Here is a 57671-nt window from a genome sequence, read left to right as displayed (position 1 = left end):
TCCGGCTCCGATTCCAATTGTCTGGTTGTCTTTGGCGAGAACAATGGCATTGGATTTCACGTGCTTCACTGCTTTCCAGGCAAACAACAGATTTTTCATTTCCTGTGCTTCCGGCTTTCGTTTGGTAGGAATACGCACATCATTTTGATCGACTTTTCCATCATCACTTTGCTGCACTAATACGCCGCCCTGAACGGTAGTCAGTTTGTTATGAACAGCTGCCGTTTCATTTACATCCAGTTTCAACAGCCTGATATTTTTCTTTTTCGTTAATTTTTCCATTGCATCATCCGTAAATCCGGGTGCAATAATAATTTCCAAAAAGATTTCACTTAACTGCTCGGCGACAGCTGCATTAATTTCCCGGTTTACTGCAACAATTCCACCGAAAATGGAAACCGGGTCTGCATCATATGCCCGCCTAAAAGCTGCTTCCACATTTTCTGCAACTCCGATTCCACAAGGATTCATATGTTTAACCGCAACAGCTGCCGGCTCCTCATATTCCGACACGATATCAAGCGCAGCATTTGCATCCTGAATATTGTTGTAAGAAAGCTCTTTACCGTGGAGCTGCTTTGCATTGGCAATGCTTCCCTCCGTTTGAAGCGGATTTTTGTAAAATGCTGCTTTTTGATGCGGGTTTTCACCATAGCGCAATGTTTGCACTTTTTCATATGTAACTGTATAGGTTTCCGGAAAACCTCCTTCTTCTGTTTCACCAGTAAAATAACCGGCAATCATCGCATCGTAATTGGCTGTATGGCGAAAAACTTTAGCTGCCAGCCTTTTCCGTATTTCCGCTGTTAAGCTATCCGCCTGCAAATTCTCCAATACTTCCTGATAATCAGCAGGATCAACGACCACGGTCACATCGGCATAATTTTTCGCAGATGCCCGCAGCATAGCCGGTCCGCCGATATCAATGTTTTCAATAATATCTTCGTCTGTGGCGCCTTCTTTTTCCAATGTTTGTTTAAATGGATAAAGGTTGACGACAACCATATCAATCGGCGTAATATTATTTTCCTGCAACTGGTGTTGGTGTGTGCTGTCGGAACGCTTCGCAAGCAGTCCGCCATGTATCGCTGGATGCAATGTTTTCACCCGGCCGTCCAGAATTTCCGGAAACCCCGTTACCTCATCTACCGCCGTTGCGGGAATGTCCGCCTCCTGTAAAACACGCAATGTACCGCCGGTGGAAAGAATCTCATAATCCAACGCCATGAGTCCCTTGGCAAATTCGGTTATATTTTCTTTATTGGAAACACTGATAAGTGCCCTTTTTTTCACCTTTATCCCTCACTTTTCTTTTGTTCTCCCAGCAGCTGATTGATCACTTCTGGATAGAGTTTGTGTTCTGCCTGCTGGATCCGTTTTTTTAACGTTTCTTCCGTATCGTTAGTTAGTACCGGCACTTCAACTTGCGCAATCACCGGCCCTGTATCAATTCCTTTATCGATATAATGCACGGTTACCCCCGTTTTGGTTACTCCGGCACGATAGGCCTGGCCAATGGCATCTTTTCCCGGAAAATCGGGAAGCAGGGAGGGATGAATATTTACAATCCGCTTATCAAACTTCTTTAGTAAGGTTTCACCGACAATGCGCATGTAACCGGCAAGAAAAATCCACTCCACACCCGCTTCCTCAAGTTTTTCAGCGAGCATTTCTTCATAGCTTCGCTTATCATAATAATCCTTTGCATGAAAAATAACTGTTGGCATACGGTAATTCTCTGCTTTTTCAATTACTTTTGCTTCGGGCTGATCTGAGACGAGCAGCACAACATCACAGGCCAGATCACTATGTTCCATCATCGCCTGAAAATTACTGCCTGTTCCGGAAGCAAAAACAGCTGCTTTTGGCTTACTCATGAGGAAAAATCCACTCCCTCATTTTCTGTTACTTTGCCGATGACACTGGCAGCTTCGCCATTTTCGAAAAGCAGTTGCAGCACGCCTTCAGCATCCTTTTCCCGAACGGCAAGCGCCATGCCAATGCCCATATTAAATACGCCGTACATTTCTCTTTCTTCCAAATTCCCCTTTTCCTGTAAAAAGGCAAAAATTTCCGGCACTTTCCATTGCGAAGGATTAAGGGTGACACCTAAACCTGAAGGCAGCATACGCGGAAGATTTTCATAAAAGCCTCCCCCGGTTATATGGGAAATTCCTTTCACATCGTATTGTTCCAATACAGCTTTAACCGGTTTTGCGTAAATTCTGGTCGGCTCAATCAGCGCTTCGCCAAGGGGTTTGTCCAGTCCATGCTTTTCAGATAAATCCATTCCGGAAACGATTTTGCGGACAAGGGAGTAGCCATTGGAATGAATGCCGCTGGATGCCAGGCCGATCACTGCATCCCCTGCCTGGATATGTTCCCCGGTGACAAGTTTTGATTTTTCCGCGATTCCTACGGTAAATCCGGCTAAATCATATTCTTCCGCTTCGTACATGCCAGGCATTTCCGCTGTTTCTCCGCCAATCAAAGCAGCCCCGGCATGCTCACACCCATCGGCAATTCCGGCAACAATTTTTTCTATCATGGCAGGGTTGTTTTTTCCACAGGCAATATAATCAAGGAAAAACAAAGGCTCTGCACCTTGGGCCACAATATCATTCACACACATGGCTACGAGATCAACCCCGACTGTATCGTGTTTTTGCAGCTGAAAAGCGAGCTTCAATTTCGTTCCTACTCCGTCCGTCCCTGAAACGAGTACCGGCTCTTTGTAGGAAAAGGCCGATAGATCAAACAGACCGGCAAAAGCCCCAAGACCACCAAGCACTTCTTTCCGTGAGGTTCTTGCGATATGCTTTTTCATCCGCTCTACAGCTTCATAGCCTTTCTCCACATCTACTCCGGCATTTTTATACATATCCGACATGTTTATCCTCCTGCATTAACTTTTTATAAAATTATCCTCTGTTTTTTCTGTTGTTACAGGGTAATTTCCTGTCATACACGCCATACATAATCCCTGATTAATCGTCTTATCTTTTACAATCGCTTTTTCCAGCCCTGCTTCGGATAAATAAGCGACACTGTCTGCATCAATCACACCAGCTATTTCATTCACAGAATAATTGGCAGCAATCAACTCTTTCCTTGTTGACATATCAATGCCGTAATAGCAGGGATGAGTAATTGGCGGTGAGGCAATGCGGACATGCACTTCTTTAGCTCCGGCCTTTTTCAGCATTTTTACAATCCGCTTACTTGTCGTACCGCGAACGATGGAATCATCAATCATAATAATCCTTTTACCATCCACAATACTCCGGACCGGCGCCAATTTCATTTTCACACCCTGTTCCCGTAATTCCTGGGAAGGCTGTATAAAAGTTCTCCCGATATAACGGTTTTTTAATATTCCCATTTCGTAGGGCAAACCGCTTTCCTCCGCATACCCGATAGCTGCGGAAATACTGGAGTCAGGGACCCCGATCACCATATCGGCATCAACAGGTGCTTCCCTTGCCAGTTCCCTTCCGGCACTTTTTCTGGAAGCATGCACATTTACACGATTGACATCACTGTCCGGTCTGGATAAATACACATATTCCATCCCGCACATTCTCCTGCGGCCTCTCGGTGCGAATCTTGTAATCTCCATTCCTTCATCACTGATGATTACGAGTTCACCAGGTAACACTTCACGTTCAAACACGGCACCGATTTGATCAAAAGCACAGGTTTCAGAAGCAATTACATAGGCATCTCCCAGTTTTCCGACAGAAAGGGGGCGTATGCCTGCAGGGTCCACCGCTGCATACATTTTATCTTCCTTTAATATGACAAAAGTATATGCACCGATGATTTGATTCAACGCGTCGGAAATGGATTTCTTGTTCGGTGTCTGTCCGCCTCTCCGAATCAGGTGTGCCAGTAATTCCGTGTCCGAGGAGGTCTGCAAAATGCTCCCTTTGCTCTCCAATGCAGCACGCAACCGGCGTGAATTCAGGATGTTGCCATTTTGGGCAAGTGCCATGCTTCCGCCTGTTTGGGTACGGAATAACAACGGCTGCACATTTTCAATCGTTCTGCCGCCTTCTGTTGTATAACGGACATGTCCTATCGCATTCATCCCGGGAAGCTTGTCAAATTCAACTTCCCCAAAGACGTCATTAATTAGTCCCAGTCCTTTATGGGACCGGAGATTCTCCCCGTCATTGACAACGATGCCGGCCCCTTCCTGTCCCCTGTGCTGCATGGAATGAAGGCCGTAATAGGTCAGCTCGGCTGCTTTCCTGTGATTCCAAATGCCGAATACTCCACATTCTTCATTTATGCCTTTGAGTTCACCATGCATGGGATCGCTCCCCTCCATAACTTCTCCAGTTCTTTCGCATCTTCCTTGAACACGGTATCTTCGTTAACTTTGATTACAATGGATGAACCTGCCGTAACCGTACCAATTTCCTTTGCATGTTCCACTCTCGCTTCAAATGCTTCTTTATTCTCTTCTTTAATCGAAACAAGGAATCTTGACTGGGACTCACTGAATAATGCTGCAGTCACTTCCCCGGAAAGTGCCGCCTGTGCCCCGAGTCCATTTCCTGAAAAAGTACATTCAGCCAGTGCTACCGCCAGTCCTCCTTCAGCAAGGTCGTGTGCTGATTCTACAATACCTTCCCGAATGGCCTGCAGCAGCTGTTTTTGGCGAATGGCTTCCACATCCAGGTCAATTTCCGGGGCTTTCCCTTCGTATTTACCATGGATAACATTTTGCAGTTCACTGCCGCCAAATTCCGCTTTTGTTTCCCCGATCAGATAAATCGCATCTCCTTCGTTTTGGAAAACGCTTGGGGTAATATGCTCAAGTGATTCATGCAAGCCAACCATGCCGACAATCGGGGTCGGGAAAATCGACTTCCCGTTTGACTGGTTGTATAAGGAAACGTTTCCGCTGACTACCGGTGTACCTAGTGCTTTGCTTGCATCACTCATGCCCTCAACACTTTTCTCCATTTGCCAGAAAGTTTCCGGGTTCGTTGGATTGCCAAAGTTTAAGCCGTCTGTCAATGCGAGTGGCTTTGCACCAGAGCTGACCAGGTTCCTTGCTGCTTCTGCAACAGCAATTTTTCCGCCGGTTTCCGGATCCAAATGAATATAGCGGGAATTACAATCTGTTGTGATGGCAATGGATTTATCCTTGTCGCCAATGCGAACCACAGCTGCATTTGATCCAGGAGGTACGACTGTGTTTTCCTCCACCCCTGTGTCAAATTGGCTATACGCCCATTCTTTGCTTGCTATGGTCGGCTGCTGGAGTAATTTTTTTAGTATAGCTGCATAATCTTTCACTTCAGGTACGGTATTTTTCATCTGCTTAAATGCTTTAAAATGACCTGCTTCCTTTGACGGCATCTCGTATACGGGCGCATCTTCTGTCAATGCATCCACGGGGATATCCGCCATCACTTCACCGTGCTGCTTAATGCGGAACATTTTTTCTTCAATGACTTCTCCAACAGCCACTGCCTTAAGATCATACTTTTCAAATACGTCGATAATTTCCTGTTCACGGCCTTTTTTCACGACGAGAAGCATCCGTTCCTGGGATTCTGAAAGCATTAACTCATAGGCATTCATATTCTTTTCTTTCTGCGGTACAAGATCGAGATTCATTTCCACCCCTGTACCTGCTTTACTTGCCATCTCACTTGCTGATGAAGTGAGGCCAGCCGCTCCCATATCCTGCATGCCAACGAGTGCATCGGAATTGATTACTTCCAGGCAAGCTTTAATGAGTGCTTTTTCCACCTCGGGGTTACCTGAAACAGTTGGATCATCCCCGGAAACCTCTTCCCCCAAGTCCTCCGAAGAAAATGTTGCACCGTGAATTCCTTCCCTGCCAGTAGCAGCGCCGGCATAAAGGACTGTATTTCCCACTCCTGAAGCAATTCCTTTTTGAATGTCATCGTGATCAATTAAACCAATACACATCGCATTGACCAGTGGATTATCTTCATAGCTCTCATCAAACTGTACTTCCCCACCGACTGTTGGTACTTCAACACCCTTTCCATAGAAAGCCATGCCTTTTACAACTTCGGAAAATAAGTATTTAACACGATCTGAATGTAAATTCCCAAAGCGGAGGGAGTTCAATAAAGCAATCGGACGGGCCCCCATGGAAAACACATCACGGACGATGCCGCCTACACCGGTAGCAGCTCCGTCAAATGGATTTACTGCTGACGGGTGATTATGGCTTTCAATTTTAAACACTACCGCCTGATTATCACCGATATCAACGACGCCTGCCCCTTCCCCGGGCCCCTGCAGTACATGTGGTGCTTTAACAGGAAATTTTCTTAATAATGGCTTCGATGTTTTATAGCTGCAATGCTCTGACCACATGACCGAGAATATGCCGGTTTCGGTAAAATTCGGCAGACGGTCCAGCAATTTCTTTACCATTTCAAATTCTTCATCATTCAGTCCCATTTCCCTGTACAGCTTCTCTTTTTCGATTTGTTCCGGTTGAATAGCACGTTTTTCTGCCATAGGATCCCCTCCATTTTTGTGTAGACAGCTTATGAACTTTCGTGTTGCTTCCTTTTTGTATCAAATTACCCTTCCGTTAAACCGATTCGTTCAAAAATTGCATCCACATTTTTCAAGTGATATGTGTAATCGAAGCAGTCATCAATTTCTGCCTGCGATAATTTTTCTGTGATTTTCACATCATCTTCCACAAGCTGCTTGAATGATGTTTCTGTTTCCCAGGCTTCCATTGCTTTCGGTTGCACTATGTCATATGCTGTTTCTCTTGCCATTCCTTTATCTATCAATGCCAGCAATACGCGTTGGGAAAAAATCACGCCGTATGTTTTATCAATATTCCGCTTCATGTTTTCCGGAAATACAGTCAGCTTTTTGACGATATTGGAAAATCGGTTCAGCATGTAATTCAAGGCAATTGTTGCATCCGGTAAAATCACACGTTCAGCGGACGAATGGGAAATATCCCGTTCATGCCATAAAGCCACATTTTCATAGGCGGTTGTCATGTAGCCCCGAACCACTCTTGCCATCCCGCTCATATTTTCCGATCCAATCGGATTACGCTTATGCGGCATGGCGGAAGATCCTTTTTGTCCCTTTGCAAAAAACTCTTCCACTTCCCTTGTTTCCGTCTTTTGCAGGCCGCGTATTTCCGTGGCAAATTTTTCAATGGATGTGGCGATTAAAGCAAGCGTCGAAACATAGGCGGCATGCCGGTCCCGCTGCAGTGTTTGAGTGGAAACCGGAGCTGGCTTCAGTCCGAGCTTTTCACATACATGCTTCTCCACATACGGATCAATATTGGCATATGTTCCGACTGCACCTGACAGCTTGCCGAATTCTATTTGTTCTGCTGCCAGTTCAAACCGCTCCATGTTCCGCTTCATTTCCTCATACCAGAGTGCCAGTTTCAATCCGAAAGTAGTCGGTTCTGCATGCACACCATGGGTTCTGCCCATCATGACCGTATGCCGGTGCTCCAATGCTTTTTCCTTTAGGGTTTGAATGAAATTATTCATATCTTTGCGGATGATTTCATTGGCCTGTTTAATTAAATAAGATAAAGCTGTATCTACGACATCCGTGGAGGTGAGTCCGTAATGCACCCATTTCTTTTCTTCCCCGAGTGATTCCGATACGGCACGGGTGAAAGCTACGACATCATGCCTTGTCTCCTGTTCAATTTCATAAATGCGGTTCATATCGAATGCGGCATTTTCACGCAGTTTCTTTACGTCTTCAACCGGGATCAAACCCAGCTCACTCCATGCTTCACAGGCTAGAATTTCCACTTCCAACCAGGCACGATACTTGTTTTCCTCCGTCCATATGGACCCCATTTCTTCCCGTGTATATCGTTCAATCATTGTTTGGCCTCCTCAAATTGCTCTACCATTTCACTTAGTCCCTCTCTTGTTTCCCCGAGGAAAGTGACATGCCCCATCTTCCGTTTTGCTTTAGCTTCCGCTTTTCCGTACAAATGAACGAAAGGTTCGGGCTGCTCCTGCATCACTTTCAACGTCCCGTCGATATCCTCACCCAATATATTTACCATAACAGCGGGCTGCAGCAATTCCACTTTTGCTAGGGGTAGTCCGCAAACGGCCCTTATATGCTGGGTGAACTGGGAAACACTGCATGCTTCGATCGTATAATGACCCGAATTGTGCGGACGCGGTGCCATCTCATTTAAATAAATGTCCTCCCCCTTTACGAACATTTCAATGGCAAAGGTTCCCACAATATGCATTTTTTCCGCCAGTTTCCCTGCTGCCTGTATCGCTTTTTCTTCCACTGCCCCGGCAACTTGGGCAGGTACTGTAGTTTTATATAAAATATGGTCTTTATGTTCATTTTCAGCCAGTGGAAAATAGGTGATTTCCCCGGATTGAGCTCTCGTAAATACGACAGAAATTTCCTTGTCAAAAGGAACCCACTTTTCAATAATGCAATGTCCTTTTTCCTCTGCAAAGTCGATCGCTGTCTGCATATCATCTTTTGACGCTATTTTGATTTGCCCTTTGCCATCATATCCTCCGCTGCAGGTTTTGATCACTGCCGGAAAAGCGATGTTTCGCAGTGCATCCTCACATTCTTTGCCATTGTGAACAATCGCAAAGTCGGGTACCGGAAGGCCTGCATTTTTTATCAGCTGCTTTTCCTTTTCCCTGTTTTGAGTAATTTCCAGTGCATAGGCACCCTGCGGCAACTTTCCTTCTTTTTCTAAATAAGCAGCTGCCTGGAGGTCCACATTTTCGAATTCATACGTAATGACATCACTTACGTTATTCAATTCCCTGATCGCATCCATATCGTCGTATGCAGCTGTGATGGAATGATCAGCCACTTGAGCGGTCGGGCAATCGGGTGTTGGATCAAGTACTGCAATACGATAACCCATATGCCGTGCCGCCAGCGCCATCATTCGGCCGAGCTGGCCACCGCCAATAATTCCAATTGTTTTTGAAGGTAATATTTGTTTATTTGTCTGCAAGGTCTTCCCTCATTTCTGCCACTTTATTCTTCATGTTGTCCCGGTAGGTGTCCAGTTTTGCAGCAACATATTCATCATGGGATCCGATGATTTGCGCCGCTAAGATTCCTGCATTGGTGGCTCCTGCTTTCCCGATCGCCACGGTAGCTGTCGGCACGCCGCCGGGCATTTGCACGATGGATAACAGGGAGTCCAGGCCGTTTAAAGCTTTGCTTTGCACGGGTACCCCGATGACAGGCAATGTAGTCTGGGATGCAACCATGCCAGGAAGGTGTGCCGCACCGCCCGCTCCTGCAATAATCACTTTCAGTCCGCATTCTCTTGCTTCTTTTGCGTAGGTGAACATGTCATCCGGCGTACGATGTGCTGATATTACTTCCTTTTCATATGGAATTTGCAAATCGTCCAGTACATCGCAAGTGTGCTGCATCGTTTCCCAATCTGAGATGCTTCCCATAATAACTCCGACTGCTGCCATAATATCCCCTCCAGAAGATACTTGCCATTTAGTTTGTTACTTGATTATCCTTTATTATATTATTTTTGAATTAAAAAAGCCTATTCATCTCCCCCGGTGTATGAGAGAAGATGAATAGACTTGATGAATAACATTAAAAACAGATCATTGTACAGATTAGAAAACCTGGCTTATTGCCAGTAACCGCGAAAGCCTTAGCACCTCAAGGGTAGGACCTAAAGGCCCTTGCATTTATCCAGATGTAAAAGTTTCGCTATCTTACCTGCCAACGATTCATCCTCCCTCATAGTCCGGCTTTTACGGAGCCAGGTAGAAACTTCCGAGCCATATTCCCGGAAATATATGAGGTAATTCTATTAAGTTTTCTTGCTTCAGCATATCAAAATAGCAGTGAGTTTGTCAATAAAACAGCGAACGTTTTTTTAATTTAACATATTAATGTTCGGGTTTTACGAGGTGTTGATTTACAAAATAGAAGTAAAAAAGAAACTCAATGGGAATACGCTGAATTTTTTTCGCTTCATCATCTTTTTCCATCCCATCTCCAAATTAAAAACAGATTACTATAATGCAATCTGCTCCGCTTTCTACCCATGGAAGGGATATCCTAACTATAATTGATAAAAAAGAAACTGAATAGTCCTTATTTGTTCTAATCAGTTTCCTTTGCCTTATTTGTTTGGTGTTCATTGTTTTCAGGGGGATCAGGTGGATCATCGGGCTGCACCTGCTTCCCTTTCTTCGGGTTCATCAATCTCCCCCGGCGCACCTGCTTCACCCAGAATCCGCCGTAGATCTGCTTTGGTTCATAAGCAATGATAAACGCTTTCGGGTCAATTTCCTTAATCGTTTCATAAAGCTTTAATTCGTATTTTCGCGGCGTTAAAATTTGCATGGCGAGTCTGTCACCTTCCATACCGTACGCAAACCAGCTGGTCACGCCATACCCTTTTGACCTGAGCGTTCTCGTAAAGTCGATATCCGGATTGGAGGATATCACATTGACAGTAATATAGCCCAGTGCAAGTTTATCCTCAATTTTTGTTCCCACAATGACACCTGTACCAAAACCGAGTGCATAGGCTGCAAGATTTTGAATTTCATTCAGATTGTCCAATACGAGGCCAAGCCCGATAACATATATGACAACTTCCACCATGCCTACAGAAGCTGCAATATAGCGGCGGCCTTTTAAAGTTAAAATCATCCGGATCGTAAAAAATGAAACGTATACTACATTGATAAGAAATATGATTGTCACCATCACTAATGCGTTACTTAACAATGAAACCGCCTGCCTTTCCCATGTTTTGCCAGCGCACTTAAATATAATAATATGCACAGGTAAAACCGTTCTTGTCGTGTATGCTTGAATTCTCCCTGAAGAACCTGGTGGATTCCTGCATTATATGCTGGCACCCTATACTTCTATGCGGCTATTGGGGATTATTCTTTATTCGGCCCGTACACCCGCTTTTCAATAGAAGATTCTGTACCGTGAAGTCGTTTTTGCAATCTCCGTTTCCAATTCGGTGCCAGCAGTTCACAGGAAGCAAGTTCTTCCGCCAGGCGTAGATCTTCTTTATGAATATGCATGACTTCATTGCAAGCGGCAATGGTCCACTCGGGATACAGCCTTTCCAATAATTCCAGGTCAGATGCTGCCTGAACATGGCCTTCTTTCAACACGCGGAAATACCATCCGGTCCGGCCACTGTTTTGTATGCGTAAAGCCAAATCCATAATGCGGAAACGGCGGGCCGGTTTCCAGCATGGCTGGCGTGGCTGTGATACTTGAATAACCGCCTCACCTATTTTATATGTATCTCCAATGCATACGGAGTATTCATCCATTTCCAATACGGCAAAGTTTTCACCGAATCCCCCCATATCAATGGTGTCCAATTCCAGCTCCTTTTGCCAGTCTGTATAATGTTTAATCGGATAGGCAAAAACTGCCTTTTCCGGTCCACCGTGATTTTTTGTATCTGCCACTTCATCTCCGGTAAATCCAGTTTTGGACAACCACACCTTTCCTTCTGTTTCTGTTTTATAAATACCGCTCTTCCAGGGTCTGTCCATTTTATTTTCTGCATTTTCCGTACCAAGTTGCTTTACTTTTCCTGTAAATAATTTATGAACATATGGTTCTTCCATCATTACATCGCACTCCATTTATGATATAGTATCTTTATTCTATTAGAAATCCGAGCATTCGCCAACCTTTTAAAGTTACAGACGTTTGTTGCTGATAAGCAGCAGAATGTGAAAAATAAATATATTATCATCGTTCGGAGGGGAAAATATGCAATTGGAAAAAGCAACTTTTGCCGGAGGATGTTTTTGGTGCATGGTCAAGCCGTTTGACCAGTGGGACGGTGTCCATGCAGTCATATCCGGCTATACAGGCGGACACGTGGAAAACCCTACTTATGAAATAGTGAAAGAGGGAAATTCAGGCCATTACGAAGCCGTGGAAATCACGTACGATCCGGCAGTAATCAGTTATGATACAATTTTACGCATCTATTGGCAGCAAATTGATCCTACTGATGACGGCGGGCAATTCCATGATCGGGGCGATTCCTACCGGACAGCCATCTTCTATCATACGGATGAGCAGAAGCGTGCGGCGGAAAAATCCAAAAATGAACTGGAAGCCAGCGGCAGATTTTCAGCACCAATCGTTACCAGAATTCTGCCGACGGACACCTTTTACCCTGCTGAGGACTACCATCAGGAATATTATAAAAAGAACGAGAAACACTACAAAGAAGACCGGGAAAAATCCGGCCGCGATGAATTTATCCAATCTGTTTGGAAATGATTGTTGAACTTTAGGGTATGACTCCCAAAACCGCGGATAATCATAAGAAACGATTTAGCTTATTAAAAAAAAGAAAAAATAACTTTGACGATTCATTCAGTATATGATATATTAATCTAAATTCATATTAGTGACAACTCATCCAGAGAGAGGGAGGGACTGACCCGTTGAACTCTCGGCAACCGCTTATCCTTAAGCAAGGTGCCAATTTCAGAAGCATATTTATGCTAAAGATGAGAAAGGACGGTATCTGTATATCTGCCTCTTCTCATTTTTTTGAGAAGAGGCTTTATTTTTTCTCGAGTTGTCATTACATGAAAAATATCAAATGGGAGAGAAATTATTATGGCAAAAGAAGTATTCAAAGCTAACGCACATCTGCAGGAAAAAGTACTGGTGGAAACGACAGCACGGCAGCATCGTGTACTCGTTGACGAACCGCAAGCATTAGGCGGGGATGACACTGCAATGAATCCGGTAGAATTATTATTATCAGCACTGGGAGCTTGCCAATCGATTGTTGCCCGTACGTATGCTGATGACTTCGGGATTGACTTGAAGGATTTCAGAGTCGAACTGGAAGGGGATCTTGATACAAACGGATTCTTGAACAAAACTGACGTCCGTCCCGGTTTTTCAGATATTCGTTCAACATACAACATCGATACGGATGCACCAGAAGACAGAGTAGTAGAGTTCATACAATTTCTTGAAAAGCATTGCCCTGTGGGAGACACAATAGAAAACGCAGTGAATTTCTCATCTTCCTATAAAATTAATCAAAAAGCTTAGACGGGCGAAACACGGGGACGGTTCTTAAAGGGGACAATCGGAAATTTTGCGTCAAAAAAGCACAACTAGCGGGTATTAGCTGCTTGTTGTGCTTTTTTCTACCTATATCACTAGCGTTGCAGGAAAATAATATTAAAAAATCAAGTAAAATATTTTATTTGAAAGTTGGTAATATTAGATCTTTTCACTTTAAAATCCATTAAAAAAACCTTATAATTAGGGTATGGTAGTCCTGTCCAAATCCCTAACTATAAGGAGAAACCATGGACAATAATACCATAAAAACTGTATTCAAGGAATACATTCATCCATTAGATTCAAAGGTAATACAAAAAATGATTGATCATGCCGAAGTTGACAAATACGTCAAAAAGCTTGATGTACTTACGTTTACGAATGCTTTTATCTATGCCCAGTTAAAAAACTTAGATAGTCTGAAGCGGATAAGTGATACGATTAAACGAAAGAAAACGGTGCAAAGACTTGTTGGTATAGAGAGCATTAGTAAATCACAACTCTCTCGAAAAAATGGAGATATTCCACCCGAGATTTTTCAGGCGATCCTGCATCATTTAATTCAAAAGCTGCACCAAATACTTGGCCCAACAATGACAGACAAATCACTTGGAAAGCTTCATCTGATTGATTCATCGACCATTTCCATGTGTCTCAGCCAATATGAATGGGCAGATTTTCGGGAGACAAAAGCGGGAGTGAAGATGCATACTTCCATCGTCTTTTGTGATGATATCTCTTATCCAAATGATATGATACTTACCCCTGCAAGACCTGCTGATGAAACTCAGTTGGATTCATTAATTGTGCCGGATAAAGGGGTCCTTCATGTCTTCGATCGAGGTTATTTCAACTTTGCTAAGTTTGATTATTATTGTGAAAAAGGTATCCGGTTTGCCACAAGAATTAAATCGAATACTGTTGTAAATGTCATCGAGGAATTGCCGGTAGATGAGGATTCTTCAATCTCCAGGCATGCGATCGTGAAGATTGGAAACATGAAGAATCCGCTGCAGTTAATAGAAACTGTAGACAGCGAAGGGAACCAGATCCGAATTGTGTGTAACGATGCAACCGTCGGTGCACAGGAAATCAGTGATATTTACCGGCATCGCTGGCAAATTGAATTGTTTTTCAAATGGATAAAGCAACATCTGGTTATCAAAAAACTGTATGGAAAGAGTGAAAACGCTGTATACAATCAAATACTAATAGCTATGATTACTTTCTGCCTAACCCTGTTAATGAAAAACAAGTTGGGCTATGAAGGAACTTTAGTCGAAATGTTGCGTTGGACCCGTGATTTCTGGTCACAATCCATGACATTTTTTATTTCCGAATTATTCAGGAAACCAGAACGATCATCCAATGGACGACGAAGGCTGGACCACGAAAAGGTTTTTAATGAAACCTTGGCACAATACGAATCAGAGGAGGTTTTGCACTTAGATGATCTAAGCTACGATCCAGTTAACTAATAAATATATAAAATTCTAAAAATGGATGAAGGGCTACCTTTAAAGCATATTAACTTTTTTTCTCGAATAAAACTAGGTATTTATCAGAAAATTGAACTAAATAACTGAAGCTACCAGATTTATTGATTGACATTGTTTTTACTTTTTAATGCAACGCTAGTGTACCTATATGTAATTTCTAACCAGCAAAATTTTTGATTGCCCAAGAAGAATGAAGTCGCGGGTCTCAGGCGTCTCCCCCATGGAAATTCCATTTCTGATCTTTATTATAGGACTTTTCCCCATTAAAATCAATATTTAGACATACCTCCCCCCCTCCCCACTGAAGAGGCTTTTCGCCTGTTAGAGGGTCTGACCCCTCAATTGCAAAAATTCAGAATTGAGGGGTCAGACCCCCTCAGTTGCGTTTATGAATGCTTTGTATATTTTCAGGGAGGGTTGGTCGTTTATGGTTGCGGTTGCTTCCGGGTGCCATTGCAGGCCAAGTACAAAAGGCAGCTCCCGGCTTTCCACCGCTTCCACCACTCCATCACTGGATGTCCCGCTAATTTGAAATCCTTTGGGCACATTACGGTTTGCCTGGTGATGATAGCTGTTAACCTTGAATTTTTCTTCTCCGGTAATCTGATAAAGCAATGAATCTTTTTCCACATACACATAATGAGACATATGCTCCATTGGAGCCTTTTGCCTGTGCTGCAGGAGCTCTTGATCCATTTGCGCATAGATATCCTGATACATATCCCCGCCTGCTGCTATGTTTAATGTTTGGCTTCCCCGGCACACACCAAGAATGGGCTTTTTCATTCCCATTAGCTTTTTCATTAATTTAATTTCCGAGTGGTCCCTGGCAGGAATAATGGTGCCGAGGTCCGGATGTGGTTCCTCCCCAAACAGTGTAGGATCTATATCATACCCACCTGTGGCGTAGAGGCCATCAATCTGTCCTGCAATCTGCTCCACATCTTCCTCTTCCAGGAAATAAGGCAATAGGACCGGCATGCCACCGGCTCTCAGGATTGCTTTCACATTTCTATTTGTCACGGAATACACGGACTGATCCATTTCCATGGACGCAGTCAATCCAATTACTGGTTTCATTATAATCTCCCCCTGCAAAACAGTATATTTAATCATTAGTTTATACGTCCCAGCATCATCTGTCCATAGCTGATTTTCTTACTATGCTTAGACAAAAAATGCTATAGTAAGTAGGAGACAAAAATATTAGAGGAGCACTTATATTGATAAAGAAAGAATCATTAATACCGTTAAAAATGCTGTTATTCAGCTTTCATGCAACAAATACTATTATTCTAAGCTTTCTCCCCATATATCTGGATTTCCGGGGACTGAGTGAAACGGAAATTGGCTGGGTTCTGGCGATAGGACCGCTCGCCTCTATTTTTGCCCAGCCTTTTTTCGGATATTTAAGTGATAAATATAAAACAGTTAAATGGATTTTGCTCGTTTGTGTCATTGGACTGCTCATTTTCAGCACACTTTTCTTTCAAATGAACACACTGCTGTCCATTATGCTGATGGGTGCTGTTTTTTACTTTTTCACCACACCGATCGGTGCATTGGGAGATAGTCTTGCACAGCGGCGGGCGGATGAACTGCAGATTTCTTTTGGCACGATACGTATGTGGGGATCTGTCGGTTTTGCGACCTCTTCTCTTATCGTAGGTGAAATCCTTGCGCGAGTGGGAATTGAATATATGATCTGGCCTTACTTATTTTTCGGTACATTGGCACTGTTGGTTGTCTTTCGGTTAAAGGATGTAAAAGTTGATGCAGAACCAGTTCAATTTAAGGATATTGGTAAAATTGTTAAAAACAAGCCCTTTATCTTTTTTCTGCTGCTGATCATGTTCCTGTCCATTACACACCGGGCAAATGATAGTTATATGGGACTTTATATTACGAGACTCGGCGGATCAGAAGGATTAGTCGGGCTGGCATGGTTTGTTGGGGTGATTGCCGAGGCACTCGTTTTTGCCTTTGCGGGGTTTTGGTTCAAGCGGTTTAAACCGCTGATTTTCATTATTTTCGCTGGTGCGATTTACAGTCTCCGCTGGTTTATTTATGGCTGGGCGGATGACCCAATGTATATTGTTGCACTGCAATTCCTGCACGGCCTCACATTTGGTGTATTTTATCTGGCTTCGTTCTCCTACATTACAAGGCTCATACCAAGGCTATTACAATCCACCGGACATCTTGTATTCTTTGCTACATTCTTTGGTGTTTCCGGGATTGTCGGCTCTTTGGCAGGCGGGAGGATCATCGATACATTCAGCGGAAGTGCACTTTACTACAGCATGGGTATGATGGCAGCAATAGGTACAGTTTTGTTAATCATATTTCATGTGTTTTCATACAGGAAGGACTTTGATTCCGCGAACGGCTAGTGCGCAGCGATTCTGGAAAAATCACAGTCGTTGCTGAAAAGGCGTCAAAGGACACTTTTTATAACATATGAAACCCTGACATTTATCCCTTATAAAAATAATTGGATGAATGCCAGGGTCTCAAAGTATTACCTGCTTCTACTCTAACTCAAAAACATAAAATACAATACAAATATGACAAATAATCCATAGATTACCGGATGTACTTCTTTCCCTCTGCCTTTTATAATCATCGTAATCGGATAGAAAACAAACCCAATCGCGATCCCCGTTGCAATACTGTATGTTAAAGGCATGGTCGCAACGGTTAAAAAGGCAGGAACAGCAATTTCAAATCGATCCCACTCAATATCCTTCAGTGCTGAAGCCATCAAAACACCAACAATAATCAGGGCTGGAGCAGTCACCTCGGATGTTACTACACTTAGTAATGGCGAGAAAAATATGGCCAATAGGAAGAATCCTGCAGTAACAACTGATGCAAACCCTGAACGTGCACCGGCACCGACACCGGAGGATGATTCGACAAAAGCAGTTGTCGTCGAGGTTCCAACAGTGGCACCGACTACTGTTGCTGCAGAGTCGGCAAATAGTGCTTTACCGGCACGCGGCATTTTATTGTCCTTTAATAGTCCCGCCTGACGGGCAACACCGACAAGGGTGCCTGCTGTATCAAAAAAGTCAACAAACAGGAATGTTAAAATAACGACCAGCATCTGCATCGTGAAGATGTCGCCCAAATGAAGGAATGCCTGACCAAAAGTTGGCGCAAGACTCGGAACACCACCCACAATATCACCGACACCCTGCGGAGCCTGAATCAGACCAAATAGCATCCCGGCGATGGCGGTAATAATCATACCGTAGAAGATGCCGCCTTTAATCCCCATTGTCATCAGGATCACGGAAACTACCAGGCCGAATATGGCCAGCAGCACATATGGTGAATTTAAATCTCCCAGGGCAAGCAGTGTTGCTTCATCAGCAACAATAATCTGGGCATTTTGAAAACCAATAAACGCAATAAACAGACCAATACCTGCACCAACCGCGAGTTTTAAATTTGCAGGGATGAGATTGATGATTTTTTCCCTGAGACCGGACAACGTAAAAAATATAAAAATAATACCAGAAACAAGTACCCCGGCAAGCGCAGTTTCCCACGGAATGCCATAACCGATAACTACTGTATAGGCAAAAAACGCATTTAACCCCATACCCGGCGCAAGACCGATCGGGTATTTTGCCAGCACACCCATAATCAGGGTACCTACAGCTGCAGAAATCGCAGTTGCAGCAAAGACGGCCCCTTCATCCATACCAGCCTCACTGAGCATGGAGGGATTGACAAAGAGAATATAGGCCATGGCCAAAAATGTAGTCATCCCGCCCATGAATTCTGATTTATAATTGGTCCCCAATTCCTCAAACTGAAAATACTTTTTCAATTTCCTTCCCCCTCGATTTTTATCAAATAAAAATAAAAAACACTTTCAGCTCAATGCCAAAAGTGCTACATTACTACTACAGAAATAAGTAATCGGAAGAAGAAAACAGGTATATATGAAAAATCCGGCATGTTACGGTGCCAGGTTTTCCATTATGCAAGCTCGAGAATCTCAAAATCTCTTACCTGATAAAATAACCATAATCCGTTATTACTGTATCCTGCGTAGTCAGACCATTTACGGCGGTCCGGTAGAAACTTTGGGCCATATCCCCGAAATTATACGCAAAACAATGAAACTCATTATTATTATACTATTTTTCTACTATATGTCAACAGAACACGAACCTTTAAACACATTAATTAATAATCGTTCGTGTTTATTCTCTTTTTTTAAAATATTTTTGGCTCTTCGCTATTTAATGTTGAAAAGTCACATTACTAGACTTGAATAGTAGTCTGCCATTCCTTGTTTGCCGCCCTGCATTGTCTTGGATAATTTATAGGTAGTCAAGGAGTGCGCTTGACAACCTATAAACTATCCAAGGTAGTGGTCGCCAAGGCAAACAAAGGAACAACTACAGTCATGGCTCTGGTACCAAATCCAGCTTATTAACTGTCGCATAGGCCATGGCAATGAAATTCTCAGGTGTTCGATACCCACGGGCTTTCCGCTTAGCTGCTTGAACAAAGCTGTTTATCCCTTCAAGCAGACCGTTTGTCATTTTGGTTTTGAACCACCTTAAAATACCGGATTTATGCTTTTTAAGCGATTTAGCTACTTTTATCATTGGTTCTAACCTGGAACGAACAGCCCAATCGCACCATTCGTCAAAGTACATTTCCGAAATGATAATGGAACGGTTCCACATTTTTTTTAGTGATATTTTCATGCGGTACGCACGCCCGGTAGCTAAGTCCAGGTCCTTTAGTTTCGCAAATGTAGATGCCTGTTTTTTAGTCAGATTCTCCTGGTTTTTCAGCCATAAGTAGCGTGACTTTTTTAATTCCGGCTGTGTTGCCTGTTCTTGTCTGTGTACTAAATCCAATGCTTCATTCACCATTTTCATTACATGGAATTTATCAAAGGTAATGGAAGCATTTGGAAAGTTTGTTTCAATGCCTGAAATAAAAGATGGAGACATATCGCAACAGACCTCCTTGATTTGGGTAGGTTCAACACCTTTACTATCAAGGAATAAGCAGAATTCCTGCAGTACGTCAGCATCTTTACCGACTGTGGCAAAAATTAAAAGATTTGCCACTATTTTCCTGAGGTAGTAATATCAAGGCATCAAAAGGTTTCATAACTTAGCGTCATAAGTAAACGACAAATATCGTAGGTAAAGGGGAAAATACATAATGAAATACGGTTATGCAAGGGTATCAACTAACGGACAGGCTGTAAACGGTAATTCTTTAGAGGATCAAGTCGCAAAATTAGAGGCTGAAGGCTGCGAGGTTATATATAAAGATAGTTTCACCGGAACAAAAAAGGATCGCCCAGAGTTTACTAAGTTACTAGACGTAATAAAAGAAGACGATACTCTTGTAGTGACGAAACTTGACCGCTTTGCTCGTAGGAATTAATACGGTTAGAGAACTGTTTAAACGTGGCGTAAAGGTTCAGATACTCAATATGGGATTAGTAGAAGATACACCAACAGGAAGGCTTATATTTAGCGTAATGAGTGCATTTGCCGAGTTTGAACGTGACATGATCGTAGAACGTACCCAGGAAGGCAAGGCGATCGTAAAACAGAAACCGGACTTTCGAGAAGGACGTCCTAAAAAATACAGTAAGAAACAGATTGAACATGCTCTTAAACTAAAGGAAGCAATGTCGTACAAACAAGTCGAGGAATTGACTGGTATTCAAGAGTACGCTAATCCGTGCCAAGAGAAAACGAGAAGGAGCTTGAAACATAGTAGCGTTATTGACGGCATTTGGTATGTTTGTCGATGTGGATGACAACGAGTATCCTAAAGAGTTTTTCTAGTTAATAAAAAGCTCAGTAGAGGACGATGACACTAAGCAGAATTTACAACGAATAAAGTAAATGATAGAGGGCTGATCAGCTCTCTTTTTTGTGCGCTGATCTTTGCCCCCTTGAGTTTTGGCGAACGTGTTTATGATAAACCCGTGATCCGGTGTTTTCCCGGTGTGTAATATCGCGTAAATTAAACCAAGTAAAAATATTGCAATTACAAGCTTTTCCATTGAGTAGCTTTGTTTTACTCTTTTTTCGAACAAGCCTAGCAATTACACAAGATAGCAATAATATCAATTTGTAGCAAGCTATGTATGTATCAATTTTCGCCAACAGAGAGTGTGTGAACTGCTGGTTGTTCGATAATTATTCGCACATCTACGTAACCAATGTTTTCAATTTTAATTACATCCTGTAAAGTCACGTATAAATTGTGTTATTTTTTATATGTATGAATTTGTTAGATCTTAAGGAAATCCGATGGGAATTTGCAGTCTTCACATTCATGTTATTACACTTAGTTACTGGTTTAGGGGGTTATTATCAGCACATGCCTTTAAATAAAATTGGAACTTTAGTGCCGCATCACTTGATGATCCCAAAGCATAATATAATTCTTTTTCTTTACCTACACAATTAATTAATGGAGAAGCAAGCAGTTCCAACATTGATTGTATCTCGCTAATATCTGGCGAATTGTCAAATCGCACATCACTTTTCAAAATAAAATAAATTTCCCGCGCACTTATCATTCCTTCTGTATTTGAATCGGTGCTTTGTTCTGACAGACAATCAATAATTGATTGCATCAGTAGACCCTCTCTTTCAATCTTTTTACGGTCCTCTTCAAGTACTTGTATATTCACCAGCCCGGTTTGACTAAATATTTTTTTGTAAGAATCCGCATTTAATGGCACATTAGTATGCAAGTTAATCATTTCAGTTAACGAATTTATATCGATTAAAAGTACATTATGTTCTTCCGCTCTTTTAATTAATCGCGATTTTTCGCCGAAGTTTATACCAACTACCGCAGCAAAGTCTGCTTTATGTTTTCTTTTATGTTCATTTATTGTGATAAAGTCAACTGAAGACTCCGGGACTTCGTTGTAATACGTTGACTTTGCATCTATTGATACAGAATAGCTGAACTTTGGCACAGTAGGTGCGTGAAGCAGTACATCAGTTTTTCCAGCTCCGCTAATCCAATTAGCTTTAAATCCTAACAAGCTAAATCCTTCTTTTAAAGCTTCTTCAAAGCGATCAGGATTCGTCGAATCTTGAGACGCATCTTTTATTTCGTATACGATTTCATTTAAAGATCCTGAATTTCCATTTTCTAACGTTAAGACTTCAGCTTGGTCATCTTGTTTTTTATTGATTGGAAGATAATCTTTTATCATCTCGTAAAAGTTTCTACCTCGATGGGTTAACCCGTATGAATCTGGGCCTGTTTCTTGTATTAACTTGGCATTTTTTAATATATGTATCCTTTTGTGTATTTCGCCAGTACTTTTAAGTTTAAAATTATATAAACTCCTTCCAATATCGTGTATTTCTTTTACTTTTAATTTTTCATCACCAATCTCGGCCAAAATCTCAAACACATAATTATATTTATTATGGATGCAGCAGGCAATATCTATTTCCAATTGTTCGTTTGATAATCTTTTTGCTGCATCAGTAATTTGATAGTCAGTTTTTGATATTTGTTCAACGAAACCAAGATGTTTCAATGGCGTGAGGAAACCTCTAACAGAACTTTGTTTTATGCCGTATTTTTCACTTGAATATTCGTAGAGGTGTTGAATATTGGTTGGTTCATTCATTAGTTTCAAATACTCCATAAGCGTTTCATGCATTGCACTAACACTACCGGGAAAATAACCAATTCCATCTTTTCTTTCTTCGTTCTCATTTATTTTACATAATTCCAGAGCCCAAGCTGAAATCTGAATCTCTGATTCATTCAAGGTTTGATCCGATTCTTTAGTTATACTCTTATAATCAATGTATCCAACTTCATTTAAAAAATTTATCCCTAATTCTGTAATAAAATAATTGTAACTATAACCCTCATATTCTATTAATTTTAAATCCTTTAACCAATTAAGTCTTGCTAAGACTTCTTGTTTAGTTTTCCAAGGTAATTCGTACTCATTTACAGCTACACTCAATAATTTCTGTACCTGACATTTTCCTTGCGAAAGAATGTATAGAATCTCCGAGAAAAATTTAATATTAGCATTGAGAATAGCAGCTAAATATAAATCATCCCCTGTATCTAACCATTTTAAAGCCTCGTTGGATATTGCCCATCCCTTTTTCGAGTTACCAAAAACAATACTGGTTGGACGCAATATTACGCACAGTTGGTCTAGGCTATTCTTTCGTTCACTTCCATCTATTTCTATGATTGTTTTATATGGCTTCTGTTCTTTTAAGGCCTTTAGAATCGTATTTAGTGAAATAGGGTAACTTTCACCACGCGGAATATTAGGCATTCCCAAAACTTTCGATTCCCAGCCCTTTGATTTTGGGTAGGTTATATCATCGATATTATACATATAATTTTCATCCGTTTCTATTTTTTTAAGTTTAACGAACATACTATCTATATAGTAATAAATTATACGATAATGTCAATAGCTTCTTTATAAAATCTAAATCAATTTTATATATGATTAAAACCAATCTTAAAAGTGTTTTTACACTAATAAAAGCGTTTTTCGAAAAAGTGTCCTTTTATCAATATATATATCAGTAACTATCGCATTTTTTTAACTCATAAAGCTTATTAAAAACATGTTAAACACTCCTCAAATATTCCTATACTACTATGGCTCCTGTTTACGTTCACTTTTCGGCTAACCTCCGCTGTTAACCGTTCCCAACTCGTGTATAATAGACCTTCAAATGACTTTCGCACCTTGCCATGTTTATGTAGTCTAAGAACATTTAGAAAGACGTCAACATAGTCGTCTCCATATTCCTCAACAGTTATTGTACTATCAATGGCTGCCTTTGTTCGTAAAAGATTGCCATATGTTTTGTAAAGTCCATCAACGTCATAGAAGGGTGCTAGTGCGTCATAGATGACTTTCAGAATGGCTTGACGTAATGCTCTCGGGTGTTTTTCTGCCTTAGCTAATATGTAATTAGAGTGATTATTGTATAATGGTTCGGATTCTTTTTCGACGTAATTCACCTTGTCCGGCGTAGCTTTTTCGACTTCCTTTGCAGGTTCAATCTGTCGGCTCAAAGTGGGATTCATAGTCGCTAAAATAACTGTTATATTAACGGATTTAAGACGGCTCTTCCTGCGTGCTAGCCATTTCCTAGTAGTTGGTAATAGACTCGATCATGCCGTACTCTCTTAATGCCTTCAATACCCTTTTAACGGTACTGACTGACATACCTATCCCATCTGCAATCGTTTGGTTCTTCGCGAAGCTAACGCCTTTGATTCGCAAACTAGAACGTCCTAAATAGAGCAATACCTCTACAACTGATTCTGGCTGCTCGTCTTGCCGTAATACGTCGATATATTCATAAATTTTAGCGTCCATTTCTTCAACCTTTTCAAAAGTTTGGTACTTCTGCAATTTCTACAAGTCAATCGTTTCGTATTCCGTTTTAATTCCTGCGTTTGTCAATTTCGATTGCCTCCCGAATAAGAGAAGCACAAAACTGTACATATGTTCTTACGCAAGGCGTAGTTAAACAAGCCTTGCAATATATCCATTTTTTCGATATACCGTCCATGCCGTGGTTGTGTGTATATCGTATAATGTCCGGTTACATGCAACTCTTTTTTTGTCTTTTTAGTGCAGCTTAATTGGTATATCATTTAATGGGCTTGTCCTTCTTCCAATGTCGATAATGTCGTCCATTTCCAAGCCTCGCAGGTACTGTGTGGTTATATCTATACTGCTATGCCCTAGCGAATAGACGTCAATACCTTGTTTAATCTGCTTCTGCGCGAAGTAGTGACTGCAATCGTGCGGACTTCCTCGCACTTCATCGCTGACGCCTGCCTTATCGGTTGCGCGGCGTAATATCTTATTTACGTTGGATCGCGTCATGCCTCCTGCCTCTTGATTCAGGAAATAATGATTATCGATCATGCTCGGCGGTATATGTTCGAATCGAGCTTTCCTGGCTCTTTCATAACGATTCATCTGCCTGCGCATTTTCTTCTAAATATATACGTATCGCTCATGGTTTCCTTTGCCTCGAATAAATAAGCGATCGAGAAATACATCATCATTCTCTAATCCGACTAATTCGCTTACCCTTAAACCCGTTTCAAACATAAATATAAGAATCGTTTTATCCCGAATATTGCTGTACGTCTGCGACCCTGTAGAGTTAATTATCCGCTTTACTTCTTCGTCATTGAACGTAGTTATTACCGTACGGCTTTCCTTCAAGTTCTTAATGTCCGTCATCGGATTCGCTTGCTTCTCGATGACTTCTAATTCCTCTACTAAAAACTTGAAGAATACTTTCAACGTCGTAAGACGGTTATTGATCGTGATATTCTTCTCCCGTCCTAGTCGTTGCCTATACCGGATAAATAACTTAATATGTCTCGGCGTTACTTTCGTTACATCGTCGATAAAAAGCTCGTCGATCATGAACGTTTTCCAATCGTTTAAACGCCATTGACATAACGAAATATACTTTTCTGATAAACCATTTACTTGCTGTTCGAACTCAAATTCTTTAATTGCTTCAACTATTTTCAACGCAAAAAAGCGCCCCCTTTTACTCGATTGAAAGTAAAAAGAGGCGCCCATAATTTCAAATTTTATAGTTGCGGGCTAATGCGTATTAATTTGTACCGATATGGTTACGAATAGCTTTGCGTCAATATCTACGGTGTGTATTCACTAACCGAACCTATGGTCTATCACTCCCACTCAATCGTCGCAGGCGGCTTGCTCGTCACATCATAAACCACCCGATTGATATGCTCTACATCGTTCACAATTCGAGTTGAAATCTTCTCCAGCACATCCCACGGAATACGCGCCCAGTCGGAAGTCATTCCATCCACGGAGGTTACCGCACGAATGCCAATCGTATAATCATAGGTTCTGGCATCTCCCATAACACCGACACTTCTTATATTTGGCAGCACGGTAAAGTATTGCCAAATATCCCGGTCCAGGCCGGCAGCTGCTATTTCTTCCCGTAATATGGCATCGGATTCCCGGACTATTTCCAGTTTTTCTTCCGTTACCTCACCCAATACACGAATGGCCAGTCCCGGCCCAGGAAAAGGCTGGCGCCATACAATATGATCTGGAATACCGAGCTGTGTTCCGAGTTCGCGCACCTCGTCTTTAAACAATGCATTTAAAGGCTCAATTAATTCAAATTGCATATTTTCCGGCAGGCCGCCCACATTATGATGTGACTTGATCGTTTGGGCCGTTTCCGTGCCGCTTTCGATAATATCGGTGTAAAGCGTCCCCTGCGCCAGAAAATCCATATCTTTTAATTTTTCCGCTTCATCGTCAAACACATAGATGAATTCATTTCCAATAATTTTTCTTTTTTTCTCCGGATCGTCCACACCCTGCAGCTTGGAAAGAAAGCGGTCCTTGGCATCCACTTTGATGATATTCATATGAAAATCATCGGCAAATACTTTCATGACATCATCGGCTTCATTTTTCCGCAGCAGGCCGTGATCAACAAAAATACATGTCAATTGGTCTCCGATTGCTTTATGAATAAGTGCAGCAACAACGGAGGAATCCACCCCACCGCTCAGAGCGCAAAATACTTTTCGGTCCCCGACTCTTTCCCGTATATTGTTTACTTCCATATCAATGAAGTTTTGCATCGTCCAATCGCCATCACATTGGCAAACCGCAAAGACAAATTGCTTCAATAAATGATTCCCGTATTCGGAATGGCGGACTTCCGGATGGTATTGGACCGCATAGAGATTCTCCTCCGGACGGCTCATTGCAGCAATCGGCGTCGATGGGCTGGTAGCATCAATGGAAAAAGACTGCGGCGCCTCGATCACTTTATCTCCATGACTCATCCACACCGTTTGGCTGTCCGGGGTATCTTCCAACAGGACGGATTTGCCTTTGCGGTCGATCAGCGCCTTTCCGTACTCCCGGTTTTTGGCTTTTTCCACCTTACCGCCATAATGTAAGGCCATGAGCTGCATGCCATAACAAATTCCCAAAATAGGAATATCCAGCTTAAAAATATCTTCATCACAACGGAAGCTGTTTTCATCGTACACACTATGCGGTCCGCCTGATAAAATAATGCCTTTTGGGTTCATTTGCTTAATCTCTTCAGCCGTAAGTTTATGGGAGTGCAATTCACTGTACACGCCGAACTCCCTGATACGCCGTGTAATCAATTGGTTATATTGGCTGCCAAAATCCAAAACAAGAATCATTTCATTGTATTCCATCTTATAAGCTCCTATCTGCATTTTAACGTCGTCATTTTTAATATCTTTTAATTCTACTAATCCTCCATAAAGGGGTCAAGCCTTTATCCGATTGATTAAATTTTTCCAAACTTCAGCGAGTTCTCTCGTTCTTTCCTCACTCAGCTCATTTTTATAAATGATTTTTTCGAAATGAGCGGTCAGCTGTCCCATTTCATTGGTGGAAAATCTGGCATCAATCCGTTTTGCATATTCCCGCAACGTCTGATCAGGATCCCTTTTTAATCCTGCATGTTCCAGCAGCTTCAGTAAATGGATGTAGGCATCCTGATAGGCTGCTGCATCCTGTCTGTGTCCCAACTTTCTGGTGAGGAAAATCGTCTTCCAGCGGAACCTGGTTATATAAATCAAAAATCCTATTAGTAAAATTCCGGCAACAATCAAAGCGGCATGCCACCATGCAAATGTAAAGTTATTTGTATTGTTTCCTGCCATGGCCGCTTCTGACTCTTCCTCCTCCAGGTTTTCTTCAGGCAATTCCGGTTCTTCCACTTCCGGCGTCTCCAAAGGTTCGTTCTCCTCTTCTTCCATCTCTGCTTCTGACTCTTCAACATCAGTATGGAAGTCGGTCATGTTGTCAAACCCCTGTGTCGGCTCAAATGGTATCCAGCCAACACCTTCAAAATAAACCTCCACCCAGGAATGGGCATTGGCATTTGTAATTTCATAGACGTTGGCAGAATTGGAATCTCCGTCCTGAATTACTTCCCCACCGGTAAAGCCTTTCACCCATCTGGCGGGAATATCAATCGAACGAAGCAGCACTACCATTGAAGTGGAGAAATTATCACAATAACCAATCTGTGATTCAAAAAGAAACTGGTCCACATAGTCCTCGTCTTCTCCGGGGACAGGTACCCCGGTAGTTTCATACTGAAAATCATTGGAAGAAAAGTACTGTTCCACCGCTCTGGCTTTGTCGTATTTCGTATCATGTTCTTCCGTAATTTCCACTGCCAGATCCGATACACGTTCAGGGAGTTCTTCCGGCAGTTGCAAAAAACTGTCAACTACCTCATTTTCATTACGCTCGACTTCTCTCAGTTTATCAACGGAAAATGATGGTCTGTCGTAGGATAGCGTGTATTGCTCCAATTGTACGACCTCATGATTCAATTGGGTTTGCACTGCTTCTGTAAATAAGTCCATATGAAAGGTAGCTTGTGCCGCATAGACTTGCCTAAGCCCATATGGATATACCAGTTTTTCTATGGAAACATTGTCCTGGAATTCGACCATGGATTCCAGTTGTTCCGTCTCCACCGCATCTGAACCTTCATTAAAAGTATTGACACCAACTCCCCCGGGCAAGCGTTGATATTCCGGTCCATCGGAAGCTTCCCAGCCTTTTCCTGTATAAACATCTTTTGTTTCAATCCGCCAGTAATGCGCTTCATTTGCTGTTGCATGAAATACCGGGGTATAATCCTGCACGAATGAACCTCCCAGCTGACTGTCATCCTCTCCATACCCTACTTTCTGCACTGCACCTTCTCCACTGTCCGAACCACCAACATTCTGCGCCGCACTTTGAAGAAACGGTACCGGATCGGGCCATTGCGGAGGTGCTTTCGGTGCTGCATAGCCGATAACCGATGAAAAAATTACTGTTACAATAAGTGGAATCAGCCAGACCGGGGTTTTTTTCATCCATTTGAAACGGATGCCTTCCTTGTTAATTTCCCTCATGAAGTTGGCTATACCAAGCGCAATGAATGAAATAACGAATGTACGAACCATCGGTACTCCGGCATCGTAAACGGTAAATGTATCCAATACAGCAATGTAAATAAAGGTTAACAGTACAAACAGAAATACCCTTTTCATAACAACAAACCAATAATGCAATAAGTAGCTCATTAACCATATTAAAATAAGAAATAAGGCACTTCGGAACATAGGGGTTAATTGATGCCAGTTTTGCGACATAATGGCGGACACATTATAACTCACTTCCAAAAACCCCTGCTCAAACCAGAGCTGGGATAATGCCCTCGCTTCAAAGAACAATCCATTAATAATAAACAGTAACGCAAAACCTTTGAGCAAAAAGGAGAACCACCACTTCAACTGAAACATGGAAATTATAAAGCAGAACACCGCATATATGGCAAATACTGCTATACTGCTTGTAGCTGTAATTTCGTTGACGGGATAGATCCATTCCATAAACAGCAGGAAACCGCAAATATATAAAATAGAGGTATATAAAAATGTTTTATTTGTTTCCGAATACGTCATGTGAGCTTCACCTCTATCGGGTTCATTAATAGGTCTGATTCACTCAACGCTGCGATATTCACGCCATCCAATTTCAGTTCTCTTGTCTTTTCCCGGTTTAGTTCACGGATTTTATGTTCGGATTGGATGAATATAACGATGACCTTTTTGGATCGTTGTTTCATTTTTTTTAGGGTATCACGTAGATCTGCATTCAGATTATTTGTGAAAATAACAAATATATTGCCACCTTCCATTTTCATCATTTCTTCTTTCAGTTTCATGGAAAAAGGCTGCTTACCGACGGGCTGAATATGTGTCAAATGCTGTTTCACCATATGCATTTGGGCGGGGTCATTCCGCAATGGAAAATGAATGGCTCTTTCTCCAATCGTAACCAGTCCAACCTGGGAAGACTGCTTGCGGATTTCCTCCATTATGGAAATCGTCATTTCCACTGCTGCTTCAAATGCCAGGTAATTTAAACCTTCATACTCACAACCATCAAGTACCAGCATAATATCAGTGCTTTTTTCCTGTTCAAACTCCTTTGTCATCATGGCATTTTTTCTTGCCGTCTGTTTCCAGTCAATCCAGGACACCCTGTCTCCCGGCATATAATCACGTATTCCTGAAGCCACATTTGTATTTTTTAAATTAACCATATGGGAAGCAGCAGAGCCTTGTTCAAAGTTCATAGTCTGCTGCATCAGGCGGACAGGACGTTCATTTGGATAGGCGGTTAGACGATCCGGCAGTTCAAACACATGCTCTTTTGTCACAAATCCGAACACATCCCCGGTCCGTACACGTATTGCCTGCAAATGGTGCTCCCCTCTCGGAACCTGTTCGAACGCATAAGTGAAGTCCACCACGCGCCTGACAGAAGGAAACAGGATTCTCTTCACTTGTCTGTTAACTATAAGCTGACCAGGGTCATCCATAAAATGATATTTATCTTTTCTGCTATCAATCTTCTTTAATGTATCAGGCAAAACTTCCTCAAAAACGCAATAGTATAATGGGAAAGGAATTTTTCGCTTTATTTGCACTTGGACAGTTACGCTGTCCCCTGCACGATTCACTTGACGGGAAAGGTTTCTTGTAACCTCCCATTTTTTAAGCGGATAAAGCATTAGTCCAATATGATAGAGGAATATCGGAAGGAAGCTGAAAAACAGAAACCAGCTCACAAACCCTCCCTGGAACATCGCAAATGAATAGAGAAGGAGGAAAAGAAAAAGGATAAAAACAAAGTTACCGATAAACCTTACCCTTTCCTTCATCAGCTAAATTCCTTTCGAATTGGTATATGGGTATTTTTAACAATGGTTTGAATGAGTTCTTCTGCTGTCAGACCATCGTATTTTGCTTCATTTGTTAAAATCACCCGATGCGTCAGTACAAATGGTGCAAGAAATTTCACATCATCCGGCAGGACATAATCCCGCCCGAGAATATAGGCATACGCTTTCGCGGCCTTCATTAGAGCAATCGATCCTCTTGGACTGACACCGAGGTGAATGGAAGGATTGGACCTCGTCCCGGATACGAGATTAATAATGTAATGCTGCACATTTTTATCGATATATACTTCCTTCACTTCTTCCTGGACGCCGACCAGCTCTTCCCTTGTCATTACAGCTTCGATTTGTTCAATTGGATGATCTTTTGCCGTAATTTCCAGCATCTCCAATTCTTCCATAAAAGAAGGGTATCCCATTTTCAGTTTCAGAATAAATCGGTCCAATTGCGCTTCCGGCAAAGGGTAGGTTCCTTCATATTCAATTGGGTTTTGTGTGGCCATCACAAAAAAAGGCTGATTAAGCGGGATCGTTTTGCCATCAACCGTCACATTTTTCTCTTCCATTCCTTCCAGGAGGGCGGATTGGGTTTTTGGAGATGTTCTGTTAATTTCATCGGCAAGAATAACATTGCCAAGTATCGGGCCTCCACGGAACTCAAATTCCATTTTTTGCGGATTATATATGGATACTCCCGTCACATCTGACGGTAATAAATCAGGAGTAAATTGTATTCTTCTAAAATCGCAATCCAATGACTTTGCCAATGTTTTTACAAGCATTGTTTTCCCAACACCAGGCACGTCTTCCAAAAGCACATGCCCCTGTGCCAGCAATGCAACAAGACTTAATGTGGCCGCATCCTCTTTTCCTATCATCACTTTATTTATGTTTGAGAGAACTTTTTCTACTTTTCTATTATACGTAATCGTTTCTTCCATTAATTGAAGCCCCTCTCCGGCGCGGATCTTTATAAATACGCTATCCATTTATCAACAACCGGGTCAAGCTTTTTCATAGCCTTCATACCCGATAGTTATTTACATATTCATACACTATAATGATACTAAAAAAAGCGCATAAATTAAAGTATCCGTAAATTCTGAACCATTAATCATTGTAGACGAAATCGGAGATGAATATACTTGGAGAAAGTGGAAAGAAATTTTCTTGAGGAACAGGCGGAGTTAACCGAGCAATGTACGGCCTGCCGTCGGAGCACGGATTATTTGGCTGCAGTGCAGAGGTCCGGGAAGTCATTGAAATATCAGGACTCCCAGCGGGGATTACTTAGCGGTCGGGCGGCTCTTATTATTCACTTATAAAGCTAAGCCAGTCCCGGAAAAGTTCGAGGGCTCGCCACGACCGCTGTAACACGAAAGCCCGATACCTCTAAACAGGCTGGGGTTCCAACCTGATTTTTTTATCTTTGCCCTGCCGTAATAAACGAAGACCATTCAATATGACCAAAATAGTAGAGCCTTCATGAAACAACACTGCCATCGGTAAATTTAACAGGCCAAAAATATTTAATATAACCAGTATGATAATAACTCCAATAGAAAACATGACATTTCCAACAATAATACGGTTTAATCTATGACTCAGCTTAAAACTATAGAAAAGTTTTTCCAAATTGTTTTTTACAATAACAACATCAGAAGATTCCATTGCAACCGAAGAGCCACTGCCCATCGCAATTCCTATATCTGCATTTGCAAGTGCTGGTGCATCGTTAATACCGTCCCCGATCATCCCGACAACTTCATCTTTTTTCTGACTTTCATTTACATATCTGATCTTATCTTCCGGCAGACAGGAGGCAACGTAATCATCAATACCTACTTCTTTTGCAACTATTTTTGCGGCCGTTTCATTATCCCCTGTTAACAATGCAACGTGTATTCCTTCACTTTGAAATCCGGAAACAGCATAGGCAGACTCCTTTCGCACCCGGTCAGCAAGTGAGAAATAGCCTGCTATCCGGTTATTTTTCCCGACGAAGATATTTGTATTCCCCTCTATTGTTCTACCACGGTAGTTATGAGGATCTTCATAATGCTCAAAAGCTGAGGGTTTACCAACCATGATATCGCCTTTTCTCATTCCGGAACCAGCTACTTCTTCCACAGGCTGTGTCTGCTCGACACTATTCAGATTCAACTCTTTAAATGTATTGACAATCGCTTCAGCAATTGGATGACTGGATTGTTGTTCCATATACACTACTTCTTTTAATACATCCTCATCCGCTTCATGCTCAACCACCTGAAACTCGCCATGCGTCAATGTGCCGGTTTTATCGCTGTAAAGAATATCCATCGTACTTAAGGCTTCCATCGCTGCTCCGCCTTTAAATAACACACCATTTCTTGCACCATTACTGATGGCACTCAAGGTTGCAGGTGTCGCTGAGGCAACTAGTGCACACGGACTCGCTACAGTCAACATAACCATCCCTCTGTAAAATGCTTCCTGGAACGTTAAACCATTAAAGGTATATAAGATAAAAATAAAAATAGGAACCCCAACCAGGACCCCAATAACGTATTTGGATTCAATGCGCTCAATAAATTTGGACACTTTGGACGGCCTGTTTTGAGCTTCCTCCACCATTCTGATTATATTTGAAAAAATGGTTTCATCGCTCAATTTGTTTACTTCCAGGTAAAAAACGTCTCCCTCATTAATTGTTCCCGCAAAAACCTCATTCCCTTTTTCTTTCGTTATGGGAACAGATTCCCCGGTCAAAGCAGATTCATTTACCACCGTTTGTCTATCAGCATACCCATCAATCGGAATCTGGTCACCTTTTGATACGACAACAACATCTCCCAAAACCAGTTTTTCCGTAGGTACCTCGCTGATCTCACCATTTTCTTTTAATACTTGTGCTGTAGAAGGCACTTGCGACATTAATTCTGAGATGGCCCTCGTCGATTTGTTTGATGCATAATCTTCCAATACTTCAGCACCAGCAAAAATAAGTAATAAAACTGCCCCTTCCGATTCATAATTAATAATAACAGCTCCAATTGCTGCTAAAATCATCAGCAAATCAACATTCGGAGATTTGGATTTAACTGTATCCACCACCGCATTTTTTGCAGCAAAAAATCCTAAGAAGAAAATTGCAGCATAAAATGAAATACGACTGGCGATATCAACAAACGGCATAAAAGCAAAACCAATAATAATGAAGAAAATACCTATGAGCAGAAACTGACCGGGCCGGCTTTTGATTAGATAGTTCAACATTTCACAGAACCCTTTCCTGAGTGACGTTATTTATAATTGCTATAATCTATTATAGTATAAAAGGAAGTAATTGTCAATTAAATTGAGAGTTTTTCGTTTAATTGAGAATGAATATCATCTTTGATTAAGATTACTGAATCAATATTTGTTCGGACCGGCAGCTAGTATAACATTGTCCGAAACCAATAAAGTAGAGTCTACTAATTATCATACCACATTCATTTTTGAAAATTCGCTTATAACAACCTTTAAGTTTGATTCAATTAAAAAAGGGAACCATTTCGGTTCCCTTTCATTAATTCTTTTTAACCCAAAACTTAAATACTCCGCCTTCATCTGCATCTTTGAGCAGCTCATGCCCGCTGGATTTTGCCCATGCAGCTATATCTGTCTTTGACCCTTGATCCGTTGCATGGATTTCCAGCACCTGGCCTACTTCCATATCTGTGATTGCCTTTTTCGCTCTGACGATCGGCATCGGACATGCCAACCCTTTTGCATCCAATACTTTATCTGAATTCATTATCCCAGTCACTCCTTCTAATTTAAAATAATTATCTTACTGCACAACGGTTTGGGCCGATTTCCATTTCCCGCTGTGTTTCCTCATCCGGTGTAATTTTACCCATGTTTGTCTGACGGATTTCTTTATACGCATTCGGCTGCGGAGGCAGATTTTCCGTTACAATTTTACGAAACGCTTCTTCGTCTTCAATATTTAGCCCGTGATTTTCAGCAAACAATGTTCCGAGCTTTTCTGCTACACTGCCATCATCATTCAGCTCTTCAATAATCATGAAGTGGGCAGGAAGTACAATAAGTTCCTCCGAAAGTTCACGGTAACGATCGTAAAGTGTTTCTCTCAAGTCACCGACCCAGTCCTCAGCCAAACCTGCAAGGTCAGGCCTTCCGATAGAATCAATAAAGAGAATATCTCCGGTCAGCAAATACTTTTCATCCACCACAAATGATGTTGAACCGATGGTGTGTCCTGGTGAATACAGTGCATGAATATTAATGGATACATTACCAACCGTGATTTCATCATTATCGTTTAATGGCTGGTATTCAAAAACCACTTCTCCTGCATCTTTTGGTGGCAGCCAGTACGTTGCCCCTGTTTCTTTTGCAATGGCTCTCCCGCCTGAAATATGGTCAGCATGCAGATGCGTGTCCAGTACATTGGTGATGGTGACCCCTTTTTCTTTTGCAAAGCTAGTGAAAATATCTGTCATTCGAGTAGCATCAATAACTGCAGCTTCTCCACCGGATACGACCATATAGGACAAGCAGCCTTTTCCAAGACGGACAAATTGGTACATTTCACCGCCATTGCTCAGTTCTCCAACTTTAACCGGCTCCATATGCTCGCTCCATGCCTTCATGCCACCTTCCAGATAGGACACGTCAATACCTTTTTCGGCAAGCATTTCTGCCACCATGATAGATGACCCTTCTTTGGCACAAACGACCAATAATTCTTTATCGTCAGGAATCCGATCCATGATTCCATCCACCCCATCAAGCAGTTCAAAATACGGCACATTCAAATGCTGAAAATGGTCCCCTTCAATTTTCCAATCCTCAAATTCATCCGCGTTGCGTACATCCAGTATAAAAAGTTCCTCTTTGTTCATCACTTTTTTTGCAACTTCTTTTGAACTCATTGCTTTCATAGACATTTATTTTACCCCCTAAGGTATATTTTTAATTAAAAATTTTTATTTTCTCATGCTACTTTCCGATTAAATTACTTATCCCATTAATTTATTTATTTTAATTCCTCTTTTATACGTTCCGGATCAAACCCAATAACCCATGACCCGTTAACTTCTGTTTGCGGCACACCCATTTGACCTGTTTGGGAAACCACATATTTCATCATTTCCGGACTGTGCTCCACATTTATTTCTTTAAAAGGTATATTATTTTCGGATAAAAAGTTCTTCGTCATGACACAAAATGGACAGGTGGTTGTTGTATATACTGTAATCTCATTCAAGTTTTATCCCCCCTTTACTGATTATTTTCCCACTGACTCATCCCGGGAATGACATTTGTTACCTTTGAGAAACCTTTTTCAGCAAGCTTTTGTGCAGCTAAGTCACTTCGGTTGCCCGTACGGCAAACGACATATACATCATCCTCTTTATTCAGTTCCTCCAGACGGCTTTCCAGCTCCCCAAGAGGTATGGAAATCGCACCTGGAATATGATGGAATGCATACTCTGCCTGCTCGCGGACGTCAACAACAACAATATCTTCTTTAGCATTCAATTTGTTCTGCAACTCATCATTTTTAATGACATGAGGATGTTTTATTTCCTCTTTTTCTTCTGCACTGCTTGCTTTTCTTACATAATGTTTTAATACGTTACCTTCCTCCACTGTTCCCAAATACTGATGTCCGGCGCTTTTGGCCCATGCCTGCAAATCTGCGGTGGATCCTTTATCTGTTGCCTGGACTTCCACTACCTGACCCGGCAGGAGTTCCTTCACCGCTTTCTTTGTTTTAACGATCGGCATCGGACATGCCAGACCTTTTGCATCCAGCACATTGTCTGTTTTAATCATTTTCTATAACCTCCCAAGTCTGAATTATTTTAAGGGACCTTGCCAATCCAACATCCCGCCAACCATATTTACCGCGTTATATCCCGCTGCATTCAGCAAGTGTGTGGCCAACCCACTGCGGTTACCAGATCTGCATACAATAATATATTCTGTGTTTTTATCCAGCTCCGGCATCCGTGTTTGCAATTCTCCCAAAGGAAGGTGTTTTGCTCCCGGGATCATGCCTGCCGCAACCTCATCTTTTTCACGAACGTCCAGGATTATTGCATCACTCGAGTTCTCTTTCAATAAATTCTCTGTCTCTCGTGCTGTTATTTCTTTCAAATTTTAATCCCCCTTCTTTCATTTGTTTATCTTTAAATAAACAGATTTACATTTCCGTTTTCCGCTTCTGACAAGTATGCCGCAACCCCTGCATATTCCACGCCTTCTATTAATTCTTCTTTTTGCAGACCCAATAGATCCATCGTCATCGTACAGGCGACGAGATTCACTTCCTGCTCTTTTGCCATATCAATTAAATCCGGCAATGGAACCGCGTTATGCTTTTTGATCACATTCTTTATCATCTTAGGTCCCATACCGCCAAAGTTCATATTGGAAAGACCCATGTTATCTGCACCTCGCGGCATCATTTTCTCAAACATTCTCTCCAGTTTCCCTTTTTTCGTAATCACCTGTTCATTCTTTCTGAAGGCGTTCAGCCCCCAAAATGTTGCAAAAACTGTTACTTCATGATCATAAGCCGCAGCTCCATTTGCAATAATGAATGCTGCCATCGCTTTATCATAATCTCCGCTGAATAAAATAATATTGGTTGATTTTTTTTCTTCCATCTTTTACACCTCTCTATTTTAATATCTATCAAAGTATCTTACGTTTTAACTCTACTACCTATACACCCATAGGTATTATACTGTTTAAAAAAATATAGTAGTTACTATATTTTTTTATCTGCTTTTCACCAACAGGTTAACCGCTTCCTGTATATAATCTTCCGTACTTTCACCTTTTTCCACCTGATCACGTACACATTGTTCCAGATTTGAACTCACTACAAGGCCGATGGCACGATCCAATGCATTTCTTGCAGCAGACATCTGTACAACAAGGTCTTTACATTCTTTACCTTCTTCCATCATTCTTAAAATCCCTTTAACCTGACCTTCTACCCTTTTTACTCTATTTTTCATTTGTTCAGTATATTCCATGCTGTATCTCTCCTTTTTTTAAACCAGCATTTTTCTTCAGTTGTTTCGATGAAGTAATTATATGATATCCGTTGATGTGGAAACCTTTCTTCTTCAGGAAGCGGGCACTTAAATTGATATCCATCATCTCTGAAGCCATGAGATAAATCTCTTTTTTCTCTATTTCACCATGGTTTCTTCTTAAATAAGCATACGGGATATTCACTGCTCCTTCAACCGGTGATTGATGGGCTGCCTGATTATCTCTGACATCTAGTAAACTTACATCTGTATCCCCATATATCTTACCAAAATCAATCTGAGGAATTCCATAAACAGGCATATACCTTTTATAAATGGAGTTAATAATTAATATTAACAAAAGCGAAGCAATAATGCTCATTCAAACACCCCGTATTTTGTTTTTTGATCAAGTGCTCATCCGCCTTTCGTTTCTTGGCTAACACCATGATATACCCCATAGGGTATTTTGTCAAGTGTATTTTTTTCTTTTTATTGACTATCGCTGACCGCGGGAATCTCCGTTGGCATTGCCGTTCTTTATTAACATATAATTACACTTATTTTTCATTAAGCATAGTCGAAATTAGCAATTATGCAATTAACTCAGACAGTTGATATTTAAATTAATCTTTCCAATTCCCCTGATTCTACGTGAAACAAACATCCTCTTACTTCCACGTCATCCCCATAAGCTTGATAAACAGGATGTTTTTTCAGATGTTCCACTTGCTTTAATACATTTACCTTTGAGAGTTCGTCTGTAGAAGTAATCACTGCGCTTTTATCCGGCAAACCGCTTCGAATCTTCGAGACCCATCCCTGCAGCTCTTCATCGGCCGTTTCCGACCAGGCCGCTTTAATTCCTCCACAGTCGGTATGCCCTTTAATAATAATTTTTTTCACCTTTAGATATTTCAATGCGTAATAGAGACTGGCAGAAAAACTTTCATCCTCCGAGTCCACTTGATTTGCAATATTCCGGTGCACAAAAATATTTCCCAGAGGCATTTGTGTTATAACGGAAGGGCTGACTCTTGAATCACTGCAGGAAAGCATAAAAAACTCCGGAGTTTGCCCTTTCTTTAATTCATCAAAGTAAAACGGATCTTCCTCTCTTACTTTACGGATAAAAGCCTCATTTCTTTTGCGCAATTCCTGTTTTTCCAATTGTGCAGCCCCCTTATTTTCCGATTGCTTTCAGTGTATCCGACAGGGTTAAAAAATGTATCTTATCTTCATATTTCTCATTCCATTCTGCCTTCTCCAAGAGATCCCTCACAGGGCCCTTAATGCCGGAAAATAGAAATTGCACATTTCCTCCGCTGCAGGTTTCCATCATTTCTTCCAGCGATTGAATAGCAACTGCGTCCATTGAATTGACGCCGGAGAAATCCAAAATGATCCATTTTAAATCTGTTTTTTCAGCTGCACGTTTACATAACCTATCTTCCAGGAAAGTCATGTTTGCAAAATAAAGAGAAGCGTCCACCCTGAATATTAATACTTCCGGATCTACTTCTGCTTCCGGATAACGCTGAACATTACGGAAAACATTTTTATCCGGCAAATAACCTAATTCAGCTACATGTGGATAAGCACTTCTTGCGATAAATATAATTAATGAAAAAGCCAATCCAACTAATATGCCCTGCTCAATGCCAATGAGGAGTGTCGCTAAAAAGGTAACTGCCCAGGTCCAGCCATCTGCACTCCGTATTTTAAATAAATGTCTGGCTTCTTTTACGTCAATTAAACCGTAAACAGCTACCATAATAATTGCCGCCAAAACCGCATTAGGCAGATAGTAGAAATAGTCTGTAAAGAATAAGAGAGTCAGAATGATCAGTATCGCTGTAATAATGGAAGCCAGCGGCGTTCTTGCCCCTGATTCGTAATTTACTGCTGAACGGGAAAATCCTCCAGTCACCGGATAGGCTGAAAAGAAAGATCCCCCTACATTGGCAAGTCCCAGACCAACCAGTTCTTTATTCGGTTCAATCTTGTATTTTTCCTTAGCGGCTATTGCTTTTCCCATGGCAATAGATTCCATGAAACCAACAAATGATATGGTTAAAGCAATCGGCAGCAATGCAATGACTGCATCCATGGTGAAGGCCGGTATGGAAAGTGCCGGCAATCCTTGAGGCACCTCTCCTACAATGGATAGGCCAAACCTTTCCAGATTTAATTGTGAAACAAGCAGAATACTTACTGCCACCACGATAATGGGACCCGGTATTTTACGAACATATTTTTTAAATAGAATAAGAAGTGCGATACTCCCCGCTCCTACACCGAGCGTAACCGGATTGATTTCCGAAATGTTTGCAACAGCCTCCCAAAGCTGCATGATCGCATGATTTGATTCCAGATTAACACCTATTAAATCTTTTAATTGACTGATTCCGATGATAATTGCTGCAGCAGAAGTAAAACCGCTGATGACGGCATGGGATAAAAAGTTGACCAGAAAACCGAGGCGCAATACACCCATCAGGAATTGTATCAATCCAATCATCAGCATAAGCAGCAGTGTTAAAGAAATATACTCACCGGACCCTGGTTCCGCCAAGGTAGATACCCCGGCCAGTACCAGTAATGAAACCATTGCGACCGGTCCAACAGCAAGCTGGCGTGAAGTTCCAAATAATGCATAAATAATTAAGGGGATCGTGGAAGCATACAGACCAACCACTGGAGGCAATCCAGCCAACATCGCATAAGCCATTCCCTGTGGGATAAGCATTACTGCAACAATCAGACCAGCTGAAAGGTCGCCACTTAAATCGGACTTTTTATAAGTAAGCATCCAATCCAATGCAGGAATTAACTTTTTTAACATCCTTTCTCCCTCCTTTTCCATCTGAGATGTATATGTTAATTTTTATTTATTACCTTTACCCCTATGGGTATATTAACAAGTTGATATAAAGATGTCAAGGGATGGTATTTCAATATATAATATATCCTAAAATAGTCATTTTATTTACTTCACTATAAAAAACTGGCCCATTGTTTATTAAGAAAGTTTAATTGAAATGTTGATTCAAGGAAGATAAAACTTTTCACGCTTAAATACAAGTAAAACTAACGCATGAACTAATGCGTTAGTTTTACTAAGAATATAACACCTTCACCGTTTTTCTAATCAATGAGTCTGCTTGACTTGGATTTTTGATACGATTTTTCAATTTGCTCTGATAGAATTGGTTTTAACAGTACACCAACAATAAAAGCAAAGAACCAAAATACAACAAGCAAACCGATATTTTTCCATACAAGCCATGGAATTACACCACCAATCGCCTCCCTTAACAGGTCTATAGCATATGTGAACGGCATAAATGGGTGAATTGCCTGAAAGAATGGTGGTGCCACATCGATTGGGAAGGTTCCGCCACTACTTGATAATTGAAGGACAAGCAGCACGATCGCCAATGCTTTTCCTATATTCCCCAGGATCGATACAAGGGTATAAACGATAGTCATAAAGATGACTGCAATAATAACGGAAAATATAACGAGTAAAAAAGGGTGAGCAGCATAAATGCCAAGTAAATGTAAATTACCAGTACTGACAATTACCCCCTGCAATACCCCTACAATCAAAAATAAAATCATTTTACCAAAATAAATTTGCCTTAAAGTGTAACCTTCCCTCCTGTCTGCCGGATGAAGATTGGTTGTCATTAAATTGGATAACAATAATGCCCCAACCCAAATACTTAGAACAGTGTAGAAAGGTGCATTGGCTGAACCGTAATTCGGTATATGAAATAACTTTTCTTCTTTTAAATCAACTGGACTGGCAAAAAAATCACTTTCTTCTTCCAAGTCATTTCGCAGGACAGATATTAATTCGGCAATCCGGTCCTCTTCTTCCATTTCTCTTAATTGATCTGCCGTATCATAAATTGCTTCTTCAAATTCCGGAAGATACGTACGACTAAAGTCATTTATTTCACTTAATGATGCTTTAACTTCCGGTACTTCTTCCTTAAAAATTTCTGCCAATTTAACATACTTCTGCTCCGCATCCGGAAGGTCATTTTCTATGATCCCCGCCATATGATTCACACGGCTTTCTATTAGAGGCAAATCTTTTTTTATAAATCTTGCAGACGTTTCTATTATATTGATAACTTTTGGAAAACCATTTTGTATTTTTTGTTCAAGTTGAGCCACCCTGTCTTCCACATCAGGTAACGTATTCAGTAATTCCTGCAATGTCTCCTCACCTGTCATTGTCACTTCTTCTGCCTGGTCAAGCATTTCACCTATGGTATGAAGCTCATGATAGGCATTTTCGACGTCAGCTTTCGAATGAGTTAAATCATTTAATAACATTGCATAAGCATTTTCCACACTATCTGCCCATTCATTTTTTAACAAGCTTGCAATATGATTGGAAGATGCTTCTACTTCCTGTGCTTTTTGGCGGACTTCCTCTACTCTTTTCATGTCCAGCTCTTCTTCTTGTTCCAGTAGCTCGAGGAGATGATCCATTTCCTGCTGAAGTGATTTCAACACATTTTGCAGCGTAGTCAGTTGATTAATCATTGTAGGAATGTTGTCATCCTGCGTAGCTTCATATAGCATGGTATAAAGATTAATCGTGTTATCTATGACATCCATACTGGATAATAATTGTTCATTTACATGCCGTAAAACTTCCTCCACCTCATCAGTGGATTCCACATCGTCTATTAAAGCGAGGGTTTGATCAACTGTGGATGCCGACTGATTAATAAAATAAAGCTGCTGCAGGATGATCTCACTCACTGAATCTATAGAATCTTCCACTTCTCTGGAAAATTCCTGAAGAAATTCCACATATTCCTCTGCAGCACCTCTTTTATCAATCAAAACCGGAACAGTTTCTTGTAAATCAATAATTGTGGCTTGTGCAGATTGGGCTTGCATCAATGCCCACTCCAGGCGGTCGGCAACTTCGGAAAAGCTTTCTCCAAGGCCATTTACATCTTCAATGGCCTGCTCCAGCTCCGGAATAGTTTGCTCCAGCTTTAAAACTTCTTCACCCAACTGATTAATATAAGGAAATTGTTCATCCAGGCGCAATATTAATTCAGCACTACTATGAATTTCGGGAAAATATTCTTCTAATCCTAAAAATTGCTCAATACTGCTGTCAATTTTTCCCCAGTTTTCCTCCACCTCAATTAAAATTTCGGCAAAACTGTTTATTTCCGGGAAACGTTCCTCCAGTTCATAAACAACCTGCTTAATCTTCCGCATCGTCGGAAGTTCTTCTTCCAGCTGGATGCCTAACCTATTAAATTCTTTAAATAGAACCTTCGATGTTTCTCCTATAAACTGCTCATTTATTTCGGTTACAATTGCTGTAGCTCCGGCAGAAGTCATCTTGGGAGCAATAGCATTTACCTTTTCATTTACCTGATACAAAACTTCCGGTTTAAGAGGCTCTCCATTTATTACCTGGGCCAAATCCTCCGAAAACGTACGATTAATGTAAATGCCCGCATAGTAATCACCATGCTTAACTCCATCCTCTGCCTCTTGTCTTGAACTTATTTCCCAACCCAACTCCTCATTATCCTCCAGATTTTTGACCAGTTGTTTGCCAATATTAATATATTCTCCTTCTACTTCTGCACCTTCATCTTCATTCACTACAGCAATTTGTATTCCTTCTGTATTCGCATAAGGATCCCAGGCAGAACCTAAATTAAACCACGCATATAACGCAGGTAATACAGCCAGACCGATTAGGAGGATACCTACAAAAGGCACCCTGCGTATATTTTTTAAATCCTGCTTAAAGATACTCCAAACATTTTTCATAACTTCCTCCATCCATACATCTAAAAATAGCCATGTGACTAAAATAGTATTTTGGTCGATTACACAAAAAATAATAAGGTAACTTTATTCTTCGCTACCTATGCCATGAATAAAATATAAATTAATTAGAGATGCGATCTCGTCTTTATCCAAAGAGTCATAACGTTCTTTCCAATCATTAACCAGGTTAATGTACATTTTATACATTAGAAAAGCGGTGATTTTCGGATCACATTCCTTTAACTCTCCACGCTCTATTGCCAAATTAATTTTCATCTCAATAAATGCACGAATTTCGTTTTCAAAATCCTGCAACGCTTCTATTACTTCAGGTGTGCCAATTTCCTTTACTTCCTGTGACAATTTAATAATCAGTTCATGTTCTTCCCGAAATTGGGTAACAGCATGTAAAGCTGCATTAAAATTTTCAACAAAAGCATCACCGGTGGTAACAGCTTCTGTTGCTATTTTTCTCATTTCGACAGCCAGTTTATGAATGATTTCCTTTAGTAATTCTTCTTTTGTGGAAAAGTAAGTGTAAATGGTTCCTTTACCCACTTTGGCTATTTTTGCGACCTGATCCATGGTAGTCGCTTTATATCCAAAATGACTAAACGATTTTATTGCTGCATTTATAATATTAACTTTTTTATCACTAATCACTGGTTGGTTCTCCTTCCGTAATTGACCATAAAACGAAAACAGTCATTCATTATTCTGTTATTTTAACATGATATGAAACATGGATCAATACAATAAGCTTACATGAACGTCTTCATGTTATGTAATTCAGTTATCTCCAACAGAATACAACATGGTTATAAAGATACTACCAGAATCATTCAAAATTAATTTTTGTCAGATAGTGGGAGGGTAAACCAAAATGTATGCATATTGCCGTTTGATGTCATTCCTATTTTCCCGTTATGGTGCTCTATGATTTCCATTGAAATCGCCAGTCCCAACCCTGAGCCGCCTGACTCCTTGGAACGTGAAGGATCAGTTCGGTAAAAACGCTCAAAAATTTTCTCCTGCTCAGTCACGGGAATTTGTTTGCCTGGACCGGTAACTCGGAATGAATATTCTGAATCCAACTGCTCTCCTGTAACTAATATTGGCCCTTCCCCCTCATAATAACGAATTGCATTATCAAGCAAATTACTGATGACCTGTGAAATTCCTCCATTATTCGTCTGTACCATGCCAGGTTCCACATTGAATTTCACTTTCAACCCCTGCTGCTTTATTGATCTCATAAACATATTCAGGCACTGATTGGCCAGCATTTGCATATCGCTTGTTTCATTTATCACATAGGATTGTTCCGGCATTAAGTCCCATTCTTTCAGCTGTTCCATTTGTTCCACCAATTTCACTAGCCTTTTGGATTCTTCATGGAGGGATTGATATAATTCCTGATCACCCTGAACCACTCCACTACTCAACGCCTTTAAGTAACCGTTCAAATTGGATAGCGGGGTTCGGATTTCATGGGAAAGATCCGTAACCAGTTTTTTTCTATTTGCTTCGTTATCTTTTAGCTTAATTACTAAATCATTAAAGTGACCGCTCAGCTGTCCGATTTCGTCATTGGCCTCTATCTTTATCGGTTCAGGATACTCTCCCTGTTTCATGGTTTTTGCAGATAATATTAACACTCTTAATGGATGGAGTAATTTTTTTGTTAAATAATAATGGATAATACTTCCTACTAATATAGCAGATATACTGAAGATCCACAGGTACTGATAAAGAACGGATTCAAATTGGGACTGATTGTTTACAGCTGAGAGTCCATCATGCAGCATGCAGGCTGTGTTATATATAGCCCAGCTGCTTAACACGATAAAAGAGGCTATAATGATGACATTAATAAATGTCAGCCGAAACAAAAAACGTTTTGGTAATAAACTTCTGTATTTTTTATTCTGCAACAAATGTATACCCCATTCCCCGCACTGTTTTTATTCTGCTTGGAGAAGCAGGGTTTTGCTCAATTTTTCCCCGCAGTTTTTTTATATGTGCATCAATGGTACGATCCATAACCATTTTATCGGCATAAGGATATAGTTGATCGAGAAGCGCTTCCCGTGTGATGACAACATTCGGATTTTCCATAAAATAATACAGCAGATTGAACTCGTGTTTTGTCAAATTCAATTGTTTATCAAAAAGCAATACTTCCCCTTTTCGAGGTTTAATGCAAAGACCGCTGTATGTAATCTTTTGACAAAATTGGCCAGTACGGCGCAAAACAGCTTCCACATGCGCCACAAGCTCTTCCGGTTCAAATGGCTTCACCATATAATCATCCGCACCGATTTTCAGACCGTTAATCTTATCCTCTGTACGCGCTTTAGCTGAAAGCATGATAATAGATACTTCATTTCTCTCCTGCTCCCGAATCCATGTACACAATTCCTCACCGGATAATTTCGGCAGCATTAAATCAAGGATCACGAGACATGGATGTTGTTTAAGAAAGACTTCCTTGGCTTTTTCTCCGTCCGATGCTTCTATCACATCGTAGCCGGATTCTTTCAAATAAATGCCTACCAATTCACGAATCATTTTATCATCTTCCACAACCAATATGGTTTGTTTCATCGTGTTCACCTCTTGCCTTATATCCTACCACACCTTTTCAATCCATATCTTCATAAACTTCCACCATTTGATCATAATTCAGCGGCCCAAAGGTTTTAAATTGAATAATTCCTTCCGAATCGATCATAAATGAAGTCGGAATCGGCTGAATGGCATATATTGTTGCCACTTCTATAATTTCATCCAGGAGGATCGGAAAAGTTAACTCATATTCATCGACAAACTGCTGAACCTGATCGGTATGGGGCTCTGTTTCCGTTAAATTAACAGCAAGAATTTCCACATCGGTATCCTGATAAAATCTTTCCATATCAGGCATTTCCGCTCTGCACGGCGGACACCAGGTTGCCCAGAAATTAATCATTACCCGGCTGCCGCGGTAATCCGACAGCTTTGCTTTATCTCCATGTAAAGTATTTAGCTGAAAGTCGGGCGCCATATTTCCTGTTTCAAGACCAACCTCTGGATTTTCCGCGTTGGCCGCCTCTTCTTTTTCTCTTTCCGCCGCTTCCGCTTCTGCCTCTTCTTTTTCTTTTTCGGCTGCTTCCTTGGCCTTGTTGGTTTTATCATCATCCAGATTCACTTCAATCTCTATCTCGTTTTCTTCTCCATCTTCCTCCTGTGATTGCTGATCACCCAAGGGAAAAACGAATTCATAGATCGCCCAGCCAAACATACCAAACAGCACCAAGCTCATGATTATTTTTTTCATCCAAATACACCTCTCTTTTATTAAAACGAAGGATCACACCCTGGCAACGCCCATTCGACAAGACGCAAGCTTTTCAGAAATGACATTCTTTCGGTGGGACGAGCATTTGACGCAGTCCCACGCATCTTAATCCATCATTTCCAACTGTTGCAGCATTTGGTCGTGATTCATTGCTCCCAGAGCAATAAATTGTATTTCACCACTGGAATCAATCATATAGGAGGTGGGATATGCCTGAATTTGATACATCTCCATCACATCGGATTGTTGATCCATCAGTATGGGAAATGTCAATTCAAAATCATCCACAAAATCAGCAACTACTTCCTCATTACTTTCTGATTCCGTCATATTAACCGCCAATATGGCAATATCTTCTTCCTCATAAAGCTTTTGCATGTCGGGCATTTCCGCCCGGCACGGCGGACACCAGGTTGCCCAGAAATTGAGCATTACCCGCTTTCCACGGTAATCGGATAGAAGCACTGTTTCCCCATCCAGGGTGGTTAATTCAAAGTCAGGGGCGATATCCCCTCTCTCCAACCCTACTTTTCCTGACTCCACCACTTCCTCCGATTCCTCTGGAGATGAGGAAGTGATATAGTCCCGTGACATGGTGTTTTCTTCCTCCGAAGTATCATTCGTATTTACAAAATCAAACATTGCCCAGCCAAGCATTCCGAGCACGATAACAATGACAATTCCTGCTTTCATTTCTTATTCCTCCATTGTTTATCCAAGTCGTGACATCCATGTGTCCTGAATTAATTCAAGTAAAAATGCTGAAATACGCGGCATCAAACCAAAAAACAAAACGAGCCCCATTGCAACCATCATCACTCCTCCGACTTTCATGATCACTCCACTGTGCCGCACGATCCATTTCGTCGACCCAAGGAAAAAAGTCAGTATAAGAAAGGGCAATGCAAAGCCAATTACATAAAAGACCGTATAGAAAACACCGTGCCCCGGATTTGTGGCTGCCAACAATAAAATTGAGCCGAAAATCGGACCGATACAAGGTGTCCACCCTGCAGCAAAACCTAATCCGACAAAAAATGTTCCCATAAATCCAGCCGGTTTTTTGGTATAATGCAACCGTTTTTCTTTCATGAGAGCAGGTATCGTTATCCATCCTGCTACAAACAATCCCATAAACACGATGAAAATCCCGGCAATTCGCTGAATGAGCAGACCGGTATCACCAATTAATAAATTTTGCGCCCACTGTCCCAAAAAGGAAGCACTGGCCCCGAGACTGATAAACACCAGGGATACTCCCAATAAAAAGAACAATGAATGACTTAAAAGCTGGCGCCGGATTTTCGCATTATGATCACCCTGCAATTCTTTTACACTTATTCCTGTAATATAGGACATATAGGCAGGAAAAATAGGCAGTACGCAGGGAGACAAAAAGGAAAGCGCACCTGCACCAAGCGCTAAAAACATTCCAACCAGAAAAATCGTATCTGCTTCAATAACACCCATTATGACTTCCTCTTCCTTTCGTTAACAATCATGATTGAGACACAAAATATTACAAATAAACCAATGAACCACGGCTCCATCATATATTCAAATACGGTGACAAATGGATAAATAAATTGAAGTAGCAGCATACCTGCAGTCCACACAGCCAGAGTCGCCAGCAGTATGATGAAAATCGATACTCGCCCACGCAATGAGAAAAATCCAATCAGCAGGACTGCCAGTACAATTAAATACCCAAGCGCGTATGTATTGTCGTACAACGATAATTGCAGAAATTCATAAACAAAGGAGGACACCAGAAATACATGGGCAAACATTTCAGCAAATGCCATCAGATCCAGTTTATTACGTATCCATTTATAAATTATGATGATTGCCGTAAACAGAACTGCCAGATAAAATGCTCCAGCGTTTCCGGGATAAGCAAGCACAGCAAGCGGATCCTGAATAAATAAGGGTATATTTAACAGAATTTTTCCGAGCCAGACGAAAAGGATGAAATTAATCAATTGGGACATTAATTCTTCCATACGCTGCTTCTTTTCTTCCTTTGGCAAATCACTCAATAGATAGAAGGAAATCAACCCGATAGCCAAACTTGCGATAATGATGCCTATTGATATAATTCTGCTCGAAATTACCATCACGGGTTCCTCCATTCATTCCTTCAAATACGATGTTACATGTTGAATATGAAAATTTGATGAAAATAAAAAGGCTGGGACAAAACATTTACTCAAAAAGAAAGCAAAACCATTATAAACACTATCCGCTAAGCCATAAAATACTCCAATGTCACTCGGGTACAAGTACGGAATCCAAATCAACTGCCATTGCCCGTCTTCTTAGTGTCTTATGTGCGACGGGCGGCTGGAGAAAACCCTCGGATGCAGCGCCCTAAGTGGTCTCAGAGATGCCTCTTATCCCGAAAGAGTCTTCGTATGTTGCCGGAGTTCATGTTTTAAACATTTGCTTCATAATTAAATAAACTTATTTGTGTCCCAACCTCATCATTATATACTTTTATCTATTGCTTTAATAAGTCTGTTTTCTACATCACCGGCAATCTCTTTGAGTGAATCATCGCCAGCCAGTTCCATTAATGCCGTTGGTTTCGGCAGTCCAATTTTTCTTTTTCTTTCTTCTTCGTAAACTACAATCTTACATGGCAGAAAATAGCCAATCAACTGGTTCTTTGTTAATATCCGTTGTGCTTCTTTTGGATTGCAAACTTCCAGCACCCGGTAAGGCTGGTCAAACTCAAATCCTTTATTGTTTAGGGTTTCTTTAATATCAAACTGCCAAAGGATGCCAAATTTATCCTCCTTTAAACTTTCTTCCAGAGACTGGATAGCTTCTTCCATTGATTTGTCTGTCTCCACTGTATAGTGAAACATGTCAGTCAACTCCTTTTTATCTTACTTACACTCATATGAATGCTTTTACAGCATAATTCTCCTGGTTTAATGAAATGACTTCCGTATAAAAACCGTGACCGTCTAAAATCTGAGCCATTTTGTCGGACGGTATCCTTATATTGAGAGGCGGCCCTGACGATGTTTCTACCACTTCCCATTCTATAACGAGCATTGTACCACCGGTTTTTAAAATCCGCTTTATTTCCCGGAGTGTTTTATCAATATTTGGCACTTCATGCATCACAAAAGAGATCATCACTTTGCTCACGGATTGGTCACCAAGCGGGATCTGTTGAAGTTCGCTTTCCACAACCTGAATATTTTCCACTTGTTCATCACTTGCGTTTTCTTTTAGCATATCCAGCATTTTCGGTTCTACATCAATGGCGTGTACGGTATCTTTCGTTTGTTTTGCCATGGGGATTGCAAAATATCCATTTCCTGATCCAAGATCTGCAATAGTATCATCCGGCTTAATGTTCAGCAAACCGACAACTTCATCGGGAGGTAATATTTTTTTTCGTTCTGAGCTCATCAACAGCTCTGCTTTTTCGGGATTAAACCTTTTTCCCGCCATATTCTTTCCTCCTTTCTAGACCCAGCTGCTCATGCCGCCTTTCACATTGGTCACTTTTTCAAACCCCTGTTTCTTTAATATTTTCGCCGCTTTCATACTTCTCATACCTGTTTGGCAAATGATGACTACTTCTTTATCTTTCTGTAATTCTCCAGATTGGTGAGCTAATTGGGCGAGGGGTATATTTTTAAACGGTTTCCGATGATTTGCTTTATATTCCCCGGGTGTTCTTACATCGATAAATTGTCCATTCTTTTCCTTTAATTTGTTTTTGGCTTCCTGTACTGTAATATTATTTACTCCTTTTACCGGTATAAATCGGCTCATAAGAAACCATACAACCGCAATGATAATCAATACCTGAATGATTATTTCCACTTCAAAACATTCCTCCCCTTATATACCTATGCAGGTATTATTCTTCTAAAAAAATAGAGCATAACAAAGTAACAACTTATTATGCTCTATTATTGTACCTCAATAATATACCCCGATAGGTATATTGTCAAATTTGAATTTCTTATCCCAGTAACGTTTTTTCCATCAAGGATACGTAATTGGTCCGGCCGGTCCGAGCGGAAGACCGAACAGCATCCAAATGATCAGCATAATCGTCCATCCGACCAGAAAAACGATAGAATACGGAAGCATGGTTGCAACCAATGTACCGATCCCCATATTTTTATCGTATTTCTGAGCGAAAGCAATAATGACGGCAAAGTAAGGCATTAACGGTGAAATAATATTTGTTGTTGAATCCGCCACACGATATGCCATTTGCGTTAATTCCGGTGAATAACCCAGCTGCATCATAATTGGCACAAATATCGGAGCCATCATCGCCCATTTTGCAGAGGCGCTCCCGATAAACAGGTTAATAATCGCTGCAATGAGTACGAACAGAATAATTAAAGGTATGCCGGTCAGGTTAATATTATCTAAAAACTCTGCCCCGTATACGCCTAAAATAATTCCCAGGTTTGATTCGTTGAAATAAGCGACGAACTGACCCGCAGTAAAAGCAAGCACAATAAACATTCCCATGGAAGCCATCGTATCCGACATCTGACCAGCTACATCCTTATCATTGCGAATCCCTTTTGTGACAACGCCGTATACCAACCCGGGAATAAAAAATAGTATAGCAATGATTGGTACGAGTGAATCCATAAAGGGGGATTGGACAATCTGATCCATTGTGTTTCCTTCCGTCCCCCTTAAAGGTGCATCCGGGGGTACGATCAGCAGTGCAACCAACGCCAAACCAATCAGTAAACCGATACCAGAATATATTAGCCCTTTTCTTTCTCTGGCAGACAATCCTTCCAGACCTTCTTCATTATATTCTCCCTTATAAGCTCCTAACCGGGGCAGTACCATCCTTTCCGTGACCCATGTGCCAAGTATCGTAAGTACTAATACACTAACCGCAATAAACGCCCAGTTCATAGCTATATTCATTGTTTCTGCGTAGGCCGGGTCAATCGTTGCCGCAGAAGCAATAGTCAACTCACCCAATAACACATCTGTACCGGAAAGCAGCAGGTTGGCACTGAATCCTCCTGACACCCCGGCAAAGGCTGCCGCCAAACCACCAAGGGGATGCCTGCCCATCGCTGCAAATATTAATGCACCAAGGGGTGGTAGTACAACATAACCGGCGTCGGATGCAACACTGGACATAACGGCCGCGAATACAAGCCCAACCGTAATAAACCGGTCCGGAATAGATAAAACAAACCCTCGTAAAAGTGCACTAATCAGGCCTGTCCGTTCTGCCACACCAATTCCGAGCATCGTTACAAGTACCACGCCCAGGGGTGCAAAACCGATAAAGTTATCGGTGACACTGCCAAAAAGGTATTCAAGCCCCTCAGCAGTCAATAGATTATTAACTTCTACCGTTTCCCCATCTCCCGGATGTTCCACGTTTATTCCAAGTGGTGATAAAGCTGCAGATAATATCAGGACGAGCAAAGCTAATATAGCGAATAACGTTACCGGATGCGGCAGCAGATTCCCCACTCGTTCCACCGAGTCGAGCCCACGCTGAAATAAACTCTTGCGTTTTTTCGCCATCGGAATGTAACCCCTTTCATCATAAAATATCCAAAGTGTATAAACATAATAAAATTATTATAAAGGTATTTTTCTTTTTAGGACAAGTAAAAATGAAAACACTCTTTATAATATATTGCCCGCCATTAGCTTACTGATTAAATCGGGAATAAACGAAGGTCGTGCTTCAGGAATAACACCTATAGTCATGAGGAAGACAGAAAAGCATTCTTCTTTCCTGCCTGTCACCAATTCCATTTACTTATTTCCCCCCCTTACACACCTTCTTCAAAATATGGGTTCCCTCTCATACCTATCCATAGATCGGATTCTTCCAGTTGATGGGCCAATTGCAGAAGGCGGTGTTCCTCTCCTTTTCCTGCCATCACTTGCACTCCAAGCGGCAGTCCCTCCTGCGTATGATGAACCGGCACACTCATAGCAGGTTGTCCGGTTAGATTGGCAAGCTGAGAAAACGGTGTGTAAGTCAAGCTTGGCAAAAACATGTCATAAATCAGTGCCTGCTGTTCATTTTTCGGCAATGCAGCCATTTGATCGCATAACTTTTCCTCTTCTTTTTCAGTATGTGTCAATTCACCAACTTCAGGTGCTGCGTAGGCAGTGGCAGGTGTAATATAAAAATCATAGCTTTGATGGAGTTGTGCCATCTGTGCCGCTGCCGTATCCCATGATGAAAGGCTGGCTGAAAACTCGGCGGCAGAAACGGATTTTCCTGCCTGATTTAAGAGCCACGTCTCCACTTCCACATCGTCTTTGTCAAGCGGCCTGCCAAGCATTTCTTCCAAACCGAGCATCACCGAAGCAATTTCTCCGCTGTTCATCAAGTAATAGTTTTGCATCAGCTTGATTCCGTCCACTCCATGATCCGTTTCTTCCACCATATGGCCTTCCTGTTCCAGCCAGTGAATGACTTTTTCCACAGCTTGTACAGCATCACGGGAAACGGGCGTGTCCACGGGGGACGTTGTGGAAAAAGCGATACGCATCGGTTTCCTGAAATCTTTTTGCATCGCTTCTTTATAACTGCCCGGAAAAAATGGCGTCTGAAATGCCGCTTCCGGCTGCACGACTTGCAAAATATCCAGCAGAGCAGCACTGTCCCGAACAGTTTTACTCAGCACAAAATCAATGGCCGCTCCCTGCCACTGCCTCCCTGTTCCCGGCCCCACCGGCGTTCTTCCCCGGGTTGGCTTCAGCCCAAACAGCCCTGTGAAAGAGGCCGGAATGCGGATCGACCCACCGCCGTCACTTGCCCCTGCTATTGGGACAATTCCCGAGGCAATAGCCGCTGCTGCTCCGCCGCTTGAACCACCAGGTGAATAATTAGGGTTCCATGGGTTTTTTGTTGCCCCGTACCACGCTGGTTCTGTAATATTTTTCAAGCCAAATTCCGGTGTATTTGTGTGCCCAATAAACTGCAGACCGGCTCCACGCAGTTTTTTCACAAAATGGGAATCCTGTGTCACTTTGTTTGTCTTTAACAGGCGGGAACCGGAAGTAAGCGGCTCTCCCTGAAGGCGCTGGGAAATATTTTTTAATAATATTGGAACTCCCGCAAATGGTCGGTTCTTAACTTCTGCCTCCTTAGCTTCAGCAAATGCTTTTTCTTTTCTTTCATAAACTACCGCATTCAGTAGAGGGTTCACCTTCTCCAGCTGCTGAAAACTTAATTCGATCAATTCCTCCGGCTTTATTTCTTTGCTTTGAATCATTTCCGACATATCTGTTGCATCCAATGTGGTGTATGTCTTAAGCCTCATCCCTGCACCTCTTTAGTTATTTGCCTACAGTGTATCATTCCATGGAATGGAAAAAAAGAGATTTTAATTTTCATGAAGACAGCTAAACTTCAGAATGATGATGATACTAAAAGAAACCTTTGCTTATCCTGGAGGAATTCATACTTTCGGCAGTAGAAAATAAGCACCCTTAATTAACATTCTATTCCTCTCTCGTATCCGTCCCTGTTTTCTTCCATGGGGGATCCCCTATGGCGTGCAATTTTTGATTAATTTTGTAAATAATGTACGGAATGACAAAAGCTAAAATGGTACATAGAACAGTCATCCCGTCAGACAAGTTGCTTATCAAATTGTCCCACATGCTTGCTTCTCCTCCATTAATTGTCCAGTGTATCCGAAGCACCTAAACGTTCAATATTCACACTCGCCGACACCTCAATATCCATTTGAGAGAAATAATTTTCGCCGTGATCCCAATTACCCTCTACCTCTTTCCACAAAGGATGGTGTCTGCGGTATAAAATCTCACCAATCCCCAATACATCCACCTGAAGTTCCCCCTGAATTTTATCGATCGCTTGCTGCATATAGTCTACTGCCCTCTCCTCGGCATGTTGCTCCAGTTTCTTCTCATATTCTTCATCCGTGAGACTTATACTTCCAAATGTTTCTACAACATTGGCATCGACATCCACTTTAGCGAATGCTCGCAAATTTTCTTTATCTTCCCCGGTAATTTCCATACTGGTGTGAAATTCGGTCATTTCCAGCTGTACCAAATCTCCATCAACATGGATATCCAGCATTCCTTCCTTCGTATTTTCCGTCAGTAAATTAAAACCTACTGTTTCTTCGATGTTCAATATACCAACCAGCTGATTTGCTTCCCCGCGAAAAACGCCTGCATTTTCAAATAACACTTGATTTCCTTCCAGTTTAACTTTTGGCAGTACAAAGCTTTTTTCTTCCAGTAAATCTAAATGAAGGTCTCCCAGGTTAACCGGGTTTATTGCTGATGCATCCCCTTGTACACTATCCATTAATTTATCGATATACATACCGGGCAATGGATTGGTCTTCGGATCAATATCCAATATCCTGCTCGCATCCCCTTCTGTCATGATTACTCGGACCGTTCTTCGCATATCTTGGGATCGTAAATATACGTCCATAATATCTGTAAAAAGCTGAGGCTCTATTAGCACATCCTCGGAAATGATTAATACTTTCAAGTGTTGATAAAAAGGGTTTTGATCTGTTCTTTTGCTCTTTGCAGTGTCCAGCATATACAGACTTTCACCTGTTGTTGATAAATTCATATAAGGTTGTTCTCCACTTGCCTCCCCCATTGTCGGCGCACCAATCCCTCCCGGTAACACAAGTTGATTTGTAAATTGGAGGATGTACTTTCCGTCCTTTTTCTCAACCAAATCAATAGCATTACCAATTACAAATCCCCGTTCTTCAATCTCCACCTGGTCCCAGCAGGCTGCAGTAAAAATAAGGGAGATAAAGACAGGCAGGAGGGCAAGAATGCTTTTAACCATTTTTTTTCACACCCTTTATTTTATGAATAATTGTAAGCACTAGTGCGGTTCCGACCGTTAAACCGAGTCCATAATAACTGAGAAATGTGCCAAATTGCTGTACTTCAATATAACTTTCCGGAAACATCCCTGTAAAAAATACAAGCGGTGATAAAAATAAGATCAGCTTTATTTTTTTCACGGTGATGACAGATTTAAGGGCAAAGACTGTGGCATCAAAAGCCATACACATGGTATTAAATATCGCCATAATCCAAATAACAAAAAAAATCGAGTCAAACCGTTCAAAAAAACCTCCGGGCACTTTAATTTCTTTTGCCAATTCAATAACAGGAATAAACAAATTGGAAGCGGCGGTATTTCCAAACACACCGACAGTTACTATAAATACGATGATATAAATCATGACGGTAAGACCCATGCCAAAAAAGGCCATCTTTGGTGCCTTTTCCGGATTTCGTACCAGGGATATGTAAAAAAATAATATGCCAAAACCAACAAACGAAATAGCACTCTCCTCTATCCCCCTCAGAAAACCATGAAAGTCCGTCTGAAAAAAAGGCTGCAGATTTTCCGGTTCAAATATCCCGACGGAAAAGGAGACAATAGTGAATAAAATAAATAAAATAATGGGCAAAAACAACATATTTAAGCGAAATAATCCTGCTCTTGATCCTGATACCGCGTACACTACAACCAACAGAAAGGTTAACCCAATCACTTCTATCGGTGTCCGTTCAAATAAATATGCCTGGGCAATATCCGAAATAGACCGGACAACATAGGCACTCACCATGACCCCGTTTATGGAGAAAAGAATGGTTAGGATGATGGCCACCGGTTTTGTCACCAATGCAGAAGCATACGTCATAAATTCCTGATTGGGAAAACTTGCAGCAAGCTTGGCAATTAACCATGTAACCGATACGAGCAGCATCCCGCTAATGACAATGGAAACCCAGCCATCAATGCCAATAGTGGGTTCAGCAACTTGGGAAGGCAAAGTAAGAATGCCAACTCCTATTACAATCGAAGGGACTGCAATCATGATTTCCTGTTCTGATATTTTTTCATCTGCATATTCAAAATGTTTCAAGACGTTGGACCTCCTTTATCTGCAGACCGCTTATCTTTTGTCAGCAGATGTCCCCGGCGTGTCGATAGCAAAGGGTCCGGTACCCGGAGAATTAGATCCTTCCAGTCACGGAGAAAGCCCGGAGCGAACGGGGAAGAATATGGCACTCCTAAACTTTTCAAATTGACAATATGAATGTTTACCATAATATAGACGAGCACAATACCATAGAGTCCCAAAAAAGCTGCTGCAAACATAAACCCAAACCGCAGCATGCGAAATGCAATAGCAGTACTGTAGGAAGGAAATGAGAACGAGGCGATAGCAGTGATGGCGACAACAATCACCATGACCGGACTCACCATTCCTGCTGTCACCGCCGCCTCCCCAATAACCAATCCACCGACAATACCAATCGTCTGGCCAATGGTCTGAGGCAAACGCGCTCCCGCCTCCCGCAATAGTTCCATCGTGACAGCCATGAGCAATGCTTCAATAAAAGCGGGAAAGGGAACCCCTTGTCTCGTTGCAGCAATGGAAAAAGCCAAGTCAGATGGAATCATGCCCTGATGATAGGAGATCAGTGCGATATATAAAGATGGTGCAAACAAAGCAATGAATGCGGCAAAATAGCGTAATATACGAAGTAATGTACCAATTTGCCACCGTTCATAATAATCTTCAGGAGACTGCAAAAGATTCCCCAGTGTGGTTGGCAATACGAGCACATACGGTGTGCCATCCAGCAAAATGGCAATTTTACCATACAGTATAGCTGATGCCACTTTATCCGGCCGCTCTGTACTATCCGTTACTGGAAACGGAGTTAAAAAGCTGTCCTGAATCCAATGTTCGATAGTTCCGGACTCCAAAGCACTATCCGTATCAATGGTTTCCAATCTGCGGTTCACTTCTTTTAAAAGTTTCGGATTAACGATGCCTTCCATATAAGTGACAACCAGTTTTTTCTTCGCTCTGCGGCCTATCCGATGTGACTTGAAACGAAGGTTGGGATCATTAATTTGCCTGCGGATCAGCATGAGATTCGTCTGCAGATTTTCTATGAATCCATCTCTCGGTCCGCG

At 41.5% G+C, this 57671-nt stretch carries 52 protein-coding genes, 2 pseudogenes and 3 riboswitches (2 of these 57 cut by a window edge); of the genes and pseudogenes, 5 read left to right on the top strand and 49 right to left on the bottom strand.

Features of this window, described 5'->3' with window-relative positions:
• The 10 genes from purH to ACZ42C_RS18750 all read right to left on the bottom strand — a co-directional run.
• Window positions 1-1293, bottom strand: partial view of a bifunctional phosphoribosylaminoimidazolecarboxamide formyltransferase/IMP cyclohydrolase gene (gene purH, locus ACZ42C_RS18795; RefSeq protein ID WP_461183190.1) — the 5' portion only. It extends 243 nt beyond the left edge of the window; the window shows 1293 of its 1536 coding nt (coding positions 1-1293); its start codon is at window positions 1291-1293; the stop codon falls past the left edge of the window.
• Between the two features lie 2 nt (window positions 1294-1295).
• Entirely contained in the window at window positions 1296-1877 is a 582-nt protein-coding gene (gene purN, locus ACZ42C_RS18790) for a phosphoribosylglycinamide formyltransferase (protein ID WP_461183191.1), read from the bottom strand.
• On the bottom strand, window positions 1874-2890 hold the full coding sequence (gene purM, locus ACZ42C_RS18785; protein ID WP_461183192.1) for a phosphoribosylformylglycinamidine cyclo-ligase: 1017 nt from the start codon (window positions 2888-2890) through the stop codon (window positions 1874-1876). Before purM ends, purN begins: the two co-directional genes overlap by 4 nt.
• Before the next feature lie 15 nt (window positions 2891-2905).
• The gene (purF, locus tag ACZ42C_RS18780; RefSeq protein ID WP_461183193.1) at window positions 2906-4315 is read right to left on the bottom strand and encodes an amidophosphoribosyltransferase; all 1410 of its coding nucleotides are present in this window, start codon (window positions 4313-4315) and stop codon (window positions 2906-2908) included.
• Window positions 4291-6516 (bottom strand): phosphoribosylformylglycinamidine synthase subunit PurL, encoded by a 2226-nt coding sequence (gene purL, locus ACZ42C_RS18775; RefSeq protein ID WP_461183194.1) that lies wholly within the window; start codon window positions 6514-6516, stop codon window positions 4291-4293. The genes purF and purL overlap by 25 nt, the downstream gene beginning before the upstream one ends.
• A 65-nt stretch (window positions 6517-6581) precedes the next feature.
• The gene (gene purB / locus ACZ42C_RS18770) at window positions 6582-7883 is read right to left on the bottom strand and encodes an adenylosuccinate lyase (protein ID WP_461183195.1); all 1302 of its coding nucleotides are present in this window, start codon (window positions 7881-7883) and stop codon (window positions 6582-6584) included.
• Window positions 7880-9010 (bottom strand): 5-(carboxyamino)imidazole ribonucleotide synthase, encoded by a 1131-nt coding sequence (gene purK, locus ACZ42C_RS18765; protein WP_461183196.1) that lies wholly within the window; start codon window positions 9008-9010, stop codon window positions 7880-7882. Before purK ends, purB begins: the two co-directional genes overlap by 4 nt.
• Window positions 8997-9488 carry a 5-(carboxyamino)imidazole ribonucleotide mutase gene (purE, locus tag ACZ42C_RS18760; protein WP_461183197.1) on the bottom strand — a complete coding sequence of 164 codons (492 nt, stop codon included), beginning with the start codon at window positions 9486-9488 and terminating at the stop codon, window positions 8997-8999. Before purE ends, purK begins: the two co-directional genes overlap by 14 nt.
• Window positions 9489-9754: 266 nt before the next feature.
• Window positions 9755-9854, bottom strand: a riboswitch (purine riboswitch).
• A gap of 286 nt (window positions 9855-10140) precedes the next feature.
• Window positions 10141-10773: a DUF2179 domain-containing protein gene (locus tag ACZ42C_RS18755; RefSeq protein ID WP_461183198.1), complete on the bottom strand. Its 633-nt coding sequence runs from the start codon at window positions 10771-10773 to the stop codon at window positions 10141-10143.
• Window positions 10774-10934: 161 nt separating this feature from the next.
• On the bottom strand, window positions 10935-11645 hold the full coding sequence (locus tag ACZ42C_RS18750; protein WP_461183201.1) for an MOSC domain-containing protein: 711 nt from the start codon (window positions 11643-11645) through the stop codon (window positions 10935-10937).
• Window positions 11646-11793: 148 nt separating this feature from the next.
• Here ACZ42C_RS18750 and msrA point away from each other — a divergent pair, with 148 nt between their 5' ends.
• From msrA to ACZ42C_RS18735, 3 genes are all read left to right on the top strand, one after another.
• Window positions 11794-12315 (top strand): peptide-methionine (S)-S-oxide reductase MsrA, encoded by a 522-nt coding sequence (gene msrA, locus ACZ42C_RS18745; RefSeq protein ID WP_461183199.1) that lies wholly within the window; start codon window positions 11794-11796, stop codon window positions 12313-12315.
• Between the two features lie 135 nt (window positions 12316-12450).
• Window positions 12451-12555, top strand: a riboswitch (SAM riboswitch).
• A 105-nt stretch (window positions 12556-12660) separates the two neighbouring features.
• The gene (locus ACZ42C_RS18740) at window positions 12661-13107 is read left to right on the top strand and encodes an OsmC family protein (RefSeq protein ID WP_461183200.1); all 447 of its coding nucleotides are present in this window, start codon (window positions 12661-12663) and stop codon (window positions 13105-13107) included.
• Window positions 13108-13370: 263 nt separating this feature from the next.
• Window positions 13371-14600, top strand: a complete 1230-nt coding sequence (locus ACZ42C_RS18735) for an IS4 family transposase (RefSeq protein WP_461183821.1) — start codon at window positions 13371-13373, stop codon at window positions 14598-14600.
• Between the two features lie 387 nt (window positions 14601-14987).
• Here ACZ42C_RS18735 and ACZ42C_RS18730 read toward each other — a convergent pair whose 3' ends face one another.
• A complete protein-coding gene (locus tag ACZ42C_RS18730; protein ID WP_461182373.1) occupies window positions 14988-15701 on the bottom strand; it encodes a gamma-glutamyl-gamma-aminobutyrate hydrolase family protein in 714 nt (237 codons plus the stop codon).
• A 143-nt stretch (window positions 15702-15844) separates the two neighbouring features.
• Here ACZ42C_RS18730 and ACZ42C_RS18725 point away from each other — a divergent pair, with 143 nt between their 5' ends.
• Window positions 15845-17014, top strand: coding sequence for an MFS transporter (locus tag ACZ42C_RS18725; protein WP_461182374.1), 1170 nt, complete (start codon window positions 15845-15847; stop codon window positions 17012-17014).
• Between the two features lie 143 nt (window positions 17015-17157).
• Here the strand turns inward: ACZ42C_RS18725 and ACZ42C_RS18720 are convergent, their stop codons facing one another.
• A complete protein-coding gene (locus ACZ42C_RS18720; protein ID WP_461182375.1) occupies window positions 17158-18462 on the bottom strand; it encodes an NCS2 family permease in 1305 nt (434 codons plus the stop codon).
• A gap of 205 nt (window positions 18463-18667) precedes the next feature.
• Window positions 18668-18768, bottom strand: a riboswitch (purine riboswitch).
• A gap of 277 nt (window positions 18769-19045) precedes the next feature.
• Complete coding sequence (locus tag ACZ42C_RS18715) at window positions 19046-19726, bottom strand: ISL3 family transposase (protein ID WP_461182376.1); 681 nt, start codon at window positions 19724-19726, stop codon at window positions 19046-19048.
• Between the two features lie 97 nt (window positions 19727-19823).
• Between ACZ42C_RS18715 and ACZ42C_RS18710 the strand changes: the two are divergent.
• A pseudogene (locus ACZ42C_RS18710) lies at window positions 19824-20383 on the top strand (recombinase family protein).
• Window positions 20384-20973: 590 nt separating this feature from the next.
• Here ACZ42C_RS18710 and ACZ42C_RS18705 read toward each other — a convergent pair.
• The 36 genes and pseudogenes from ACZ42C_RS18705 to ACZ42C_RS18530 all read right to left on the bottom strand — a co-directional run.
• Window positions 20974-23019 carry a hypothetical protein gene (locus ACZ42C_RS18705; RefSeq protein ID WP_461182377.1) on the bottom strand — a complete coding sequence of 682 codons (2046 nt, stop codon included), beginning with the start codon at window positions 23017-23019 and terminating at the stop codon, window positions 20974-20976.
• A gap of 771 nt (window positions 23020-23790) precedes the next feature.
• Window positions 23791-24021 carry a helix-turn-helix domain-containing protein gene (locus ACZ42C_RS18700; RefSeq protein ID WP_461182378.1) on the bottom strand — a complete coding sequence of 77 codons (231 nt, stop codon included), beginning with the start codon at window positions 24019-24021 and terminating at the stop codon, window positions 23791-23793.
• Between the two features lie 255 nt (window positions 24022-24276).
• A pseudogene (locus tag ACZ42C_RS18695) lies at window positions 24277-25203 on the bottom strand (tyrosine-type recombinase/integrase).
• A gap of 164 nt (window positions 25204-25367) precedes the next feature.
• A complete protein-coding gene (gene guaA / locus ACZ42C_RS18690) occupies window positions 25368-26903 on the bottom strand; it encodes a glutamine-hydrolyzing GMP synthase (RefSeq protein ID WP_461182379.1) in 1536 nt (511 codons plus the stop codon).
• Between the two features lie 75 nt (window positions 26904-26978).
• Window positions 26979-29183 (bottom strand): DUF4129 domain-containing transglutaminase family protein, encoded by a 2205-nt coding sequence (locus tag ACZ42C_RS18685; protein ID WP_461182380.1) that lies wholly within the window; start codon window positions 29181-29183, stop codon window positions 26979-26981.
• Complete coding sequence (locus ACZ42C_RS18680) at window positions 29180-30448, bottom strand: DUF58 domain-containing protein (protein ID WP_461182381.1); 1269 nt, start codon at window positions 30446-30448, stop codon at window positions 29180-29182. Before ACZ42C_RS18680 ends, ACZ42C_RS18685 begins: the two co-directional genes overlap by 4 nt.
• Entirely contained in the window at window positions 30448-31407 is a 960-nt protein-coding gene (locus ACZ42C_RS18675) for an AAA family ATPase (RefSeq protein WP_461182414.1), read from the bottom strand. The genes ACZ42C_RS18680 and ACZ42C_RS18675 overlap by 1 nt, the downstream gene beginning before the upstream one ends.
• 451 nt (window positions 31408-31858) lie before the next feature.
• A complete protein-coding gene (locus ACZ42C_RS18670) occupies window positions 31859-33724 on the bottom strand; it encodes a heavy metal translocating P-type ATPase (RefSeq protein ID WP_461182382.1) in 1866 nt (621 codons plus the stop codon).
• Window positions 33725-34019: 295 nt separating this feature from the next.
• Window positions 34020-34247, bottom strand: coding sequence for a sulfurtransferase TusA family protein (locus ACZ42C_RS18665; RefSeq protein ID WP_461182383.1), 228 nt, complete (start codon window positions 34245-34247; stop codon window positions 34020-34022).
• Window positions 34248-34278: 31 nt separating this feature from the next.
• Complete coding sequence (locus ACZ42C_RS18660; RefSeq protein WP_461182384.1) at window positions 34279-35406, bottom strand: MBL fold metallo-hydrolase; 1128 nt, start codon at window positions 35404-35406, stop codon at window positions 34279-34281.
• An 89-nt stretch (window positions 35407-35495) separates the two neighbouring features.
• On the bottom strand, window positions 35496-35726 hold the full coding sequence (locus ACZ42C_RS18655; RefSeq protein WP_164219211.1) for a glutaredoxin family protein: 231 nt from the start codon (window positions 35724-35726) through the stop codon (window positions 35496-35498).
• 14 nt (window positions 35727-35740) lie between these two features.
• The gene (locus ACZ42C_RS18650) at window positions 35741-36298 is read right to left on the bottom strand and encodes a sulfurtransferase TusA family protein (RefSeq protein WP_164219209.1); all 558 of its coding nucleotides are present in this window, start codon (window positions 36296-36298) and stop codon (window positions 35741-35743) included.
• Window positions 36299-36322: 24 nt separating this feature from the next.
• Entirely contained in the window at window positions 36323-36622 is a 300-nt protein-coding gene (locus ACZ42C_RS18645) for a rhodanese-like domain-containing protein (protein WP_164219208.1), read from the bottom strand.
• A 32-nt stretch (window positions 36623-36654) separates the two neighbouring features.
• Complete coding sequence (locus ACZ42C_RS18640; RefSeq protein ID WP_461182385.1) at window positions 36655-37134, bottom strand: DsrE/DsrF/DrsH-like family protein; 480 nt, start codon at window positions 37132-37134, stop codon at window positions 36655-36657.
• A gap of 114 nt (window positions 37135-37248) precedes the next feature.
• The gene (locus ACZ42C_RS18635) at window positions 37249-37509 is read right to left on the bottom strand and encodes a metal-sensitive transcriptional regulator (RefSeq protein WP_461182386.1); all 261 of its coding nucleotides are present in this window, start codon (window positions 37507-37509) and stop codon (window positions 37249-37251) included.
• The gene (locus ACZ42C_RS18630; protein ID WP_461182387.1) at window positions 37496-37891 is read right to left on the bottom strand and encodes a rhodanese-like domain-containing protein; all 396 of its coding nucleotides are present in this window, start codon (window positions 37889-37891) and stop codon (window positions 37496-37498) included. Before ACZ42C_RS18630 ends, ACZ42C_RS18635 begins: the two co-directional genes overlap by 14 nt.
• A 239-nt stretch (window positions 37892-38130) precedes the next feature.
• The gene (locus tag ACZ42C_RS18625) at window positions 38131-38679 is read right to left on the bottom strand and encodes a carbonic anhydrase (RefSeq protein ID WP_461182388.1); all 549 of its coding nucleotides are present in this window, start codon (window positions 38677-38679) and stop codon (window positions 38131-38133) included.
• 13 nt (window positions 38680-38692) lie between these two features.
• Window positions 38693-40354, bottom strand: coding sequence for a SulP family inorganic anion transporter (locus ACZ42C_RS18620; RefSeq protein ID WP_461182389.1), 1662 nt, complete (start codon window positions 40352-40354; stop codon window positions 38693-38695).
• Window positions 40355-40656: 302 nt separating this feature from the next.
• Window positions 40657-43335 (bottom strand): YhgE/Pip domain-containing protein, encoded by a 2679-nt coding sequence (locus ACZ42C_RS18615; RefSeq protein WP_461182390.1) that lies wholly within the window; start codon window positions 43333-43335, stop codon window positions 40657-40659.
• A gap of 84 nt (window positions 43336-43419) precedes the next feature.
• Window positions 43420-43998: a TetR/AcrR family transcriptional regulator gene (locus ACZ42C_RS18610; protein ID WP_461182391.1), complete on the bottom strand. Its 579-nt coding sequence runs from the start codon at window positions 43996-43998 to the stop codon at window positions 43420-43422.
• A gap of 185 nt (window positions 43999-44183) precedes the next feature.
• Window positions 44184-45269, bottom strand: coding sequence for a sensor histidine kinase (locus ACZ42C_RS18605; RefSeq protein WP_461182392.1), 1086 nt, complete (start codon window positions 45267-45269; stop codon window positions 44184-44186).
• Window positions 45259-45942: a response regulator transcription factor gene (locus ACZ42C_RS18600; RefSeq protein ID WP_461182393.1), complete on the bottom strand. Its 684-nt coding sequence runs from the start codon at window positions 45940-45942 to the stop codon at window positions 45259-45261. The genes ACZ42C_RS18605 and ACZ42C_RS18600 overlap by 11 nt, the downstream gene beginning before the upstream one ends.
• A gap of 37 nt (window positions 45943-45979) precedes the next feature.
• Window positions 45980-46654, bottom strand: coding sequence for a redoxin domain-containing protein (locus ACZ42C_RS18595; RefSeq protein WP_461182394.1), 675 nt, complete (start codon window positions 46652-46654; stop codon window positions 45980-45982).
• Between the two features lie 126 nt (window positions 46655-46780).
• Window positions 46781-47368, bottom strand: a complete 588-nt coding sequence (locus ACZ42C_RS18590; RefSeq protein ID WP_461182395.1) for a peroxiredoxin family protein — start codon at window positions 47366-47368, stop codon at window positions 46781-46783.
• An 18-nt stretch (window positions 47369-47386) separates the two neighbouring features.
• A complete protein-coding gene (locus tag ACZ42C_RS18585) occupies window positions 47387-48145 on the bottom strand; it encodes a cytochrome c biogenesis protein CcdA (protein WP_461182396.1) in 759 nt (252 codons plus the stop codon).
• A complete protein-coding gene (locus ACZ42C_RS18580; RefSeq protein WP_461182397.1) occupies window positions 48145-48792 on the bottom strand; it encodes a hypothetical protein in 648 nt (215 codons plus the stop codon). Before ACZ42C_RS18580 ends, ACZ42C_RS18585 begins: the two co-directional genes overlap by 1 nt.
• Before the next feature lie 369 nt (window positions 48793-49161).
• A complete protein-coding gene (locus ACZ42C_RS18575) occupies window positions 49162-49545 on the bottom strand; it encodes a DUF302 domain-containing protein (protein ID WP_461182398.1) in 384 nt (127 codons plus the stop codon).
• Between the two features lie 31 nt (window positions 49546-49576).
• Window positions 49577-50143 carry a class I SAM-dependent methyltransferase gene (locus tag ACZ42C_RS18570; protein WP_461182399.1) on the bottom strand — a complete coding sequence of 189 codons (567 nt, stop codon included), beginning with the start codon at window positions 50141-50143 and terminating at the stop codon, window positions 49577-49579.
• Window positions 50144-50158: 15 nt separating this feature from the next.
• Window positions 50159-50515 carry a rhodanese-like domain-containing protein gene (locus ACZ42C_RS18565; protein ID WP_461182415.1) on the bottom strand — a complete coding sequence of 119 codons (357 nt, stop codon included), beginning with the start codon at window positions 50513-50515 and terminating at the stop codon, window positions 50159-50161.
• A gap of 171 nt (window positions 50516-50686) precedes the next feature.
• On the bottom strand, window positions 50687-52222 hold the full coding sequence (locus tag ACZ42C_RS18560; RefSeq protein ID WP_461182400.1) for an AbgT family transporter: 1536 nt from the start codon (window positions 52220-52222) through the stop codon (window positions 50687-50689).
• A 105-nt stretch (window positions 52223-52327) separates the two neighbouring features.
• Window positions 52328-52459 carry a hypothetical protein gene (locus tag ACZ42C_RS18555; RefSeq protein WP_461182401.1) on the bottom strand — a complete coding sequence of 44 codons (132 nt, stop codon included), beginning with the start codon at window positions 52457-52459 and terminating at the stop codon, window positions 52328-52330.
• 17 nt (window positions 52460-52476) lie between these two features.
• The gene (locus tag ACZ42C_RS18550) at window positions 52477-53982 is read right to left on the bottom strand and encodes an amidase (protein WP_461182402.1); all 1506 of its coding nucleotides are present in this window, start codon (window positions 53980-53982) and stop codon (window positions 52477-52479) included.
• A gap of 181 nt (window positions 53983-54163) precedes the next feature.
• Window positions 54164-54325 (bottom strand): hypothetical protein, encoded by a 162-nt coding sequence (locus tag ACZ42C_RS18545; RefSeq protein ID WP_461182403.1) that lies wholly within the window; start codon window positions 54323-54325, stop codon window positions 54164-54166.
• Between the two features lie 16 nt (window positions 54326-54341).
• Window positions 54342-55511: a Ger(x)C family spore germination protein gene (locus tag ACZ42C_RS18540; RefSeq protein WP_461182404.1), complete on the bottom strand. Its 1170-nt coding sequence runs from the start codon at window positions 55509-55511 to the stop codon at window positions 54342-54344.
• A complete protein-coding gene (locus tag ACZ42C_RS18535; RefSeq protein WP_461182405.1) occupies window positions 55504-56607 on the bottom strand; it encodes a GerAB/ArcD/ProY family transporter in 1104 nt (367 codons plus the stop codon). Before ACZ42C_RS18535 ends, ACZ42C_RS18540 begins: the two co-directional genes overlap by 8 nt.
• Window positions 56604-57671, bottom strand: the 3' portion of a protein-coding gene (locus tag ACZ42C_RS18530; protein WP_461182406.1) for a spore germination protein. Its footprint extends 480 nt past the window's final position; 1068 of the gene's 1548 nt are visible here — the last part of the coding sequence; its start codon lies off the right edge, out of view — the gene reads right to left on this strand; its stop codon occupies window positions 56604-56606. The genes ACZ42C_RS18535 and ACZ42C_RS18530 overlap by 4 nt, the downstream gene beginning before the upstream one ends.

The sequence above is a fragment of the Virgibacillus kimchii genome (assembly GCF_055379185.1).
The sequence above is the reverse complement of the archived record's forward strand: the minus strand, read 5'-3'. Positions and strand labels throughout refer to the sequence as shown.

Excerpts from the sequence above, each read along its gene's own strand:
- ACZ42C_RS18640 (WP_461182385.1), bottom strand. The coding sequence starts at position 37,134 with ATGGAAGAAAAAAAATCAACCAATATTATTTTATTCAGCGGAGATTAT.
- purL (WP_461183194.1), bottom strand. The coding sequence starts at position 6,516 with ATGGCAGAAAAACGTGCTATTCAACCGGAACAAATCGAAAAAGAGAAG.
- ACZ42C_RS18615 (WP_461182390.1), bottom strand. The coding sequence starts at position 43,335 with ATGAAAAATGTTTGGAGTATCTTTAAGCAGGATTTAAAAAATATACGC.
- ACZ42C_RS18650 (WP_164219209.1), bottom strand. The coding sequence starts at position 36,298 with ATGATTAAAACAGACAATGTGCTGGATGCAAAAGGTCTGGCATGTCCG.
- ACZ42C_RS18675 (WP_461182414.1), bottom strand. The coding sequence starts at position 31,407 with ATGGAAGAAACGATTACGTATAATAGAAAAGTAGAAAAAGTTCTCTCA.
- ACZ42C_RS18670 (WP_461182382.1), bottom strand. The coding sequence starts at position 33,724 with ATGTTGAACTATCTAATCAAAAGCCGGCCCGGTCAGTTTCTGCTCATA.
- ACZ42C_RS18700 (WP_461182378.1), bottom strand. The coding sequence starts at position 24,021 with ATGGACGCTAAAATTTATGAATATATCGACGTATTACGGCAAGACGAG.
- ACZ42C_RS18555 (WP_461182401.1), bottom strand. The coding sequence starts at position 52,459 with ATGGAATTGGTGACAGGCAGGAAAGAAGAATGCTTTTCTGTCTTCCTC.
- ACZ42C_RS18685 (WP_461182380.1), bottom strand. The coding sequence starts at position 29,183 with ATGACGTATTCGGAAACAAATAAAACATTTTTATATACCTCTATTTTA.
- ACZ42C_RS18660 (WP_461182384.1), bottom strand. The coding sequence starts at position 35,406 with ATGTCTATGAAAGCAATGAGTTCAAAAGAAGTTGCAAAAAAAGTGATG.
- ACZ42C_RS18545 (WP_461182403.1), bottom strand. The coding sequence starts at position 54,325 with ATGTGGGACAATTTGATAAGCAACTTGTCTGACGGGATGACTGTTCTA.
- ACZ42C_RS18550 (WP_461182402.1), bottom strand. The coding sequence starts at position 53,982 with ATGAGGCTTAAGACATACACCACATTGGATGCAACAGATATGTCGGAA.
- ACZ42C_RS18600 (WP_461182393.1), bottom strand. The coding sequence starts at position 45,942 with ATGAAACAAACCATATTGGTTGTGGAAGATGATAAAATGATTCGTGAA.
- purF (WP_461183193.1), bottom strand. The coding sequence starts at position 4,315 with ATGCATGGTGAACTCAAAGGCATAAATGAAGAATGTGGAGTATTCGGC.
- purN (WP_461183191.1), bottom strand. The coding sequence starts at position 1,877 with ATGAGTAAGCCAAAAGCAGCTGTTTTTGCTTCCGGAACAGGCAGTAAT.
- ACZ42C_RS18665 (WP_461182383.1), bottom strand. The coding sequence starts at position 34,247 with ATGAATTCAGATAAAGTATTGGATGCAAAAGGGTTGGCATGTCCGATG.
- ACZ42C_RS18680 (WP_461182381.1), bottom strand. The coding sequence starts at position 30,448 with ATGAAGGAAAGGGTAAGGTTTATCGGTAACTTTGTTTTTATCCTTTTT.
- ACZ42C_RS18620 (WP_461182389.1), bottom strand. The coding sequence starts at position 40,354 with ATGTTAAAAAAGTTAATTCCTGCATTGGATTGGATGCTTACTTATAAA.
- purE (WP_461183197.1), bottom strand. The coding sequence starts at position 9,488 with ATGGCAGCAGTCGGAGTTATTATGGGAAGCATCTCAGATTGGGAAACG.
- ACZ42C_RS18730 (WP_461182373.1), bottom strand. The coding sequence starts at position 15,701 with ATGAAACCAGTAATTGGATTGACTGCGTCCATGGAAATGGATCAGTCC.
- ACZ42C_RS18635 (WP_461182386.1), bottom strand. The coding sequence starts at position 37,509 with ATGGAATATACTGAACAAATGAAAAATAGAGTAAAAAGGGTAGAAGGT.
- ACZ42C_RS18590 (WP_461182395.1), bottom strand. The coding sequence starts at position 47,368 with ATGAAAGCAGGAATTGTCATTGTTATCGTGCTCGGAATGCTTGGCTGG.
- purB (WP_461183195.1), bottom strand. The coding sequence starts at position 7,883 with ATGATTGAACGATATACACGGGAAGAAATGGGGTCCATATGGACGGAG.
- ACZ42C_RS18595 (WP_461182394.1), bottom strand. The coding sequence starts at position 46,654 with ATGAAAAAAATAATCATGAGCTTGGTGCTGTTTGGTATGTTTGGCTGG.
- ACZ42C_RS18735 (WP_461183821.1), top strand. The coding sequence starts at position 13,371 with ATGGACAATAATACCATAAAAACTGTATTCAAGGAATACATTCATCCA.
- ACZ42C_RS18750 (WP_461183201.1), bottom strand. The coding sequence starts at position 11,645 with ATGGAAGAACCATATGTTCATAAATTATTTACAGGAAAAGTAAAGCAA.
- ACZ42C_RS18630 (WP_461182387.1), bottom strand. The coding sequence starts at position 37,891 with ATGAGCATTATTGCTTCGCTTTTGTTAATATTAATTATTAACTCCATT.
- ACZ42C_RS18585 (WP_461182396.1), bottom strand. The coding sequence starts at position 48,145 with ATGGGTGTTATTGAAGCAGATACGATTTTTCTGGTTGGAATGTTTTTA.
- ACZ42C_RS18580 (WP_461182397.1), bottom strand. The coding sequence starts at position 48,792 with ATGGTAATTTCGAGCAGAATTATATCAATAGGCATCATTATCGCAAGT.
- ACZ42C_RS18705 (WP_461182377.1), bottom strand. The coding sequence starts at position 23,019 with ATGTATAATATCGATGATATAACCTACCCAAAATCAAAGGGCTGGGAA.
- ACZ42C_RS18740 (WP_461183200.1), top strand. The coding sequence starts at position 12,661 with ATGGCAAAAGAAGTATTCAAAGCTAACGCACATCTGCAGGAAAAAGTA.
- ACZ42C_RS18540 (WP_461182404.1), bottom strand. The coding sequence starts at position 55,511 with ATGGTTAAAAGCATTCTTGCCCTCCTGCCTGTCTTTATCTCCCTTATT.
- ACZ42C_RS18575 (WP_461182398.1), bottom strand. The coding sequence starts at position 49,545 with ATGTTTCACTATACAGTGGAGACAGACAAATCAATGGAAGAAGCTATC.
- ACZ42C_RS18570 (WP_461182399.1), bottom strand. The coding sequence starts at position 50,143 with ATGGCGGGAAAAAGGTTTAATCCCGAAAAAGCAGAGCTGTTGATGAGC.
- ACZ42C_RS18560 (WP_461182400.1), bottom strand. The coding sequence starts at position 52,222 with ATGGCGAAAAAACGCAAGAGTTTATTTCAGCGTGGGCTCGACTCGGTG.
- guaA (WP_461182379.1), bottom strand. The coding sequence starts at position 26,903 with ATGGAATACAATGAAATGATTCTTGTTTTGGATTTTGGCAGCCAATAT.
- purM (WP_461183192.1), bottom strand. The coding sequence starts at position 2,890 with ATGTCGGATATGTATAAAAATGCCGGAGTAGATGTGGAGAAAGGCTAT.
- msrA (WP_461183199.1), top strand. The coding sequence starts at position 11,794 with ATGCAATTGGAAAAAGCAACTTTTGCCGGAGGATGTTTTTGGTGCATG.